42 protein-coding genes, 1 other RNA gene and 2 pseudogenes are annotated in these 44,609 nt (G+C 38.8%); 22 read left to right on the plus strand and 23 right to left on the minus strand.

Annotated elements, in window-relative coordinates; translation table 11 throughout:
* The 4 genes and pseudogenes from CDG56_RS12270 to CDG56_RS12285 form a co-directional block, all read left to right on the plus strand.
* Positions 1 to 140, plus strand: a pseudogene (locus CDG56_RS12270) (IS4 family transposase); the annotation flags it as partial.
* A gap of 114 nt (positions 141 to 254) precedes the next feature.
* Positions 255 to 614, plus strand: a transfer-messenger RNA (tmRNA) gene (gene ssrA / locus CDG56_RS12275).
* A gap of 608 nt (positions 615 to 1,222) precedes the next feature.
* The gene (locus tag CDG56_RS12280) at positions 1,223 to 1,783 is read left to right on the plus strand and encodes a DUF6387 family protein (protein WP_143225716.1); all 561 of its coding nucleotides are present in this window, start codon (positions 1,223 to 1,225) and stop codon (positions 1,781 to 1,783) included.
* A gap of 90 nt (positions 1,784 to 1,873) precedes the next feature.
* Positions 1,874 to 2,140, plus strand: coding sequence for a hypothetical protein (locus CDG56_RS12285; RefSeq protein ID WP_227519064.1), 267 nt, complete (start codon positions 1,874 to 1,876; stop codon positions 2,138 to 2,140).
* Between the two features lie 80 nt (positions 2,141 to 2,220).
* Here CDG56_RS12285 and CDG56_RS12290 read toward each other — a convergent pair whose 3' ends face one another.
* The 3 genes from CDG56_RS12290 to CDG56_RS12300 all read right to left on the minus strand — a co-directional run bounded on the left by CDG56_RS12290 (position 2,221) and on the right by CDG56_RS12300 (position 5,666).
* Entirely contained in the window at positions 2,221 to 3,747 is a 1,527-nt protein-coding gene (locus tag CDG56_RS12290) for a DHA2 family efflux MFS transporter permease subunit (protein ID WP_087537180.1), read from the minus strand.
* A 6-nt stretch (positions 3,748 to 3,753) separates the two neighbouring features.
* Entirely contained in the window at positions 3,754 to 4,902 is a 1,149-nt protein-coding gene (locus CDG56_RS12295; protein ID WP_087537179.1) for an HlyD family efflux transporter periplasmic adaptor subunit, read from the minus strand.
* A gap of 266 nt (positions 4,903 to 5,168) precedes the next feature.
* Positions 5,169 to 5,666, minus strand: coding sequence for a thioesterase family protein (locus CDG56_RS12300; protein ID WP_087548030.1), 498 nt, complete (start codon positions 5,664 to 5,666; stop codon positions 5,169 to 5,171).
* A 171-nt stretch (positions 5,667 to 5,837) separates the two neighbouring features.
* Between CDG56_RS12300 and hemB the strand changes: the two genes are divergently transcribed.
* Both hemB and thiO read left to right on the plus strand, forming a co-directional pair.
* A complete protein-coding gene (gene hemB / locus CDG56_RS12305) occupies positions 5,838 to 6,851 on the plus strand; it encodes a porphobilinogen synthase (protein ID WP_087548031.1) in 1,014 nt (337 codons plus the stop codon).
* A gap of 79 nt (positions 6,852 to 6,930) precedes the next feature.
* Positions 6,931 to 8,052, plus strand: a complete 1,122-nt coding sequence (thiO, locus tag CDG56_RS12310; RefSeq protein ID WP_087548032.1) for a glycine oxidase ThiO — start codon at positions 6,931 to 6,933, stop codon at positions 8,050 to 8,052.
* On the opposite strand, the gene CDG56_RS12315 is transcribed toward thiO, so the two are convergent.
* Together CDG56_RS12315 and CDG56_RS12320 are read right to left on the minus strand one after the other, a co-directional pair.
* The gene (locus tag CDG56_RS12315) at positions 8,038 to 8,943 is read right to left on the minus strand and encodes a TIGR01777 family oxidoreductase (protein ID WP_087548033.1); all 906 of its coding nucleotides are present in this window, start codon (positions 8,941 to 8,943) and stop codon (positions 8,038 to 8,040) included. The genes thiO and CDG56_RS12315 overlap by 15 nt on opposite strands.
* A gap of 76 nt (positions 8,944 to 9,019) precedes the next feature.
* Positions 9,020 to 9,466 (minus strand): ABZJ_00895 family protein, encoded by a 447-nt coding sequence (locus CDG56_RS12320; protein WP_087544939.1) that lies wholly within the window; start codon positions 9,464 to 9,466, stop codon positions 9,020 to 9,022.
* Positions 9,467 to 10,079: 613 nt separating this feature from the next.
* On the opposite strand from CDG56_RS12320, the gene CDG56_RS12330 reads away from it, so the two are divergent.
* Both CDG56_RS12330 and CDG56_RS12335 read left to right on the plus strand, forming a co-directional pair.
* Entirely contained in the window at positions 10,080 to 10,733 is a 654-nt protein-coding gene (locus CDG56_RS12330; RefSeq protein WP_087548034.1) for a hypothetical protein, read from the plus strand.
* Between the two features lie 6 nt (positions 10,734 to 10,739).
* Positions 10,740 to 11,126, plus strand: a complete 387-nt coding sequence (locus CDG56_RS12335; RefSeq protein WP_087548035.1) for an SMI1/KNR4 family protein — start codon at positions 10,740 to 10,742, stop codon at positions 11,124 to 11,126.
* A 53-nt stretch (positions 11,127 to 11,179) separates the two neighbouring features.
* Here CDG56_RS12335 and CDG56_RS12340 read toward each other — a convergent pair whose 3' ends face one another.
* Positions 11,180 to 11,962, minus strand: a complete 783-nt coding sequence (locus CDG56_RS12340; RefSeq protein ID WP_087548036.1) for a crotonase/enoyl-CoA hydratase family protein — start codon at positions 11,960 to 11,962, stop codon at positions 11,180 to 11,182.
* A gap of 164 nt (positions 11,963 to 12,126) precedes the next feature.
* Between CDG56_RS12340 and CDG56_RS12345 the strand changes: the two genes are divergently transcribed.
* Complete coding sequence (locus CDG56_RS12345) at positions 12,127 to 13,377, plus strand: exonuclease SbcCD subunit D (RefSeq protein WP_087548037.1); 1,251 nt, start codon at positions 12,127 to 12,129, stop codon at positions 13,375 to 13,377.
* Positions 13,378 to 13,386: 9 nt separating this feature from the next.
* The gene (locus CDG56_RS12350) at positions 13,387 to 16,983 is read left to right on the plus strand and encodes an AAA family ATPase (RefSeq protein WP_087548038.1); all 3,597 of its coding nucleotides are present in this window, start codon (positions 13,387 to 13,389) and stop codon (positions 16,981 to 16,983) included.
* A gap of 112 nt (positions 16,984 to 17,095) precedes the next feature.
* On the opposite strand, the gene CDG56_RS12355 is transcribed toward CDG56_RS12350, so the two are convergent.
* A complete protein-coding gene (locus CDG56_RS12355) occupies positions 17,096 to 17,773 on the minus strand; it encodes a YggS family pyridoxal phosphate-dependent enzyme (protein WP_087548039.1) in 678 nt (225 codons plus the stop codon).
* Between the two features lie 123 nt (positions 17,774 to 17,896).
* On the opposite strand from CDG56_RS12355, the gene CDG56_RS12360 reads away from it, so the two are divergent.
* Together CDG56_RS12360 and CDG56_RS12365 are read left to right on the plus strand one after the other, a co-directional pair.
* Positions 17,897 to 18,934, plus strand: coding sequence for a type IV pilus twitching motility protein PilT (locus CDG56_RS12360; protein WP_087544931.1), 1,038 nt, complete (start codon positions 17,897 to 17,899; stop codon positions 18,932 to 18,934).
* Between the two features lie 24 nt (positions 18,935 to 18,958).
* Positions 18,959 to 20,077, plus strand: coding sequence for a PilT/PilU family type 4a pilus ATPase (locus CDG56_RS12365; RefSeq protein WP_087544929.1), 1,119 nt, complete (start codon positions 18,959 to 18,961; stop codon positions 20,075 to 20,077).
* A gap of 95 nt (positions 20,078 to 20,172) precedes the next feature.
* Here the strand turns inward: CDG56_RS12365 and fur are convergent, their stop codons facing one another.
* Positions 20,173 to 20,610: a ferric iron uptake transcriptional regulator gene (gene fur, locus CDG56_RS12370; protein WP_004663428.1), complete on the minus strand. Its 438-nt coding sequence runs from the start codon at positions 20,608 to 20,610 to the stop codon at positions 20,173 to 20,175.
* Between the two features lie 111 nt (positions 20,611 to 20,721).
* On the opposite strand from fur, the gene CDG56_RS12375 reads away from it, so the two are divergent.
* Positions 20,722 to 21,120, plus strand: coding sequence for an outer membrane protein assembly factor BamE (locus CDG56_RS12375; RefSeq protein ID WP_004663429.1), 399 nt, complete (start codon positions 20,722 to 20,724; stop codon positions 21,118 to 21,120).
* A 53-nt stretch (positions 21,121 to 21,173) separates the two neighbouring features.
* On the opposite strand, the gene CDG56_RS12380 is transcribed toward CDG56_RS12375, so the two are convergent.
* The 10 genes from CDG56_RS12380 to CDG56_RS12425 all read right to left on the minus strand — a co-directional run bounded on the left by CDG56_RS12380 (position 21,174) and on the right by CDG56_RS12425 (position 31,290).
* Entirely contained in the window at positions 21,174 to 21,494 is a 321-nt protein-coding gene (locus tag CDG56_RS12380) for an RnfH family protein (protein WP_087548040.1), read from the minus strand.
* Complete coding sequence (locus CDG56_RS12385) at positions 21,494 to 22,576, minus strand: hypothetical protein (RefSeq protein ID WP_087548041.1); 1,083 nt, start codon at positions 22,574 to 22,576, stop codon at positions 21,494 to 21,496. Before CDG56_RS12385 ends, CDG56_RS12380 begins: the two co-directional genes overlap by 1 nt.
* 248 nt (positions 22,577 to 22,824) lie before the next feature.
* Entirely contained in the window at positions 22,825 to 23,280 is a 456-nt protein-coding gene (locus CDG56_RS12390) for a bacteriohemerythrin (protein ID WP_004663432.1), read from the minus strand.
* Between the two features lie 277 nt (positions 23,281 to 23,557).
* Complete coding sequence (locus tag CDG56_RS12395) at positions 23,558 to 24,406, minus strand: class II glutamine amidotransferase (RefSeq protein WP_087548042.1); 849 nt, start codon at positions 24,404 to 24,406, stop codon at positions 23,558 to 23,560.
* Between the two features lie 97 nt (positions 24,407 to 24,503).
* Positions 24,504 to 25,280: a GNAT family N-acetyltransferase gene (locus tag CDG56_RS12400; protein ID WP_087548043.1), complete on the minus strand. Its 777-nt coding sequence runs from the start codon at positions 25,278 to 25,280 to the stop codon at positions 24,504 to 24,506.
* Positions 25,281 to 25,395: 115 nt separating this feature from the next.
* Positions 25,396 to 26,295: an acetylglutamate kinase gene (gene argB, locus CDG56_RS12405; RefSeq protein WP_004663435.1), complete on the minus strand. Its 900-nt coding sequence runs from the start codon at positions 26,293 to 26,295 to the stop codon at positions 25,396 to 25,398.
* Between the two features lie 13 nt (positions 26,296 to 26,308).
* Complete coding sequence (locus CDG56_RS12410) at positions 26,309 to 27,730, minus strand: phosphomannomutase/phosphoglucomutase (RefSeq protein WP_087548044.1); 1,422 nt, start codon at positions 27,728 to 27,730, stop codon at positions 26,309 to 26,311.
* A gap of 193 nt (positions 27,731 to 27,923) precedes the next feature.
* Positions 27,924 to 28,376, minus strand: a complete 453-nt coding sequence (gene dut, locus CDG56_RS12415; protein WP_087537162.1) for a dUTP diphosphatase — start codon at positions 28,374 to 28,376, stop codon at positions 27,924 to 27,926.
* Positions 28,377 to 28,399: 23 nt separating this feature from the next.
* Positions 28,400 to 30,439: a DNA helicase Rep gene (gene rep / locus CDG56_RS12420; RefSeq protein WP_087548045.1), complete on the minus strand. Its 2,040-nt coding sequence runs from the start codon at positions 30,437 to 30,439 to the stop codon at positions 28,400 to 28,402.
* A 185-nt stretch (positions 30,440 to 30,624) separates the two neighbouring features.
* On the minus strand, positions 30,625 to 31,290 hold the full coding sequence (locus CDG56_RS12425; RefSeq protein WP_042891288.1) for an OmpA family protein: 666 nt from the start codon (positions 31,288 to 31,290) through the stop codon (positions 30,625 to 30,627).
* A gap of 389 nt (positions 31,291 to 31,679) precedes the next feature.
* On the opposite strand from CDG56_RS12425, the gene CDG56_RS12430 reads away from it, so the two are divergent.
* From CDG56_RS12430 to CDG56_RS12455, 6 genes are all read left to right on the plus strand, one after another.
* Complete coding sequence (locus tag CDG56_RS12430; protein WP_087544917.1) at positions 31,680 to 32,597, plus strand: acyltransferase; 918 nt, start codon at positions 31,680 to 31,682, stop codon at positions 32,595 to 32,597.
* 24 nt (positions 32,598 to 32,621) lie between these two features.
* A complete protein-coding gene (locus CDG56_RS12435) occupies positions 32,622 to 33,680 on the plus strand; it encodes a hypothetical protein (protein ID WP_087548046.1) in 1,059 nt (352 codons plus the stop codon).
* Between the two features lie 118 nt (positions 33,681 to 33,798).
* Complete coding sequence (minC, locus tag CDG56_RS12440) at positions 33,799 to 34,518, plus strand: septum site-determining protein MinC (protein WP_087544913.1); 720 nt, start codon at positions 33,799 to 33,801, stop codon at positions 34,516 to 34,518.
* Between the two features lie 65 nt (positions 34,519 to 34,583).
* Positions 34,584 to 35,396 carry a septum site-determining protein MinD gene (gene minD / locus CDG56_RS12445; RefSeq protein WP_087548047.1) on the plus strand — a complete coding sequence of 271 codons (813 nt, stop codon included), beginning with the start codon at positions 34,584 to 34,586 and terminating at the stop codon, positions 35,394 to 35,396.
* Positions 35,397 to 35,398: 2 nt separating this feature from the next.
* A complete protein-coding gene (gene minE, locus CDG56_RS12450) occupies positions 35,399 to 35,671 on the plus strand; it encodes a cell division topological specificity factor MinE (RefSeq protein ID WP_004663449.1) in 273 nt (90 codons plus the stop codon).
* A gap of 125 nt (positions 35,672 to 35,796) precedes the next feature.
* Positions 35,797 to 36,084, plus strand: a complete 288-nt coding sequence (locus tag CDG56_RS12455; protein WP_005158274.1) for a PA4642 family protein — start codon at positions 35,797 to 35,799, stop codon at positions 36,082 to 36,084.
* Positions 36,085 to 36,127: 43 nt separating this feature from the next.
* On the opposite strand, the gene rhtC is transcribed toward CDG56_RS12455, so the two are convergent.
* Positions 36,128 to 36,745, minus strand: a complete 618-nt coding sequence (rhtC, locus tag CDG56_RS12460; protein ID WP_004663452.1) for a threonine export protein RhtC — start codon at positions 36,743 to 36,745, stop codon at positions 36,128 to 36,130.
* Positions 36,746 to 36,873: 128 nt separating this feature from the next.
* A complete protein-coding gene (locus CDG56_RS12465) occupies positions 36,874 to 39,975 on the minus strand; it encodes a DNA translocase FtsK (RefSeq protein WP_087548048.1) in 3,102 nt (1,033 codons plus the stop codon).
* Positions 39,976 to 40,256: 281 nt separating this feature from the next.
* Between CDG56_RS12465 and trxB the strand changes: the two genes are divergently transcribed.
* The 3 genes from trxB (at position 40,257) to CDG56_RS12480 (ending at position 42,874) form a co-directional block, all read left to right on the plus strand.
* Positions 40,257 to 41,207, plus strand: coding sequence for a thioredoxin-disulfide reductase (gene trxB, locus CDG56_RS12470; protein WP_004663455.1), 951 nt, complete (start codon positions 40,257 to 40,259; stop codon positions 41,205 to 41,207).
* A gap of 93 nt (positions 41,208 to 41,300) precedes the next feature.
* On the plus strand, positions 41,301 to 42,032 hold the full coding sequence (gene aat / locus CDG56_RS12475; RefSeq protein WP_087548049.1) for a leucyl/phenylalanyl-tRNA--protein transferase: 732 nt from the start codon (positions 41,301 to 41,303) through the stop codon (positions 42,030 to 42,032).
* Positions 42,033 to 42,058: 26 nt separating this feature from the next.
* Complete coding sequence (locus CDG56_RS12480) at positions 42,059 to 42,874, plus strand: arginyltransferase (protein WP_005158286.1); 816 nt, start codon at positions 42,059 to 42,061, stop codon at positions 42,872 to 42,874.
* Here the strand turns inward: CDG56_RS12480 and rimI are convergent.
* The 3 genes and pseudogenes from rimI to CDG56_RS12495 form a co-directional block, all read right to left on the minus strand.
* Complete coding sequence (rimI, locus tag CDG56_RS12485; protein WP_171295161.1) at positions 42,860 to 43,321, minus strand: ribosomal protein S18-alanine N-acetyltransferase; 462 nt, start codon at positions 43,319 to 43,321, stop codon at positions 42,860 to 42,862. The genes CDG56_RS12480 and rimI overlap by 15 nt on opposite strands.
* A gap of 93 nt (positions 43,322 to 43,414) precedes the next feature.
* A complete protein-coding gene (locus CDG56_RS12490; RefSeq protein ID WP_087537151.1) occupies positions 43,415 to 44,299 on the minus strand; it encodes a metal-dependent hydrolase in 885 nt (294 codons plus the stop codon).
* Between the two features lie 202 nt (positions 44,300 to 44,501).
* A pseudogene (locus tag CDG56_RS12495) lies at positions 44,502 to 44,609 on the minus strand (elongation factor Tu); the annotation flags it as partial.

The raw sequence follows: 44,609 nt of genomic DNA on the forward strand, positions 1-44,609 counted from the left end.
CAGTAAGTTTATTTCGCTACGGTTTGGACTATGTTCAAATGGCTATTCTACGTTTGATTGGTTTTGGAAAAAAAGAAGAATTTAAGAAAGTGCTCGCAATTTTAAGGAAGAAAAAGCCTGATAGGACAAGGGCCCTATGAAATTTGTCGTGTACAAAGTAATTTCAATTAGATCGGTTTTTAATCACAAACCTCAAAGCCTGTAAATTTAGATTTAAATTTTCAATATTTATGCTATGATGCTCTTTCATATATGGGGATGTTATTGGCTTCGACGCTGGTGATGAAGCTCATAGATGCATGCCGAGAGCGCATTTTCTCTCGTAAATAAAATTTGCATTTTAATAGTCGCAAACGACGAAACTTACGCTCTAGCTGCCTAAGGGCAGCTTGTCCGCTTCACTGAATACTTGTGGTCAGTGAACCCGACCGAAGCGCACGCACACAAGTCCGTATAAAGTCAAGCCTCGGGGCTTTATACCAAACTTAGAGGATCGCACCTTGTACCCTGTTCGTCGGGTCGCTTGATGTTAAAACAATAGACGATATCTAAGCATGTAGTATTCTCGAGTGTAGTGCTGGCGGACGCGGGTTCAACTCCCGCCATCTCCACCAAATATCTAAATTTGTATGCTGTCACATGATGATATACAAAATTAAAAAGGCTTAAAACTGTAATGGTTTAAGCCTTTTTTATTGCAAACGAATAAGCATTTACTGCTTTTGAATTAAGTTCTGTGAATAGCTCATTAGATTAACTAGTTACTACGACAAAAGATGACGTATATTTAAAATTCATATTCTGATGTATAACTCAGTATAATTTATAATCATTTTGTTAAGTTTAGATTAGCTCCCGAAAGTCGGACACCCAATCGGATTGGCTTAACTACTTTATTGGGATGTGCGGGAGGCATGAATTGAAGCGTATTAGCGATAAGGGGAAAATACCTGAGTTTTTCAATAATAAAAGATATGACGAATATTATAAAAATTGTGGTGTGGTGAAATTAGCTCACGAAATCCAAGAATGACAAAATATCTCATTTCAAATCAACCAGATATTTGAGGATGATTACATTACTCCTATTACAGACGATGACCTTAAAGATGAGAAATTTATAACAATAAAACGCTTTAAAATTATTGATGGCAAACGCATTGAATATACCCCACCCCCAAGGACTATTGAGCAAATAATTGAAGATGACAAAAAGTTTTATTTGAGATTGATTGAGGGCTTTGCAGAGCAGACTTATGTTGAGTATCCAAAACTAGGGAAAATACCCAACAGCAAAAAACCTATGGAGATATTTCCGCGATTTTTATTTGATTGTAGACCATATATACAGCCACTAAAGGAAGCCACAGACGATATAGAAATTCGTGCTAAATATGCATTAAGGGAGAATGTGGATGATTATGATGAATACCCAGCTATTAGTATTAATTTAGATTTTTCCGATGATGCAATTATAGCGGACGTAAAAAAGCATTTAATACAATTGAGAAAGCAGCTAAAGCACAAGCCAAAACTTCTACCGCCTAAAGAGTTTATAAGAAAGTTTAAAAATTTTAGAACACTACAGGTCATTGACGTCCTTTTATGGCAGAAGCTAACAGAACAACATATTGAGTACGATACACTGGCAGAGTTTTTATTTCCTCAAGGACAATTTACTGGAAAGCAACTAAGAGAAACTATTATTCCATTTACAAAAAAACTTTTAGATTCAAAAAGTAATGAATCTGCATACATGTTTTATCTAGCAGATAAAAAGTAGTGAAAAGTAATCTAAATTCGTTTTCACAACTCTAATAATTATTAAAAAACATACTGCACCTACACAATATTTTGTCATGTAGGTGCATAAATGACTATCAAACCAATCCATATTCAATTTAAAACAGCTTGTGAACTACTGGACATAAAACAAGAAGCGTATGAAGAATTGAATCTATTCTACTTACAAGCAAAAATTCAGAAAGAAATTGGATCATTTCATGGTAAAGGCTTAAATAAGCATAAATATATAATGAAATATTTAAATCAAAAAATATCAAGATATGAAGAAGATCTACAACTAAAACTTTGGGAACATATCAATGAGCTAGATAGTAAAAACCCAAAGACGAAATAAACATTCATATCAGATTGAAATAAAAAAACTCGGATGAATAAGTCCGAGTTTTCTAAAGAAAATTTAATGATCTATCAAAATTAATGTGGCGCAGGTCCACCCGTAATTGCTTTAGGTTTTGGACTCATCCAAATCAAGGCACTGGCAAAGATAAATACAATAGCCAAAATCATAAACACATGATTAGCCGAAATCGTAATCGCTTCTTTATCAACTAAATTTGCAATCGTTGCGAGTGTTGCATCAGGTGAAAAACCATTTTGCAATAAGGTATTTTGGACTTCTTGTGGGTGCAAATTATTCACCATTTCACTACGAGCTACCTTCGTGTGATCATCCCAAATTGTCACTGCAATTGAAGCACCAATCGCCCCTGCCATTGTTCTCAAGAAATTCATTAAACCTGCGGCAGAAGCCATTTCTTGAGGTAAAACAGAGCCCATTGCAATATTCGACAGCGGAATAAAGAAAAACGGCACTGCAAAACCTTGCAAGATTTGTGGCCATGCTAATGACATAAAGTCTGCATCTGTAACCCAAAAAGCTCGCATGACCGTAACCACACCCAACAATGCTAGTCCAAAACTAGCCAATGCCCGTGGATCATATTTAGTTGATAACTTGGCAACAATTGGCGACATCGTCAAACTACCAAAACCCATAGTTGCAGTCAGATACCCTGCCCACGTGGCGGTATAACCCAAGTTAATTTGTAGCCATTGAGGAATAAGGACAATACTGCCAAAGAACGAACCAAAACCAAAAGCGAGTGCAAGCACAGAAACTGCAAAACCACGGTGTCGGAACACATACAGGTTAACCACAGGATGCTTTTCTGTGAGTTCCCAAATCATGAAAACAATAAAACCTACAACTGCTGTCAATGCCAAAATAATAATACTGGTACTATTAAACCAATCTCGCTCATGCCCAAGGTCTAGCATCAATTGTAAAGCACCAATCCACAGCACTAACAAACCTAAACCAACTGCATCAATTCGTAATTTCTCAGTTTTAGTTTCTGCTACAGACAGCAAGCGGATGGCTGCCAATACACAGAAAATACCAACAGGGATATTAATAAAGAAAATCCAATGCCAAGACAGATTATCACTAATCAGTCCGCCCAAAATCGGCCCCAGAATTGGTCCAACCACGGTGGTCATGGCCCACATTCCCATGGCTTGTGAGTGTTTTTCAGGTGGGAAAATTCGCATCAACAAGGTTTGGCTCAGTGGCATTAACGGACCACCACAAAGCCCTTGTCCAATACGGAAAAATACCAACATTTCTAGTGAGGTCGCCAAACCACATAGGAATGAAAAGATGGTGAAACCAATTAACCCAAACACAAAAACTCTGACTGTGCCAAAACGTCCAGCTAACCAACCTGTAAGTGGAACACAGATGGCTTCAGCAACGGCGTAAGAGGTAATCACCCACGTCCCTTGTGAACTAGAAACAGCTAAGTTCCCTGTAATATGGGGGACTGAAACGTTGGCAATGGTGGTATCAAGCACCACCATAAAGTTGGAAAGCGCAATAACAAATGCGGCGAGCATTAACCGCCCACCGCTAAGTTCTGCAAAAGGATTCTGCGTTTTCATGGCTGATTACTTCGATGCGAGATCAATGTCCGCTTGCATCGACAACCCTACACGCAATGGATGTTCTGCTAGTTCTTTGGGATCAAGCGTAATACGTACAGGTAAACGCTGTACTACTTTAATCCAGTTTCCTGTCGCATTCTGTGCTGGAATCAAGGCAAATGCGGCACCTGTCCCACCAGAGAAGCCCTGAACTGTCCCGTGATAAACCACATCATCACCATATAGGTCTGAACGAAGCGTTACTTTCTGCCCTGCTTTCACTTTAGCAAGCTGACTTTCTTTATAGTTTGCATCGACATAGAGCGCAGATACAGGCACCACTGACATCATCACAGTACCTGGTGCAACACGTTGCCCAATTTGAATATTCTTGCGTGTCACCACACCATCAACAGGCGCACGAATAACGGTACGCTCTAAATCAAGCTGTGCCTGCTCCACATGCGCTTTCGCAACCAATACATCAGGCGTGGATGCCTCGTTGAAGCCTTGAATCAATGCTTCATTTGCAGCAAGTGTACTTTCTGCGGCTTTACGGCTTGAGGTTGCTTGGGCTAAACCCGCTTGAGCTAAATCTAAGCTTGCTTGTGCCGTCGATACTGCACTTTGCGCTTTGCTCAATTCCTCTTTAGAAATCGCTCCTGAAGCGGCAAGTTCATTACGACGCTTTAATTCTAAGTTCGCCTTATCAAAATCTGCTTGTGCTTTACTTACTTGTGCTTGTGCACTATTAATTTCATCATTGCGAACCACAACTTGAGAATTCAATGAGCTACTATTCGCTTGGCTTTGCTTGTATTGACGTTGCGCTTTTGCCAACTCAGCTTGTGCTTGTGCCAACTGGATTTTGGCATCACGCTCATCTACACGAACGAGAACATCACCCTTTTTAACTTGTTGGGTATCTTTCACCAAAACTTCAGCGACTTGTCCACTCACCATTGAGGTGATTTGTGCCGTTTCCGCACCAACATAAGCATTATCGGTACTGACAGCATGATTAAAGAACAACGCCCAAATAGCATACAAAATTGCTGCAAGGATAAGAATAAGTGCGAAAAATCCTAAAAACTTTTTACGTTTTGCTTTCATTGCATCATCTGATGCCGAATCAGCAGCAATATCTTGTTGATTAGCTTGGGCGTCAGTCATATGTTATTCCTGAAAATTAAAGGGATTTTTAACTTTTGGTTTAATCAGCAGATCAGTTTAGTTTTTTTAACTTAACCAATTGTTAAAAGCTAAGATCAAAATACAAACAAAAATTTAAATCGCATTTTAACGATAAAAAATCATATGACGAGAATAAAAAAAATAACTGATGCGTTCAATTCTTATATTTTGATAATTATTTTTACTTCACTTTCATTTAAACAATAAAAAAGCGTCAGAAGACGCTTTCATATCGAACACTGTACCTAAAAGGCGTAATAAGCGATTGCAGTTGCAATTGGCTTAGCTTCATCATTGAGCATGGTCATACGCATGGTACAGCCTTTGCGTCCTAAGCGTAATGTTTCCGCACGCGCAGTAAAAAACTGACCACGACCCGGAGCAAGATAATCAACACGCATATCTACAGTTGCTAAACGCGATACTTTCTTAATCGTGTCAGGTAAATCTTCAGGGGTTGCACGGCGATAAAGTTGTTCCATTGCAACCACGCCACCAATACTATCTAGTAATGTCGCAGCAACACCACCATGCAAAATTTGGAAGGCTACATTACCGACCAAGTCAGGCTGCATCTCGATATAACCTTCAATTTGATCATCAACAACGCGCATGCTCATGCCACAATGCTTAAAAAATGGTGAAGAATTAAATGCTTTACAAAGCTGCTTTAATACCACGTCATGATCGGCTTTAGCACCTAACTGAATATTGCCTGTCCAGTTTTTCTTTACATCATTCATACGCTGTCTAAATCCAAAGGAACGATAAACATCCCATTATTTTGTACAAATCTAAAATTATGGGGCTACAATAGCGAGGATATTTAATTGAACTTAGCCGCTAAGCTCTCCCTAGCATGACTTAAATATTTCAATTATTCCTATAGTGTAATACTGAACATCGAGATTGTTATGACTTATACGTTCAATCGTCCCGCTTTTCCTGCGACTCGCATGCGCCGTATCCGTAAAAATGACCAACTTCGTGCCATGGTCAGTGAAACACAACTCACAGCTAATCACTTGATTTATCCAGTATTTGTATTACCGGGACAACAACAAACTCAAGATATTCCAAGCATGCCAAATGTGCAGCGTCTATCTGCTGATTTATTACTCAAAAAAGCAGAAACTTTGCTCGAGCTCGGTGTTTCAAAGCTTGCTTTATTTCCAGTAACCCCACAAGAAGACAAAAGTTTAACGGCGGAAGCTGCATGGCATGAAGAGGGTTTGGTTCAAACCACTTGCCGCTTACTGAAAAAAGAATTACCAGAAATGGTATTGATTACCGATGGCGCACTTGATCCTTATACCACTCATGGTCAAGACGGTATTATTGATGAAACTGGCTATGTTTTAAATGATGAAACCGTTGAATGCCTAGTCAAACAAGCCCTCAGCCATGCACAAGCGGGTGCTGATGTCGTTGCACCAAGTGACATGATGGATGGACGTATTGGTGCGATTCGTCAAGCACTTGAACAAAATGGTTTTATCTATACCAATATCATGGCGTATTCAGCAAAATATGCCTCCAGCTTCTATGGCCCTTTCCGTGATGCAGTGGGTTCAGCAAGTAATTTAAAAGGTGCAAATAAATATAATTATCAAATGGATGTCGGCAATCGTGCCGAGGCATTGCATGAAATTGCACTTGATATTCAGGAAGGTGCAGATATGGTGATTGTAAAACCGGGTATGCCTTATCTGGATGTCGTTCGTGAAGTGAAAGATACATTTGGTGTACCTACTTTTGTTTACCAAGTTAGTGGTGAATACGCCATGCTTGCAGGTGCGATTCAAAATGGCTGGTTATCTGAAAGCGTCATTTTAGAGTCATTGATGTGCTGTCGTCGTGCGGGTGCAGATGGTATTTGGACCTATTTTGCCGAAGATGCTGCACGTAAACTCAAAGAGATGAGATAGCAATCTCCCTTGCTGAGCTAAAACACTCCTCACCTCTTTAATATCAAAGAGGTGAATTTTGAAATTGGTTTAATTTTTTATGCATATTGCCATTATTGGTGCGGGTATTAGCGGCTTGATGTCAGCGTTAGAACTTGCTGAACAAGGTTGCTCTGTTGATATTTTTGATCAACAACAAGCAGGTCAGGCTGCCTCATGGGCAGGCGGTGGAATTCTTTCCCCGATGTACCCGTGGCGTTATGCACCAGAAGTTAATCATCTTGCTCAATACGGTAAATCGCTGTATCAAATGTGGAATGAAAAACTGCTGCCTATCACGGAGATTGATTTTCAAATCCACAATACAGGCATGCTGATTTTCGATCAGGAAGACTTTGATGTAGGACTGAATTATGCCAGTCAATATCAAGAACCCATGCAACAGTGCAATTTGTTAGAACGCAAACAACTTGAACAAATTAATCCACATATTTCAGAAAAATTTCAACAAGCCATCCATTTTCCGCAACTGTCGAATGTACGTAATCCTCGTTTATTACAATCGCTGATTAGCTATCTTAAACAGCATCCTTTCGTTCGTTTTTTTGAGCACTGCTCAATTGATCAACTGATTGTTAAAAATAAAACGGTACACGGAATACAAACTTCAAATGGTCAAGTTTTTCATGCTGATCATGTTGTTCTGACCTCAGGCGCATGGAGTCAATATTGGGAAGAATACATACATCGACAAATTCCTGTACAGCCCATACAGGGGCAAATGCTGCTGTTCAAAACACCTGAAAACTGGTTACCTACCATGTGTATGAATCGGGTGATGTACCTGATTCCACGTCAGGATGGTCATATCGTCTGTGGTTCCAGCATGGCAGATTGTGGCTTTAGCACCGCAGTGGATGAGCAAACACAGCAGGATATTTTAACGGCGTGTCTGGAAATGGTGCCTGAGCTGGAACAGTTCCCGATTGTGCAACGCTGGGCTGGGTTACGTCCAAGTTCGCCACACGGTATTCCTTATATCGGTGAAATACCTGATATAGCCAACTTATGGGCCAATTTTGGGCATTTCCGTAATGGGCTGTGTATGGGTGCGGGATCGGCGCAATTGTTACGCCAACTCATTTTAAAACAAGCGCCTATTGTTGACCCAAGTGCCTATTCACCAAGTCGTTTGAAGAAAAAAAATTTAGTGATCCAATAAAATTTCGGTTAAGGCTTGCTCTAAATTGGGGTACTGAAATTTAAAACCATGCTTGAATAATGCCTGAGGCGTTACATATTGACCATTTAGAATCAACTGGGATTGTTCCCCCAAAGCCAGTTCAAAGACACATTTCGGCATTGGAATAAAAGGCTTACGTTTCAAAACTCGTGCAGCAACATCAACAAAACCTTGTTGATTGATTTGTTCTGGAGCAACTAAATTGTAAACTTTTTGATCAGCCTGTAATTGAAGTAAAAAAATAATTGCTCTTAAGACATCCTGAATATGAATCCAGACAATTGGCTGCCGTCCTGAACCGATCTTTCCTACCGCATTTAAGCGAATGGGGAACAGCATTTGCGGCAAGATTCCGCCATCACCAAACACCACCCCTAAGCGAATAATTTTAGTATTTTGTTGAGTAAATTTAAGTGCTGTTTGTTCCCAAGCCTGACAAAGCTCTGACATAAAGATTAATTGTGGTGGTGTATTTTCGTCACAGATCGCCGTCCACATTTCTTGAGGATCAATCCCGTAATAGCCAATAGCTGAGCCAGAAATAATACATTGGGGGAAGATGCTTTTTTGCTGTAACCACTGATAAAGTTTCTCCGTCATGGCCACTCGGCTTTGTATCAGTTGTTTTTTTCTTTGATCAGTCCAGCGTTTTTGACCAATATTTTCACCAGCCAAATTGATGACATAGTCAATTTCAATGACTTTAATTTCATCTAAATCATTTACCCATGTTAAATCTGAATCATATGAAGCTTTATTTTTTTGTCGTGTCAGTGCAATCACTTGAAAATTATTTTTCAATAGAAAAGGTAAAAGATGAGAACCAATAAACCCACTTGCACCTGTCACCAATACCGTCATTTTTTTCATGGACTGATCTATCAAAAATGAATCGTATTAAAACTTTTAGCAGAATACAGGTGAATTACAAGTGAACTTTTTTATCCTAGTTAAACATCTTGTTTGCCATTCGTTGTGCTTGTGCGCCATAAAACCAATACGTAATTAAAAATAACGGTGCTGCGATCATCAACCAAATTGCAACAACAGTAATTAAAAACATAGGTTGCTTAAAATATAAAATAAAATTTTGCCAAATTTCTGGATCTTTACGTGCAAAAATAAACAATCCTAAGAGTAAACCACATGCATTGTAACCCCAAAAAATGAGGCTAAATCCAAGGCTTAATCGTTTCTTTTCCGAGAGGGTTGGTGCACGATGTTGTTTTTTTAGAAATTTGAATAAAACAAAAATCATTGCAATTAGATAAGGAATGGCTGTAAGCACTCCTCCAATACTATTAGGTAAAATTGCAGCGATGACTCCAGCGATTAGGCTAGAAATCAAGCACACAATAAAAAACCAAAGGTAGTACAAACGCAATGAAATCATGTAAATAAACCAAATCTAATCTACTTCAAAAATAATTATAAATTTTTTTCACTTTTTTTTCATTTTTATGTCAACCAATCCACACCTAGCAGCGTTATATAGGGTACAAGGTCGCAGCAACCGAATGTTCATTGCACGGCATCCGCAATATTTTTCGGTGACCTTTCATTATGACTCTCCATCTTTGACAATGGCTTTGTTAGTAGCCAAAGCCGTTGAAAAAGATTTTGACCGACGATTTATCATCACTCGAATCGTCGGTTTTTATTTTTTATAATGCTCAAAAATAAAAAATCAGAATATAAACCATGTCATATCTATTGAAATTCAATTTTCAAGTTCACAATGCGATGTACATCTGTGTTCAGTTAAGACGATTAGCAAAATAGAAAATCTTTCTATTGAATATTATCCTATTAAAACAAAAGTGTTCACGACAGCATATTGCAATGCCCGATGCCATACCATCCATTGGGTGCTGTAACTGTTATTGGCAAAGCTATTTCCTGAATTTAGATCATCACGTCTTTGTTCGATATGAAATTGATGAGAATGCAAAATGACAATGCTATACTAAAATTTCATAAAATTAAGCAATTTAAGCACTATAAAAATGAAATGTCCAAACTGTCAGATTGACGTTGTAAATGAAAATATCAATATCCAAACGGATATGGGGAAATGCCAAGTTTGCAATCATATTTTTCGTATTTCTGAAAATTTTGATACGCCATCATATGCATTTGATATCAATCAACCCCCAAGCGGTACTTGGTATAAAAATAATATGCAAGAAATTAAACTAGGCGCAACGCTGAGAAGCCCGATTGCTTTCTTTCTAGTGCCTTTTATGTTGATTTGGTCTGGTGGTTCACTAGGTGGAATCTATGGAACTCAAATCGCAAAACAGCAATTTAGCCTCTTACAAAGTCTATTTGGTATCCCATTTCTGATTGGAACCATTATTTTTGGTTCGCTTACACTGATGATGCTATTTGGTAAAATTGAGCTCACCATTAATCAACAAGGTGGACGTGTATTTACGGGAATTGGCAGAATAGGAAAATCAAAATATTTTAATTGGAATGAGGTTAGTCGAATTAGAGAAAACCGTTCAACTAACTCATCCGATAAACAACAAGCCCAAATTGTCATTGAGGCAAATCAGCCTATCACATTTGGTCTTGGACTCGCTCCAGAAAGACATCACTACCTATTTCATGCATTGAAAAAAATACAATCACAATATAAACCTGAACGAAGATAAATCATTATGCCATCCCCAATAGACCAACAGTATATAACTGCGGCTGAACAAGTATTGAATCTTACTTTTCCTACATCGTTTAAAAATAAAATGATGATTGAAAATGGTGGTGAATTATTCCTTGCAGAAGATGATTGGCAACTTTTTCCATTCTTTGATGAGTCTGATCAAAAAAGAAAAATGCGTACATGCAACCATATTGTCCATGAAACCAAACTTGCAAGAACATGGCATGGCTTCCCTGAGCATGCAGTTGCTTTCGCTCACAATGGCTGCGGTGATTATTTGATTTTTCTTCCAGAAGCTTTCAATCAAAATGTATTGGCAGAATCCATTTTCATTTGGTTTCACGAAACAAATGAAGTGGAACCGATCACGACTTCTTTCTTCTGATTTTTAGAAATATTTACCGACAATTCACAATGGGATGAATTGTCGGTTTATTTTTATTGACCTTTAAATTGAGGAAGACGTCTCTCAAGCATCGCACGTACACCTTCTTGAGCATCTTGCGATGCAAACAATCGCTTGAGATAACTGTCCATATTCTGAAATGCGAAAACCTCTCCCTGAGTAACCGCATCAGTTGCTGAAGCCAACAATGCTTGTAATGCAAGTGGTGCAGCAATACAGATTTCTTGGGCAATCTCGATAGCCCGATGAAGCTGTGTGCCCTTAACAACAATCTCAGAAAGCAAATTTAGTTCATTGGCTTTTTGGGCATCAAAAGTTTTCCCTGTCAATAAATACGGCATGGCTTTTTGCCAACCTGCGGCCTGCACGAAACGCACTGTTGCTCCACCAAAAGGCATTATTCCACGTAATACTTCAAGCTGACCAAAAATCGTGTCTTCGCTCGCGACGACAACATCTGCATTCAACATCAACTCTACCCCAGCGGTGTAACAAATCCCTTGTACAGCTACAACAACAGGCTTGGTTCGATGCCGCCCTCCAACACCCCAAGGGTTAATTTGCCCTTCTTCAAAACTAAAAATCCCTTGAGGAATTTTGGGCTGTAATTCCACCAAGTCCAGACCTGCCGTGAAATGGTCGCCATGTGCAAAAATCACGGCACAACGTAGTTTAGGATTATTTTCATATTCGGTTAAAGCCAGAGATAAATCCTCAATCATATGGCTATCAAAGGCATTTCGTTTTGCCACTCGGTCTAAGCCAATCAACATAATATGGTCCATGATTTCACGGCTTACTTTTCCTAAACTCATTCTTTTAATTCCTGTTTTTTAGTAATAATGTTGGTAACAAACTAGTTGATCATTTCCGAATGATCAAGACATATCTTGTCTATGTTATTCAACGCTACAAGGCTCTACTTTTTGGCTGAATCCGTGCTACCTTATTCAGGTTCATTTTATTTTTAGATTCATTTATGACCGTGCGTTTTTTTCATACGTCTGACTGGCATTTGGGGCAGTTTTTTTATAATCATTCCCGCCACTATGAACATGAACAATTTCTGGCATGGTTACTTGAGCAGATCAAAGCCAAACAGCCGCATGCATTACTCATTGCGGGTGATATTTTTGATGTGATTAATCCCAGCTCACAGGCACAAAAACAACTCTATCAATTCCTTGCCGATGCACACGAGCTTGCCCCACAGATGCAAACTTTGATGATTGCAGGCAATCACGACTCAGGTTATCGCATTGAACAAGTCGAGCCTTTATTGGCAAAATACAATGCCAAAACTGTGGGTGTGATTCGTTGGAATCAAGATAAAACATTAGATTTAGAACGCCTCATTTTGCCAATTTATGATGAACAAAAGCATATTGTGGCGTGGTGTATTGCCCTGCCATTTCTACGCCCTGCCGAAATTACGGGTTTTAATGAACACACCACCAACAGCCAAAATGCGATTGCTTATTTACATCAACAGTTAATCGAAGAAGCCAAACGTCGTAAAACCGATGATCAGGCCCTGATTCTGATGTCACATGCGCATATGCAAGGTGGAGAAACTTCGGATTCAGAACGACCGATTATTATTGGTAATGAAGAAGCACTATCTACAGCCCTGTTCGACGATAGCATTGATTATGTAGCACTAGGGCATTTGCATAAACCGCAAAAAGTGCAGCATCCACATATTCGTTATAGCGGCTCACCGATTCCTTTGTCATTCAGTGAAATCAACTATAAGCACCAAGTGGTTGAAGTCAGCATTGATCCTACAAAAAGTGAAGATTCGTTTAACTTTGAAGCTTTGCCGATCCCCAGAAGTATTCAACTGCATAAAATTAAAGATGAACTCAGTGTGGTCATGCAACATCTGCGCAATCTACCAAATGAACCGATCGAAAATCTCGAGCATCGTGAATATGTCGATATCGAATATCATACCTCGACACCACCACAGCCGAATCTACGACAACAATTTGAAGATGCCTTGCCCAAAGATCGTTATCGACTGGTGCGGATTTCCAGACAATATCTCTCCAATCAAAGCAATACAGAGAGCAAGCAGAACATTAGCTTAGAACCACCGACACCCGAAAAACTATTTCAGCAAATTTGGGAGAAAAAGGGCTATCACGCCGATGACGAAGTTGCCAAAGACTTTATGAGTTTGGTCGCAGAAGCGCAAAAGCAACTTGAAGATGATCAGACTGTTTAAGGACCTGCCATGAAAATTTTATCAATACGACTAAAAAATTTGGCATCTCTGGCAGATGAGCACTTTATTGATTTTGAAACTGAGCCTTTGGCCAGTGCGGGACTGATCGCCATTGTTGGAAAAACAGGTGCAGGTAAATCTACGATTTTAGATGCCATGTGTCTGGCGTTATTTAATAAAATTCCCCGCCTTAAAGAAAGTGACGGCAAACTATTAGATGTCGATGGTTCTGAACTACTGACCAACTCCCCTTTAACGGTTCTACGTCGCGGTACAGGACATGGCTTTGCTGAACTGTGTTTTGTGGCACAAGACCAAAAACATTACCTCGCACGTTGGGAAATTAAGCGTGCCCGTGAAAATGCCAGTGGCAAACTACAAAGCGTGCAACGCTCACTGAAATGCCTGACCGATTGTGTGGTGATTGCAGATAAAACCAAAGCGGTTGAAGCACATATTCAACAGATTACCCAACTCAGTTTTGAACAATTCACCCGTGCAGTATTGCTCGCACAGTCCGAAGTCACGGCATTTTTAAAGGCGCGCGATAATGAACGTGGTGAATTATTAGAATATCTGACCAACTCCAGTATTTTTGCCAAAATTGGACAACTGGCGTTTGAAAAGACCCGTGAAATCAGTAACCAACGCAAGCAATTGGAAAATGTGCTCGGTCATATTGAAATCCGTTCAGATGAAGAAGTTGCTGAATTACAGACCCAATTCCAGCAGATACAACAACAGGTTCAACATTTGGAAGCCGACAAAGTTCAGCTTAATCAACAGCAACAATGGTTTGAACAGCGACAGAAACTCGAAACTGAAATCACACTAAAACAACAACAGCATGAGATTCAAATTCAAGCACATGAGGCTTTAGCAGCAGATCGCAATCGACTCAACCAACTTGAAACCTTTTCAGGCATTCGTCCGATTGTATTCCAACAGCAACAACTGGAAAAAGCACTGCAACAGCTTGAACCGCAGATTCAACACAAGCAACAGCAATTTACCGCTGTAAGCAGCCAATTTGAGCAAGAAAAAACGGCTTATATGCGGGCTGAAACAGCCTTACAGCAATTTCAGAGTTTTGAACAAAACCATCAGCATGAACTCACTCAAGTGCGTAAATATGTACAGGAACGTGAATACATTGCCGATGAATATAAGAAATCCAAACTCGGCTTAAACCAAAACGAAGCGCAACAAAAACCATTACTTGAGCAGCAACAGCAGTTTGAACAAAGTCACCATAGCTTATCGATACAACAACAAAGCTGCTCTGATCAACTGCAACAGAGCGCACAATTCTCCACTTTAGATAAGGGCTTGAATGCACATCTTCAGCAGCTGCAGCAATTTATTCTGCAATACCAAAAAGTCGAACAAAATTTAGGTTCGATTCAACAGGCACAATCCAAACTTGAACAAGATCAGATCGTATTGAATGAGCTCATTCAAAAATTTGGCACACCACAACAGATTGAAAGCCAGCTTGAACAGAAACAAAAACTCAGAGAACAGCAACAAGCCCAACTGAATCAACTGGATCTAATTCAGCAAAAGTTACAGCATTATTTTGAACTTAACAAAGACCGTGATGAACTAAGCCATAAGCTCAGTAGCACACAGCAACAACATCAGCAACTTGACCAACAACTGCAAACTAGCCAAGGCGCATTCCAATCTGCCAAAAATGAACGGGAAAAATTGCAGCAGATATTGCAACAACAACGTTTATTACATGCTGAAAATATTGAACATCTCCGTGCAGAACTCAAACACGGAGAAGCCTGTCTGGTCTGTGGTAGCACCGAACATCCCTATCGTGATGATGCAAGTCAGCTCTCCAAAGCCTTGTATGAGCTGCAACAACAGCAAGAACAACAGGCCATTCAGCAAGAGCAACAATGCTTTCAACTTTGGCAAAACACACAGCAGCAATTTACCCAGATTCATACCGAACTGACTCAATTGCAATCCGCAGTGCAACAAGCAGATGACAAATTCAAACTGCAACATCAGGAGTTAGTCAAACATACCGTACAGTTCGACATTCAGTTAGATTTAACCCAACCACATGCTGAAATCACGGTCGCTCAACAACAATGGACGAGTGAAGCAACTCAACTCAAACAGCAGATTGAAATTGAGTTACAGCAACTGCATCAGGCCAATAAAGACCACTATCACCTGACTCAAACGATTCAAAATATCCGCTATCAACTCGAAAGCGTACAGCAGTTACAGCAACAGATTCAGCATGTTGTAGATTGCCTGACTAGCGATGAACAAAACTTATGGCAACAGCAAACGCTAAGCTCTGCTCAACAGCTAGCACAACGTTTACAGCAACGTGTTCAACAGATTGAACAAGCTGAAACACTCAGCAAGCAACAGCAACAGCTTGAACAGCAACTGAATCTATTAAAGACCAATTTAACAAGCTTGAACACTCAACATGCGGAGTTTAGCCAGCAACTCAAAGATGTCGAGCTTAAAGGCAAACAAAATACAGAGTCAGCGCATCAACTAATTGTAGTGATGACAGGTTTAACCGAACTGAAAGCCAATGAATGGTTAAACCAACACGATCAACAACGTCAGCAACTCCAAAATCAATATCAGCAGATCAAGCAGCGTTTTGAACAGACTCGTGAAATCTATGAACAGCAGAAAAATGAACTGGAACAGCTCAAGGCTCAACAACAACACCAACAATCTATTCTTACTCAATCTAAAACTGAAATTCGAGCATGGTTAAGCCAGCATCCTGAGTTTGAAGAGCATCAATTAGCTGACTTACTTGCTATTCGTGCTGAGCAAGAACAGCACATTCGAACATCGCTACAACATGCAGAACGCTTACTCAATGAGGCCGCCTCTGCATTGAAAACGCTGCAACAGCAATTACAGATACATCAGCAACAACAGCCACCCATCGAACACACCCAGTTGATTGAGTACATCCATCTCAATCATCAGAAGCTACAACAGCAAGCCGAACAACGTGATCAGTTCAAACTGAAATTAGAAGTACATCAACAAAACCTTGCCAAGCAAAAACAATTTGCAGATCAAATCCAGCAGATTCAGCAGCAGGAACACCGTTGGAATAAGATTTCTAGTTTAATTGGCGATTCCAAAGGTAAAGATTTCCGTGACTTAGCTCAGCAATATAATCTGGATATTTTGCTGGAATATGCCAATCAACAATTAGCAATGCTATCGCAGCGTTATACCTTAAAACGTTTGGATAACTCCCTCAGCCTAGCCATCATTGACCATGATATGGATGGAGAAACCCGTTCAGTGGCTTCACTGTCTGGTGGTGAGTCTTTCCTGACTGCACTTGCGATTTCCTTGGCAATTGCCAATATGGCTTCAGGTTCCATGAAAATCGAATCGCTATTTATTGATGAAGGTTTTGGTACTTTGGATGCATCTTCGTTGCATATGGTGATGAATGCGCTAGATCAACTGCAAAGCCAAGGCCGTAAAGTGATTTTAATTTCACATATTCAGGAAATGCATGAACGGATTCCTGTACAGATTCAGGTACAGCCAATAGGTTCGGGTTCAAGTCGGATTGAGCTGGTGGGGTGATACAGGGCTTAACCAGTTACCCGAAACATAGTTTCTCGTCTCGCGCTTCGGGCAAATGAGAAACATAGCTTCGCAAGACATCGTGAAACGAGGTAGCTTTGCTTTTCCTCGCTCATCCTCTTGCACCAAACAATGCCGTTCCTACTCTGACCATAGTTGAACCTGCTGCAATCGCAGCTTCGAGATCGGCAGACATGCCCATACTTAATGTATCCCAATCTTGCGGCTGTGCATGCTGAGACTTCACTTCATCAAATAAGGCCTTGGCATCGATAAACGCAGCATAATTTTCAGGTGCTGGAATCACCATCAATCCACGCAAACGTATGTGTGGAAGCTGACTGATTTGATGAACCAATTCTAAAACCTCATTTGGTTGGCAACCATCTTTAGAATTTTGCCCATCAATATTTACCTGAATACAGATATTTAACGGTTCTTGATTTTCTAAACGTTGCTTGGATAAACGTTCTGCAATAATGAAGCGATCGACTCCATGCACCCAATCAAATGTTTCTGCTAAATGCTTGGTTTTATTGCGTTGTACATGACCAATAAAATGCCATTCAATATCTAAATCTTGTAATTCATCAATTTTAGTCAAGGCTTCTTGCAAATAATTTTCACCAAAACAACGCTGACCAACAGTATACATTTCTCGTAAGGTTTGGCTCGGATGAGTCTTTGAAACAGCCAACAATTGTACAGTCGAAGGATCACGTTTCACCTGCTGGCAAGCTTGCTCTATTTGATTTAAAACAGATTGACGGAATTGCTCAGATTTATTCATTGACACAGTTCTCACTTACAAAATCTTTTTTCTCTCACATTCTATAATATGTTGGTAACACAGAGTGAAAGCCGTATATTATTCTATAAAAGAGTGAGGCATTTTGATTGTTTCGGGGAAATCATGGATATTACAGAATTACTAGCATTTGCAGTTAAAAACGGTGCTTCAGACTTACATCTTTCATCAGGTATGCCACCAATGATTCGTGTAGATGGTGAAGTCCGTCGTATTAATTTACCAGCACTAGAACATAAAGATGTACACCGCTTAGTGTATGACATCATGAATGATAAACAACGTCGTGATTATGAAGAAGATCTAGAAACTGACTTTTCATTTGAAGTGCCTAATATTGCACGTTTCCGTGTGAACGCATTTAACCAAAACCGTGGCGCTGGCGCGGTATTCCGTACCATTCCATCTAAAGTTTTAACCATGGAAGACCTTGGTTTAGGTTCAATTTTTAAAGAAATTTGTGATTATCCACGGGGTATCGTTTTGGTCACAGGACCTACGGGTTCTGGTAAATCAACCACACTTGCCGCGATGATTGATTATATTAATGAAAACCGTTATGACCATATTTTAACAGTTGAAGACCCGATTGAATTTGTACACCAATCTAAAAAATGTTTGATTAACCAACGTGAAGTGCACCGTGATACACATGGCTTCAATGAAGCACTTCGTTCTGCACTTCGTGAAGACCCTGACATTATTCTTGTCGGTGAGATGCGTGACTTAGAAACCATCCGACTTGCGTTAACTGCGGCTGAAACAGGTCACTTGGTTTTTGGTACACTGCATACGACCTCTGCAGCGAAAACAATTGACCGTGTCATCGACGTATTCCCTGCCGAAGAAAAAGATATGGTTCGTGCCATGCTTTCTGAATCACTACAAGCCGTTATTTCACAAACATTATTGAAGAAAAATGGCGGTGGTCGTGTTGCAGCACATGAAATCATGATTGGAATTCCAGCAATTCGTAACCTTGTACGTGAAAATAAAGTAGCGCAGATGTATTCTGCCATCCAAACGGGTGCAAACTACGGTATGACTACACTTGACCAAAGTCTTAAGACTTTGGTTTCAAAAGGCGTTATTAGTCCTCAAGTTGCCCGTACCGTAGCAAAACAACCTGAGTCATTCCTATAATAATAAACGGATTAGAGAAATATCATGGACTTTAATGATTTACTCAATTTAATGATTCAACAAAGTGCATCTGATTTATTTGTCACTGCAGATGTTGAACCATCAATGAAGATCAACGGTCAAATTGTGCCTGTTTCAAAATCTAAACTTTCAGGTGAAGTCGTTGGTCAGTTACTTCATTCAATTATGTCAGATAAGCAGCGTAAAGAATTCGCTGAAACAAGAGAGTGTAATTTTGCGATCGTCAATCGTGAGAAAACAGCCCGTTTCCGTGTAAGTGCCTTTCAACAACGTGATATGCCTGGAATGGTTTTACGTCGTATTGAAACTGTCATTCCAACCATGGATGAACTCAAGCTCCCTAGCGTGCTGAAAGAACTCGCCATGACCAAACGCGGTATCATTATCTTTGTAGGCGCAACAGGTACAGGTAAATCAACCTCATTAGCTTCGATGATTGGTTACCGTAACCAAAATTCAAAGGGTCATATTATTACCATTGAAGACCCAATTGAATTCGTACATCAACATGCGGGTTGTATTGTCACTCAACGTGAAGTCGGGATTGATACAGATTCATTTGAAGTCGCATTAAAAAATACGCTTCGCCAAGCACCTGATGTGATCTTGATTGGTGAGATTCGTTCTCGAGAAACCATGGACTATGCGATTGCTTTTGCGGAAACAGGTCACTTAGTACTTGCAACACTACACGCAAATAATGCGAACCAAGCACTAGATCGCATTGTCCACTTCTTTGAAGCAGATCGTCATCCTCAATTGCATATGGATTTATCACTTAATCTCAAGGCGATGGTTGCTCAACAGTTGATTCCAACGCCAGATGGTAATTCACGTCGTGCAGCAATTGAGATTCTGATTAATACACCACTTTTGGCAGATTACATACGCAAAGGTGAAGTCCACGAAATCAAAGATCTCATGAAGCGCTCTCGTGAGTTGGGGATGCAGACTTTTGACCAAGCATTATTTGATTTATATAAAGCAGGTGAAATTACGTATAAAGATGCACTGAAGCATGCTGACTCGCCAAATGACTTACGTCTCACAATTAAACTTTCAGAAGAAGGTACAAATCAGTTATTGAGTGCGAGCCGAAATATTACCTTTGATGGTCAATAATTCAAATTAAGACATTAAAAAAAGGAAGGTTTTAAAAAACCTTCCTTTTTATTTGTTTAATTTTAGTAAACTACTAAGCTTTAACTAAATCAAACTCATTTTTTACGATAAGCATCTTGGCATTCAGAATCACTACAATAACCGTATAAGTTTAATGAATGGCCAGTTAAGGCAAAATTATGCTGATCTGCAACAGCATGTTGCTCTTTCTCAATAATATCATTCGTAAATTCAACAACTTTGTTGCAATTTAAGCAAACAAGGTGATCATGATGATCTTCTTGCATGATTTCAAAAACTGAATGATTATTTTCAAAATGATGACGTTGGATAATACCAGCCGCTTCAAATTGTGTTAACACTCGGTAAACAGTTGCTAAACCAACATCTTCACCTTGTTCAAGCAAAGTTTTATAAATATCTTCAGCACTTAAATGATGTTGTTTTGAATTTTCTAACAATTCCAAAATCTTAATACGAGGAAGGGTGACTTTAAGTCCAGCTTTGCGTAAGTCTTGATTGGAAATAGGCATTTAAAAAGGTCTCTCAACAAATCTTAAGTTGGAATAGGCAATAGAGTTTAGATGCAGTATGATCTATCCTTGAACCAAATGCATCATCATTTATCAGGATAGTGTAGCAAAATGCAAAAAATCATGCTGGCGTTATTCGTCACTTCAGTACTTAGCGGTTGTTCAGTCTTTGGTGTTTATAAAGTCGATATTCCACAGGGAACACCATTAACTAAAGCACAAGCATCACAAGTACAAGTCGGCATGAGCTTTCAGCAAGTCCGTTTCTTACTGGGTAGTCCAACTGTTACAGATCCATTAAATCCATTACGTTGGGACTATATCTACAACTACACACCAGGTACTTATGCTAAAAAAGCAAAAATACCCGCAGTGCGTGGTCAACACTTAAAAGTTTATTTCGATGCGAATGGCAATGTAGAACGTCTAGAAGGTTTAGATACGATTCCCGAATCACAACCTGGTTTACCAGCATCAAAAGAAGCGATTCTGACTGCGCCACCACTATAAATAGTTTCCAAAAAAAAGAAACCCCTCACCGAATCATTCGTGAGGGGTTTTATTTATGAACTTGATGGTCTGAAACGATTACCCTTAATAAAACGTCCAACGGGGTTCTTTGCGGCACGCTTGCGTCTAATATCTTTAGGATTAATCGTCAATGGACGATAAATCTCTACTCGATCACCCACTTGTAAAACAGTATCTACCTCAATCTTGCTACCAAATACCCCAAGATTTAAAAGCTCTGGAAGTTTTACCTGTTCTGCTAAACCACTTGCATCAATCGCTTGTTGTGCAGTCATTCCTTCATTGAATGGAACGGCAATCATAAATTGCTGTTCAGGTGTCACAAATGCAACCCAAACTTGTTTCTGTTCCATTATAAAACTTGTCCAATAACTGCGACAATCGCAATCAAAATTGAAAGCGGTAAAACTAAACGTACCGCAATACGCCATACGTTATAAAATAATTCGTTACTAAAGCCCATGGCCTTACGAAGATGGCTAATCTTCATAACCCAGCCTGCAAAAACGGCATAAATTAAACAAATCACTAATCCCCAAATCATCAATAGAGTATTAAAAATTTGGTCAACTTGTGGCACAGCCCAAACTGCAATTGCCGCGAGAATAATGCCCCATTGAATAATGATTGCAAGTTGGCGTTGTGCTAACTGCTCTTTAGCACATTGGATCAATAATGCAGCAGACATTATCGCAGCAAAAACCCACGCTAATGCTGGAAGTTGCGCTTGGGTAGAGAAGAAACCAAATGCAATGACAGCAATAAGCTGCGCGACCCAGATCGGAAAGACTGAACTTGTGACCGCTTGTTGTTTTTTCACTGTCGCTAAGCTACTTTGCCAATACAATCCTAGACCTAGACCACTTGCGACTAAAGCGAGCACTGTAGCATTGCCCCACTCTTTAAACTCAATACCTGTCCAGTGCCAAGTCGTTAACTGAGTGCCCATCACATTTGCACCAATGAAAGCAGCAATGACTCCAATTGTTGTAAGTCCAATTAAAAATTGGCGCGGTATAAACGATAAACCAAGCACTATAACGGCAAAAACAGCGAAAAGGATTTGAACAGGAAGATTTAATCCAAGCTGCTCAGTCACAATATGAGCAGAGGTAGTTATCATACTGCCTGCAAAGAAAGGAACAAAAACAACAGCGAACCAACCTACTAAACGCCATTTCGGGGAAGCATCAGCATCACGCGTTAAAGTAGAAAGTGCTTGTAACGCGGTCATCTGTGAACGTTTCGCTAAGGCAATTTCAAGAAAACCAATCGGTAGTGCTAATAAAAGCATGGTTCCTAGCCACAATAACCAAAAATCAAATTGACGATCAATTTGAATACCCACTGTTGGTGCTAATGTGCTAATCATGACAAAAGATAAGCAAAACGCCATCACTGGTGTAAGCCAGCGTGACAGAGTTGTGTCCTGCATACTGCATTCCTTAAAAAGCTTAGAACTCATTGTGCTTCTTTATGGAGCTTACAATGAAATATTCAATCTATTTTGCCTTTGTCACGTCTGAAAATCAAAACAAAAGATGCCCAAAGAAAAAGGCAAATCACCATAAAGATGACTTGCCGCGCCTAGTTATTATTATGTAAATCTGACCTCTTATTTTTTACTCATCTTCACCTTATTATTTTTCTACCATAAGAGGTCTTATTGTTATTATTTTATTGTTAAGCAAAGAACCGTGAAAACCAATTCTTGCCTTTTTTCTTTTCATTTTCTTTAATAATGCCAATCATATTTTCTCTTACTGCACCAACATAATCTGCATCATCATGGCGAATGTGATTAATTAACCATTTAGAGAGAGCTTCATGCAATTCTTTATCAATTTCATGACCCAGTTCAAAGCGCTCACGATAAGCCTCTATTTTTTTAATAAATAAGTCATGCACACGCTTGTGAGGTACACGATACTTATAGTTTGCTTCTTCTTGTAAACTTTCTTCAAAGGTAAAATGTGATTGTGTATAGTCAATAATATTATCTAATACACTTTTCATTTTTACACGATCATGGGAATATTTTAAATCAGCGATTTCATTAATATAATCTAGAATACGTCGATGCTGATCATCGATTACCTCTATTCCTGTATTATATTCGGTAGACCATTTCATGCCCATATCGATTCCTAAAACCAATGTGATTTATTGAATAAGGACATAATATCGACTAAGTAATTAAATAAAAACACAGCATTTTTGTCAGATTTTAAATATTTTCAATAAAATAAATTAACCTATTGTTTTATATTTATTTAAATATTTTATCCAATCAAAACACTCAAGTATTTTTTAACCAATTTTAAAACCAAGTTCATCATGGAGTTTAAATATAAAAGTTAAGGAATTCATATTATAAAAAAGGTATATATCATGTATTAATTTTGATTATACCTAATTAATATTGATCTGCTTTGGTAATTCGTTTTAACAGCGGATTGTCTGCTTCTCGAATTAAACGTTCAACACGTGTTAGTGTATATTTTATGGGTTTCCCGTGCTGAAATAAAATCATTTCGCCTGGCTGATATGCAGTCCATGATTCATTATGTGTGAGCGGTTCCGTCGTGATAACAGCAACACGATCTTCAGGTGTCGTTACCTCGCTAAAATCCACTTTGACGTCTAAATCAATTAAATGCGCAGGTTGAAATGGATATTCTCTTACTAACCAATGCAGTTTAGTTGTCGCATAACTAAATAATGCTTGCCCATTGGATAGGCAAAAATTAAACGTGCCATGTTCAGCAATTTCAGGTGAAATCCGTTCTAACAGAGAAAAAACTTTCTCTATACACGGTTCTGTATATCCAAACGCTTCAACCATTTGATCTAATAAATAACAAAAAGCACGTTCGCTGTCTGTATTACCGACAGGTTCAAAGCGACCACTAAGCTGAGGATTAAAATCGTGTAGATCACCGTTATGTGCAAAAATCCAATGTCGCCCCCATAACTCACGTAGAAATGGATGTGAATTTTCTAGCGTAATTTTGCCTTGTGTTGCTTTTCGGATATGTGCAATCACATTACGAGATTTAATAGGATAATTACGAACTAAATCTGCAATTGGTGATTCAACTGCAGATTGATTATCAACAAATAACCGACATGCTTTGTCTTCAAAAAATGCGATACCAAAGCCATCACAATGATCAGACGTAACGCCAGCTCGTTGAGAAAATCCACGAAAGGAAAAAGTAATATCTGTTGGTGTAGCGCAATTCATTCCTAATAGCTGGCACATATCTTCTAACTATCTAACATCTAAGCCTATTGTGCATGAAGTTTAGATATCTTGTAAATCTCAATATGTGCTCAGTATTAGACTAACAATGATATAACTATCGCTGCACCATTTTATTCATGACAAAAGAAGTGGCAATTTTGTTAATTTCTAAGAAAACAAAATAATCTAAACATTTGAAATCTTCATCATAAAATGCTTGTTTAGAGAGCTTAGATTGCATACCTAGATATGTATCAAATAATTTTGGCATCCGTTCATCTTGTGGGAAGCTATATTCTGGTCTCTCAGGTTCGAATGCATGTTTTGAACGAATATCAATAATTTGGTGATCACCCAATTGCTGAATCTGACGATGAGTGTAATAGGCACGCGCTAAATTATCTTCAAGATGAATACTGACACATCCCATAAGATACTTAGCACGCATTGACCACAACACCTTTGGCACCAAATTTAACCAGAGCATTGATAAGGCTTTTCCAGAACGGAATTGTGGATGTACGCAGGTACGACCTATTTCTAGAATACTTGGCAAATGCGAAAGGTTAGGAACAACATCAAACTCTTTAGCGCTATAGCTTTGCCCAATCTCATGCCCCTGAAATAATTTAAGGCGTGTATAGGCAACAATTTCACCAGTCCATTTCTCACGTAATACAGCATGCTCACAACCAAAGTCATAGAGATCTTGATCGAGACCATCTTCAAAAGAGATACCAAATTGATGAGAGAATTGATTTGCTCTAAAACGTTGTACTTCTTGTAATTCTTTTAGATTGTCCACCCACCCAAACCGAAATTGATTTTGTGATGGTTTTTGGCGTAAAGGTGAAGTTAATGTCTGACGATAATGATTTAATTTTTCTAGCATAATGAAAGCTCCTTATGTCTAGAGTTACCTTAAATTGATTAAATGACATTGAAATGACTATAACATGAACAGATCATGACGAAAAAAAAGACCTTCATGAGGTCTTTTTTAATCTTTAGTGCTTCGCACGATTGGTAATCAGCGTTCCAACCCCGTGGTCAGTAAAAATCTCTAATAATGTTGCATGGGGTACTCGACCATCTACAATATGTGCACTCACGACCCCACCTTTGACCGCGTCTAATGCACAACCGACTTTAGGAATCATGCCACCGTAGATAACGCCTGTTTCAATTAAACGATCTACTTCTTGCGTACTTAATCCAGTTAATAAGTTTTTATTTTCATCTAATACGCCTGTGATATTGGTCAATAGAATCAGTTTTTCAGCACCCAATGCTTCTGCAACTTTTCCAGCGACAAGATCAGCATTGATATTATAAGTATTCCCTTCTTCATCCACACCTAATGGTGCGATCACAGGAATAAAATCACCTTGGGTAAACATTTCCAACACATCGGTTTTAACGCCTGTCACTTCACCGACCATACCCAAATCAATTTGAGAAATTGAGCCATCAGCTTCTTGCTTTTCCATAAGCAATTTACGGGCACGAAGTAAATTACCATCTTTACCTGTTAAACCAATTGCACGACCACCATGTTGGTTAATCAGATTGACGATCGATTTATTGACACTACCACCCAACACCATTTCTACCACTTCCATCGTGGCTTGATCAGTAACGCGCATCCCATCAATACGATCAGACTCTTGTCCTAAACGTTTCAATAAAGAATCAACTTGTGGACCACCACCATGTACAACAATTGGATTCAAGCCCACTGTTTTTAATAGCACAATGTCACGCGCAAAAGAGCTTTCAAGCTCTGGATCAGTCATTGCATTGCCACCATATTTTACAACCAACGTTTTACCTGCAAAACGTTGAATATACGGCAAAGCTTCAATCAAAATTTTTGCTTTATCAATGCCGATATGCTCATGTGGCATGCGTGTCTCCTTATTAAGCTTGTGCGAGTTCTTGTGCAATTTGCGGATATTGCTCTTGCATCATAGAAACAAATTCTTGGCGGATTTCACTTAATCTGCTTGGATTATCTGCATCAAAACGAACTGTGAAATACTCACCCGTATTAGATGCTCGAATAATGCCAAAACCATCATCAAAATCAAGTCTTACACCATCTATTTTACTTAAACGAGCACCTAAACGATGACTTTGAATTTCAATATCATTTAAAACTTGTTTAGGGTTTATATCATGGGTACTGATATAGGTATCTTCAGTACAATAACGTTCAGGGTAAATTTCTAATAATGCAGAAAGGTTTGCTTCGTCTGATTGAGTCAGGTATTCCATGACTCTTAACGCCGCATATAGACCATCGTCATAACCAAAACCACGACCATCATTAAATACATAATGACCCGCATACTCTCCCCCAAATACGGCATTGCCTTTTGATTGAGATAAATATGCGCGCAAGAAACTACTTCCTGTACGAATCATTTTGGCTTGGCCATGAAGTTTTTGTACCGTCTCAGCCACCATTTGTGAACATTTCACATCAAATACGATTTCTTTTTGAGGATGCTGTTTTAAACAAATTTGTGCGAATAAAGACAATAAGCGGTCTGGACTAATAATATGGGCAAGCTCATCCAAAATAACGACCCGATCACCATCACCATCCAAGGCAATACCAATATCTGCTTTTTCCAAAAGGATAGCCGCTTGCAACTGTTTTAAATGTTCCGCATGTGAGGGATCTGGGGCATGATCAGGAAAATTCCCATTGGCTTCACAACGTAAAGCGATAACCTGACAACCTAACTTCTCTAAGACGAGTTTTGCACAACGACCTGCTGCACCATGTAAACCATCTAATGCAACTTTTAAAGGGCGTTTTAGCTGAATATCACTTAATAATGATTGTTGATATTTTAAACAAAATTCAGGAATAATATGATGCGATAATTCTTGTAGATCACTATTCTTTTCAATTGTTTTTAACGCAAATTGAGCTGCTAAACCGACCTGTTGAATAATCTCAGGGCTAGGTGGTTCTCCTTGTAAAATCCATTTAATCCCATTATCAGATTTAGGATTATGGCTTGCGGTTACCATAATTCCATTCCCACCAAAATCACGCGCGATATAGTACATCATGGGCGATGAGCAACATCCAATGTTGGTGACTGTTAAACCCTGTGTTTGAAAAATCTGTTGAATAATATTGGCATAAGTCGGACTCGTTAGACGTGCGTCATACCCAATAACGACTTGATATTGTCCTGCATTTTTATATTGTTGTGCTAAAGCATAGCCAATTGAATGAATTACATGAGGTGTTAAATGATTTAATTTTCCGCGAATATCATAAGCACGAAAAATACTCAGAGGAAATGTATATTTTGTATTCACAGTGAACCCCTATTTTTATAATCATTAGCTGATTCAAAAAAAACAGAACTATTCAGAAATTAGTTAACCCTTGTTCAGAAAAATTAAAATAATTTGTCAGCTGCTTTTTAATACAAATCCAAAGAACAATCAATATCAAAAATGCAATGCTTTTAAGCAAAGCATTGCATTTAAATTGATAATGAAAGCAGTATTAGTGTTGACCTGTATGTCCAAAACCACCTGTACCACGTTCAGTCGCAACAAATTCTTGCACTTGTTCAAATTCAGCTTGTACCACAGGAACTAAAACGTATTGAGCCAAACGTTCACCTGGTTCTAATCGGAATGTACTTTGCCCACGATTCCAAACAGAAATCATCAATTCACCTTGATAATCGGAATCAATCAAACCGACCAAGTTCCCTAATACAATACCATGTTTATGACCAAGACCTGAACGTGGTAAAATTAAACCTGCAAAGTTTGGATCTTCGATATAAATTGCTAGGCCTGTTTTGACTAAGACCGTTTCACCAGCCGCAATATCAATTGCAGTATCTAAACAGGCACGTAAATCTAAACCTGCTGAACCCGTTGTGGCATAAGAAGGCAACGCCCATTCTTGACCTAAACGAGCATCTAATACTTTAACTTGAACTTTCATTACAACTTCCTACTTACTATTTCTTAACGTTTCAATAATGCTTTTAAATTCGCGAGATATTGCTGAGCTTGCTCTTTCGGATCAACATTCGGTGCGAGTTTCTTTTTACGACCGTGCCACTCTAGATCATCTTGTGGCAATTCGTCTAAGAAACGGCTTGGGGTCATTTGACGCATTTGACCACCGTTTTTACGCTGCTCAGCAAGTGTCAAGGTAAGCCCTTGTCGAGCACGGGTAATGCCCACATACATTAAACGGCGTTCTTCTTCGATGGTTTCTGAAGCAATCGAGTTTTTATGTGGTAATAGCTCTTCTTCCAAGCCAATCATGTACACATAAGGAAATTCCAATCCTTTTGCAGCATGTAGCGTCAATAAGTTCACTTTATCCGTGTCCTCTTCTTCTTGCTGCTGCTCTAACATATCGAGCAATACCAGTTTACGAATCACACTTTCAATATTCTTTTCATCGACATCATCAGTACGATTAATCAGATTTTGGATACTGGTATAGAGGCTCTCAATATTATCGATTTTGGTTTTTTCTTGAGCAGGTGTTGCTGCTTGCTCACGTACATAATCGATGTAACCCGCTTCGTTGATCATTTGACGAACTTTAGGTACAGGCTCATCATCGTCTAACAATTCACGGGTAAATGTTGCGATAAAATCAGCAAACTCATGTAATTGAGTCGCAGCTTTCTTAGGCAATACCATCGACAATCGTTGATCTGAAGAAGCTGTTAATAACGATAAGGTATTTTCTTGTGCAAATAGTCCTAGTTTCTCTAAGGTGACAGGCCCAATTGCACGCTTCGGTGTATTAATAATTCGTAAGAAAGCACTATCATCTTCAGGATTAATAATGAGACGTAAATAGCTCATCACATCTTTAATCTCAGCACGAGCAAAGAATGATTGCCCACCTGATAATTTATAAGGGATTTGCATTTGGCGAAGTTGTGTTTCTAAAACACGTGCTTGGAAGTTACCACGATATAAAATCGCATAATCTTTCCAATTTTTCCCATTCATCAATTTATGCGTGATGAGATCTTTAACAACACGCTCTGCCTCATCATCATCATTTAAACAAGTAATAATCCGAATGGTCTCGCCATGCCCTTTATCACTCCACAGCTTCTTATCAAAAATATGTGGATTATTTTCAATAACAGCATTGGCTGCTTTTAAGATTCGGCTGGTTGAACGATAGTTTTGTTCAAGCTTAATCACTTTTAAGTTATGGAAATCATCTTTCAACAACGCCATATTTTCAGGTTTTGCACCACGCCACGCATAAATGGATTGGTCATCATCACCAACGGCAGTAAACTGTCCCATCACACCAACCAACAGCTTCACTAAGGTATATTGTGCCGTATTGGTATCTTGATATTCATCGACCAATAAATAACGCACACGATTCTGCCATTTATCGCGCACCTCAGCATTTTCTTGGAGTAAACGTGTTGGCATCACAATCAGATCATCAAAGTCTACGGCATTATATGCACGTAAGTTGCGCTCGTAGAGTTGGTACAAATGAGCAAGTTGTACATCTTCAACAGTTTCACAAGTTGAGTGTGCCTGTTCCGGCACAACCAAGTCATTTTTCCAATCAGAAATTTTCTTCATTGCTTTGGCGATGAGTTCTTTACTTTCTGCGCCCGACATATTATCGCGCTGCATTAAGTCCATCAGAATTCGTTTGCAGTCGTCTGCATCTAAAATCGAAAAATTGGCTTTAAGAGGTAAGTTTTTTAATTCTAAACGCAATAAATTTAAGCCAAAAGTATGGAAAGTCGAAACTGAGAGTCCTTTTGCTTCTTCACGTGACAATAACTTAGCGACACGCTCCTTCATTTCACGTGCGGCTTTATTGGTAAAGGTCATGGCAGTAATACGATGTGCTGGAATACCACATTGCTGTACCAAAAAAGCAACTTTTCGTGTAATCACTGAGGTTTTACCTGAACCCGCACCTGCGAGCACCAACAATGGCCCTTGAACATATTTCATCGCTTCAAGTTGCTTGTCATTGAGTTGACTGGCAGATGACATCTCGTAATACCTCTCACGTTTTCGAGCATGATTATAGACATCTCTGTTTTAGAATCCCAATAGTAAATCTTGGGATCTGTATAAATTATGATGCCTTATACAAATGACACGCCACAGCTTGTCGCAAGCTGTTCGACACAATAAAAAAAAACCACCCGAAGGTGGTTTTTCTAAATCAGTAATAATTACTGTTTTGCATAAATACTAATTTCTACACGGCGGTTTTGTTCTTTACCAGCAGCAGTTGCGTTTGAAGCGATAGGATTAGAAGAACCTAAACCTTGCGCATCAATACGGCTGCTTGAAACACCTTGGCTTGCTAAATAGTTTTTAACTGATTGAGCACGTGCTTGAGACAATGGGATATTGATTGAATCATTACCAGTATTGTCTGTGTAGCCAGTAACTAAGATTGCGCTCTTGTTATCTTCAGCTAAAGTTTGCGCCACTTTGTTTAAAGTACCGTAGAAGTTTGGTTTGATGTTTGATTTATTGGTATCAAAGGTGATGCTACCCGGCATGATCAATTGAACAGAACCATCTGGATTACGACTTACATCAACACCTGTACCTGCCATTTGCTCACGTAATTTTTTCTCTTTGTTATCGAGATATAAACCACTTGCGCCACCAAGAATCGCACCGATTGCAATTGCACGGTTGTTTTGGCTGCTGCTACCGTTGTTAATACCTTTAGAAACACCGTAACCAGCCGCCGCACCAATTAATGTACCTAAAGCAGCTTTGTCGTATGAAACACCGCCGATATCATTACCTTGTCCGCTCATTGTTTGGCAACCAGAAAGTACCAATCCAGCCCCTACCAATGTTGAAATTACTAATGCACGCATTGCGTAGCTCCTGTCTATGTATTTTGTTGTCTGAACAAATAATGAATGAGAAAATCAAGCCAGACCATTGATATTTTGTTAATAACAAACAGTTTATTTATATTTTTGTAATATTTTGATGCACTTTTCTTGATCTTATACTCACATTCTCTCCACTGTTTATCATTTTGCATAACAATACACTTATGGTAAATAAGTCACATTATTAAAAATTAAGTAATCATCTAAGTCTTCTATGGTAAAAATTTTAATTTCCCAGATTTTGTATCTATAAGTACTGGAATATATGAAAATTGTGAACATTTAAAAATATACAGTTGTATTTAAACATCTGTTGTTTATAGTTAAAAGGATTGTTTTATCGAAAATTAGCACCCAAGGTTTGATTTATGTCTACCACAAATAAAAAAGTATCGTTATTAGAAAGGGTAACTAAAGGACTTACTGTTGGTTCCGTAATCACAGGAAGTACTTTTTTACATGGTCCTCCTGTTCTTGCTCTTGGTTTTACAAAATTATTTAAAAAATCAAAAAAGGTAGATGAAACCAATATTCAGTTGGCGAATAGTTGGATTGGGGTAAATAATCAACTGATTGAAAAAGTCTTACCAAATCTTAAATGGGAAATTAGTATTGATGAAAAGCTCGATCTGAATTTACAAGGTCGTTATATGATGATTTGTAATCATCAAAGTTGGGTTGACACCACAGTAAATCAATATTTTGGTCTCACACGTATGCCACTTACCCGCTTCTTTACCAAATGGGAACTCATCTTTATTCCTTTTGTTGGGCAAGCCTTTAAGATTTTGGGTTTCCCAATGATGAAACGTCACTCAAAGGAACAAGTGGCTAAAAACCCAGAACTGAAACATCGCGATATGTTAGAAGCACGTAAAGCCTGTGAACAGCTCTTAAGTCAGCCTTTTACACTACTCAATTATCTTGAAGGCACTCGCTTTACCGCAGAAAAACAAGCAAAACAGCAATCACCCTACCAAAACTTACTTAAGCCAAAAGCAGGTGGCTTGGCATTGGCTTTAAACATCTTAGGCGATAAGATTGATGCTTTGGTTGATATGACCATTGTCTATCCTGATGGTGCACCAGATTATGGTGATTTCTGGCTAGGCAATGTTTCACGTATTGCTGTGGATTTACGTAAAATAGAAATTCCAGATTGGGTACTGGGTGGAAATTATGAAGATGATCCAATCTACCGCGAACGCTTCCAGCAATGGGTCGACCAAATTTGGACAGAGAAAGACCAACTGATTTCACAAATGAAATCTAAATATTATCAATAGTCTGATTAGGAATTGACTCACCACATGACTCAGCAGGACTCAAAACAAAACTCTAAATATAACCTTGTAAATCCAAACAGTAAGTTTTTTAAACTGTTTCTGGTTTATGACATTTTCATGGTGTTTATTATTGTTTTTAATTTGTTCTGCTTAGGCATGAACTTTTTTTTAATGAGTAATATTGGCGAATGGTTTTTTAATACGATCCATTTAGCTGGTGTACTTGAATTCTATCGTAGCTATCTGCACCCTTGGGTGATTATCACCGAAGCATGGTTTATTATTTTTTTAATCACTGAACTTGCCGTGCGATGGGCAATTGCGATTGTGAATAAACACCATGCTCGTTGGTGGTTTTTTCCATTTATTCATTGGTATGAAATCTTAGCGATTATTCCCCATTTACGTTTTCTACGTTTATTCCGCGCAGGTATCATTGCCTATCGTTTACATGAACTAGGTTATAAAGTCGTTCCAGATAATATTCGAATTAAGGCACTTTTTTATTACAGTGTCGTTATGGAAGAATTGTCAGATCGTGTGGTGATTACAGTTGTAGATGGCGTCCGACAGGAGCTAGAAACCAGTTCAAGTCATAAAGATATTATTCATGAGTTAGTGGATCATCATCGTCAATTATTTACCGTTGCCCTTTCTTCTATATTGCAAGAATCTTTAGCAAAAACGTTACAAGCACAACAACCGATCATTACGCAAAAAGTAGGGATTATTGTTAATCAAGCCATTGAAGATACGCCTGAGCTAACTCAATTATTACGTCTAATCCCAATCGTAGGTGGGCGAATTGAACAGCAAATTCAAAGTATAGGACAGCGTTTGGGTGAAAATATCAGTGCAGGTTTAATTGAACCGTTTACTAACGGATCTGTAAATCAACCCAATGAGAATTATGTATTTATTGCAGAAAAAGTCAGTGAATTGAATATTGATAATAAATACTTAGAAGAATTGGTCGAATCAGTGGTATTTGAAAGTCTTGCAGCCATACGAAAACAAGTCAAAGTCAAACAATGGCAGCAAACTTTACGTGAATATGATCAATTGGATAAAAAAGCAGAATGATTACAAGAAAATTTACCAATCTAGCTAGAGAATTCCTGTAATTTGTTCTAGCATTTGCTTTTATTTACAACATGCTTTAACACAATAGAGTGCTTAAAAAAGCCCTTAAGGATAAATTATGGCTGATATACGGATTACGGGCAGAATGGTGAATTTTAGTCGATTAACATTCGACACAAATGACCATAATGCGATCCGCCAGCAACTTACAAGCACCCTCAATGAAGGTTCTTATCTTGGAACATTAGTCATTATTGACAGTACCGTTGAACAAGAACTGATTGCCTTAATTCAATTGCTGATTGATCTTGGGTTACAGCCAATGGCGGTAATTGATGGAATTTTAGGTGATGAAGCTCGGGCGATTCAATTTCCTGTACTGCCTGCTGATCAACCTTTACAGCGTATCAAAGCATCAAAAGAGCAAGTCGTTGCTCAAGCACCTGAAAAAAATACTGAAACTCAAGAAATACAAACACCACAAAAACAAACACCGACTACGCATATCACCTCGTATCATGATGAGATTTTGCGTACTGGACAATGTTTGGTACAGGAGCAAGGTGATATTATCTTGAATGCGGGTATGAATAGTGGCTCTGAAGTCATTGCGTCTGGAAATATTCACATTTATGGCAATGCTCGTGGTAGAGTCATTGCAGGCGCAGGTGGGCACACATCAGCTCGAATTTTTTGTCATTCACTAGAAGCAGAGTTAATCTCGATCGCAGGGACATATTGTGTCGCAGATGATATTCCTAAAGATATGATCAAAAAACCCGTACATATTTATTTAAATAACAAGCAAGAGCTTGAATTTGAAGCCTTACAGTTTTAATTTAACTTGTTAAACACCCAAAAAGCCCTTTTAGGGCCGTATGACCATAAATAGGAGTGGATTCGGTGGCCAAAATTGTTGTCGTAACGTCAGGCAAAGGTGGTGTAGGTAAAACTACAACAAGCGCATCTTTTGCAACAGGTTTAGCCCTACGTGGTCATAAAACTGTTGTGATTGATTTCGATGTAGGTTTACGTAATCTCGATTTGATCATGGGCTGTGAACGCCGTGTCGTTTATGACTTTGTCAATGTCATCAATAATGAAGCTCGCTTACAACAAGCCCTGATTCGTGATAAAGAAATCGAAAACCTATACATTCTTCCAGCATCTCAAACACGTGATAAAGACGCTTTGAGCGATGAAGGTGTTGCACGTGTCATTGATGAACTATCTCAAGAGTTTGATTACATCATTTGTGACTCACCTGCGGGTATTGAGCGTGGCGCGGTCTTGGCAATGTATCATGCTGATGAAGCAATCATTGTGACAAACCCAGAAATTTCATCAGTACGTGACTCTGATCGTATTATTGGTATGCTTGATAGTAAAACTAAAAAAGTTGAACACAACGAAGGCCGTATCCGTAAACATCTCTGTATCACACGTTTCAACCCTGAACGTGCTGACAAACAAGAAATGTTAACGATTGATGATATTTCAAAAGATATTTTACGTGTTCCGACTTTGGGTGTTATTCCTGAGTGTCCAAGCGTACTTCAAGCATCGAACGAAGGTAAGCCCGTAATTCTTTATGATGGAACTAAAGCTGGGCAAGCCTATGATGATTTAGTCGCTCGTTTCCTAGGCGAAGATCGTCCTTATCGACATATTGCAGTACAGCCAAAAGGTTGGTTAGCTAGACTATTTGGAGCGTAATTATGGCAGGATTTTGGAGTAAACTTTTTAGCAGTGATGAAAAACCATCAAGTGCACAAACTGCCAAAGATCGCTTAAAAGTTATTGTTGCATCTGAACAAGGTTTAGGTCGTCGCTTAAGCCAAGACAAAATTGACCAAATGAAAAAAGAAATCATGCAAGTGGTCAGTCGTTACGTTCGTGGTGTAGATGAACAGCACATTCAAATGCAAGTTCGTTCAGAAGCAAATATCGAAATGTTAGAAATGAATATCAATTTACCTGAAGATCGATAGAAGTTTTTTCATTAGCGATTTTTCACAAATAAAGGCAAAATACATTGCGACTGAACAAAGCCATGCTTTGTTAATTATTCAGTCCCGTATTTTGCCTTTATTATTTTAAGACTGAGGAGATTGTCATGGCATTATCACAGCCAGCAACTTTCAATGAAGAATGGTCAGATGAGCGTGTTTTTGCCTACCTCAACCAACTTCCACCAGCAGATGTCAATGCTGACTTCCATGTGCTCTATCATGCTTTCAAACATATGCGTCCCTTCGACTATGAGCGCTTGATCACCAAATTTTTAGCTGATGGTCGTGATTTAAATGCGACTAATCCTGAAGGACAGCGTATTCATGACGTGATCGCTCAATTTCCACGTCAAAAAGACGGCTTCTTAGAAGTATTAGCAAAATTTGCTTAAGATAAAAAAGCCTGCTTAAAGCAGGCTTTTTTATCTCTTTATTTTATCGACTACCAATCAAATAAACGCCCAGTAAGGTAAAAATCCCACCAGAAATACCATCAATCCATTTTGCAAAATTTTGATATGCTGTTCTGAATGTAGGCAATGAGAATACAAACGCTACCACCAAGAACCACAGCAAGGTCTCTATCGCAATAATAATAAAAAGCAAAGAGTGATGCTGATCAAATAAAGGATTGGCTAAGAATAATGAAAATACACTGCCAAAATAAATCACTGCTTTAGGATTCGATAAGTTAGTGAGTAAACCTTTCATAAAAAACAAATAAGGCGACTGAGGTAATACTATCTGTTTGATACTTTGCTCACCTTTTGAAAAAGCTGAACGAAGCATTTGGTATCCCAACCAACATAAATATAAACCACCAGCGACTAAAAGGCCTTGTTTTAGCCAAGCCATCTTTTCAAATATAATATTCAGTCCCATCAATGCTAAAAGTGACCAAACCATTGCCCCCAAGCAAATACCAAATGCAACCAATACTGCATCCTTACGAGAACGGCTGACAGCAGTTTGAGAGACTAAGAAGAAATCAGGCCCTGGAGTGATAAGCGCACAAAAATGAATAAAAATGAGTGTACATAATGCAACAAACATGGCTCACCCTTTAGCTTGTATTTTTAAACAATAAGCTTAAATAAAAAACGTGATTATTACTATATAAAATTGATAAACCTATAACAATAAAGCCCCTAAAGAGGGGCTTTATTAGTGTAATATTCTTATTAAACGAGAATATCACGTTTGCCGTTAGCTCCCATTGAACTTACGATCCCGTTCTCTTCCATTTGATCAATAATTCGTGCAGCTCGGTTATACCCCAAACTAAATTTACGTTGTAACGATGATGTTGAAGCCTTGCGCGTTTCAAGTACAAAAGAAACACACTGATCATAAAGTGCATCACGATTAGGATCACCATCACCATCTTCAAAACCACGTGAGGTTGGTTCTTCATCAAATGGGGTTAAGATTTCATCAACATAATCAGGCTCACCACGTTCACGCCAAGCGTCACAGATGCGGTTCACCTCATCATCACTAATAAACGCACCATGCACACGCTCAGGTTCGATTTTACCTGGTCCTAAGAATAGCATGTCACCGTGCCCTAATAGATCTTCTGCCCCACCTGCATCAAGGATTGTTCGAGAGTCAATTTTACTATTTACACGTAATGCAACACGTGTTGGGATATTCGCCTTAATCAAACCTGTAATCACGTCTACAGATGGTCGCTGTGTCGCAAGTAATAAATGAATACCTGCCGCACGGGATTTCTGTGCCAGACGGGTAATCATCTCCTCAGCTTTTTTACCAACCTGCATAATCATGTCAGCGAATTCATCTGCAACAATCACAATCGATGGTAAAGGAGCTAATCGTGGTGCACGCTCCCCTACAACTGAATCACTAGCTTTCCAAGTCGGATCAATCAAATCGTCACCATTGGCAATCGCTTCTTCAACTTTGCGGTTATAGTCAGCCAATTTACGAATTTTTAGAAAAGACATTAGCTTATAACGACGTTCCATTTCATTTACACACCAATTCAATGCGCTTACAGCATCTTTCATATCAGTAACAACAGGTGTTAATAAATGTGGAATATCATTGTAGTTAGCTAATTCAAGCTGTTTTGGGTCGATTAGAATTAAACGCAATTGATCAGGCGTGTATTTTAACAACATCGATAAAATCATTGAGTTAACAGCTACTGACTTACCAGAACCAGTTGTTCCCGCAACTAACATATGTGGTGCTTTACCCAAATCAGTAATCACAGGATTACCTGAAATGTCTTTACCCATCGCCATCGAAAGTAAACCCGCTGGGTCTTCAAATGCAGGTGTCTTTAACAACTCAATCAGTCGAACCATTTCACGGCTGCTATTTGGGACTTCAATGCCGATATAAGGTTTTCCAGCAATCACCTCAACCACACGAACAGATGCCATTGACATTGAACGTGCTAAGTCACGCGAAATATTGGTCACTTTAGATGCTTTTACACCCGGTGCAAGATCTAGTTCAAAACGTGTCACGACAGGCCCAGGTTGAGCCTCCACTACTTGAGCTTTGACATTAAACTCTTGTAATTTAATTTCTAGAAGTTCAGACAAACGAGCTAATTGTTCAGCTGTAAAGTTCACCTTTTTATTCGGGTCTACCTCGTCCAATAATTCTAAACCTGGCAAAGTTGGTAAATCACGACGTTTTTGAGCCACTTGCATCGCACGAGACATCGGCCGACCAAAAGAATCTGTTAACGGCGCATCTAAATCAAAATCATCTTCGATATCAAAATTTTCTTCAACTTTACCCGCAGTTTCTTGCCATGCTTCAATAAATGCTTCTTTTGATAAACTTTCTTTAGGTGTTTCAATCTCAATAGGTGCTTTTACAAAAGCCGAAGACTGCGCGTAGCTCGAGCTCGGAGTTTGCAATACAGATTGCTGTTGTTTGTCTTCAATTAACAAATCATCAAATTCATCAAATTCATCAAAACTTTCATCCAAAATACTTTGCTTATCATCAGAGATCATATTTTTGATCATATGATGCGACTGAACTGCCGTTGCTTGCGGTACAGATTGAACTTCTGTTGAATCTAACTCAATATCAAAGTCAATTTCATCACTTTCAATTTTTGCCGTTGATCGCGTTTCTTGAATAAATGGCTTATGTACATCCGTAGCCGTTTTACTATTAGGAACAGCAGCCAATAATTCATCAAATATTTGGTCATCATTCCAATCGACTGGACTCTGATGAGGACGTTGCGCTGCCGCAGAAGAAACTTCCGTTGCTGCGTGTACATATTGAGATGAAGGATTTATAGCATCATCTGCCGCTCGCAAAAGTGCATCAATTTCTTGTTTATGGCTCGCATCATCATGTTGTAATGCACGCCATACTTCACCTGTTTGAATTAAACGCTGACTATCGGCTGCAAGTTGATGTGCTTGTTTTAAAGTCTGCTCAAAGTCTTCTGTTGATAATACTTCTTGTGATTGAACACTTTGCTGCTCTTTGGCAACAACATCAGCAAATAGTTTTTCGGCTAATAATTGATGATGTGCATTGTCTGTCGATGCTGTTTTAGCTGCAATGCTGTGCTGTGTACTTTGGGCTGTATCATTCGCCTCTACAATATTTGAATCCGCCGCTTGGAGTGGAGCTTTTTGCTTTATAGTTGGTGTTTCTGTTGAGGCTAATTGTTCAGTCAAATCATAAGCAGATTCGTGTTGAGGTATATTTTTATAGAACAAATCTTGTAAATATGCTGGCGTATTTTTTAATGTTGCCCAAGTTTTATTCCATTGAATACCAAAAGCTAAAGTGAATAATAAAATACTGAAAGCAAATAAAAAAAATGTTGCACCATAAATGGTTAAAAGCTGAGAAAGGCTCTGACCCAACTCATAACCAATAATACCACCTGCTGCATTTTCTAAAGTATCTGCTGGAACATTCCAATGTAGATACAACAAACTAGAAATGGACAGAATCAAGAAGAACTGTGCTGCATAACGGAATGGGCGATTTAAAAAACTTCTAGGCCACCATACTTGAATTGCTTCGATAAATAGAAATAAAGGAATGAACAAACTTGCCCATCCTAAAAAACCGAATAACAAGTCTGCAATCCAAGCACCTGCAACACCACTTGCATTTGAGACCTGTTGCGTATCACTGGAAATATGCATCCAACCTGGATCAAAAGGTGTGTAGGTTACTGTGGCAAGAAATAGATAAATGCCAAAAGAAATCAAAAATAATGTCATTAAAAAGCGTTGTGCATAAACACTTGACACCGCAGCCATATACAGTCCTGTAACCCAATTTGTTATTTGTAGGTATCGATTAAGGTCTAACTGACCTTGATCAATAAGTTTTATATTATGCACTCGTTCTTACAAAAAAGATGCACGATTGTTTACTGTTGTTGTTAACATCCATTGTTGTTGCAAACATTGATGAAATATCAGTAAATGCTCTCCATGATATAGCTCAATTCGATTAAGTATATCAATATTATCCAACCCACTCCCCTGTGGATTCACGTATAATTTTAAAAGTTTCAATATAAAAAGGATGTTCTTTAATGAGCGCTCGTCACTCACGGTTAATTATTTTGGGTTCTGGTCCTGCAGGTTATAGCGCGGCAGTTTATGCAGCGCGTGCCAACCTTAAACCGACACTGATTGCAGGCTTGCAATTAGGTGGTCAATTAACAACGACCACTGAAGTTGATAACTGGCCTGGTGACCCTGAAGGATTAACTGGTCCTGTGTTAATGGAGCGTATGCAAGCTCATGCAGAACGTTTCGGTACAGAAATTGTCTATGATCACATCAACGAAGTAGACCTTAAAACGCGTCCATTTGTGTTAAAAGGTGATATGGAAGAGTATACTTGCGATGCGCTTATTATTGCTACAGGCGCAACAGCACAATATTTAGGTCTTGAATCTGAAGCTGCATTTATGGGTCAAGGTGTAAGTGCTTGTGCGACTTGTGATGGTTTCTTCTATAAAAACCAAAATGTGATGGTTGTAGGCGGTGGTAATACGGCTGTTGAGGAAGCGCTTTATTTATCGAATATCGCTGCTCACGTTACTTTGGTTCATCGCCGCGATAGCTTGCGTTCTGAAAAGATCTTACAAGATCATCTCTTTGCAAAAGAGAAAGAAGGTAAGATCAGTATTATTTGGAATCATCAAGTAGATGAAGTTCTAGGTGATAAAACAGGTGTAACTTCTGTTCGCATTAAATCTACACAAGATGAAACAACACAAGATATTCAAGTACAAGGTCTCTTTGTTGCAATTGGACATAAACCGAATACAGGAATGTTTGATGGTCAATTAAACCTACGTGATGGTTATATTCAGGTGCACAGTGGAACTGCTGGTAATGCTACAGCCGCTTCTATTGAAGGCGTATTTGCCGCAGGTGATGTAGCAGATAGTATCTACCGCCAAGCAATCACTTCAGCAGGTTCAGGCTGTATGGCTGCTTTGGATGCTGAAAAATATCTCGACAATTTGAAGTAATCTCTATATTCCCTTGCGTTGACAATTTAGAATAGATTGTCAACGCGCTCTAGTTGCGTTAATTTAGAATCATTCTTATTCACTTTAGCAACTATGCAAGCGCTGCCTTTATCAAAATATATTTTCCCAGATCCTATTGAAGCCGATCCAGAAGGACATGGCTTTATTTGTATTGGCGCAGACTTATCAACTGCTACATTATTTGAGGCCTATACACATGGTCTCTTCCCTTGGTTTAACGAAGATGAACCAATTTGTTGGTGGAGTCCTGAACCACGCTGCATTATTCAGCCACATGCATATAAACCCAGTAAATCATTAATTCGAAATATGAAAAAACATGATTATCGAATTACAGTGAATCATGCTTTTGAAGATGTAATACGCTCATGTTCACTCCCCCGTAGCTATGCTGATGAAACCTGGATAAATGAAGATATAATCGAAGGCTATTGTTCTCTATTTAAGGCGGGTTATGCCTACAGCATTGAGGTCTGGCAACAAGAAAAATTAGTTGGTGGACTATATGGCGTAACGATAGGTAAAGGCTGTTTTGGTGAGTCCATGTTTAGCACCGAAACTGATGTTTCCAAGATGGCTTTCTACACCCTGATGCTGATTGGACAGGAAAATCAGTTGCCGTGGATCGACTGCCAACTGGTTAACGATCATCTCCTGAGTCTGGGAGCCAGTACAATTTCTCGCCAGACATATCTAAAATCGTTACAAGATGTAATTATTGCCCCCTCTATCAATTGGAAAAGTTATCAAGAACGTGTATTTTCAAGTAAAACAATAGCAGTTTTTGCAAAATTAGACGGTTAATGGATTAACACCTTGGAGGGAGATTAATGAAATCATACCAACCCAAGTCCCTTTTAAATGACTTACAGTACTACATAACACCGCCACACGACTGCAGTTATCTCGATAACAAATCAGCTCGAATGGTATTTTTAGATCCAATTCACCGCATTGATGTGGTGACATTGTCTGAACTTTCGCGTGTCGGTTTTAGACGTAGTGGCGATTTTGTCTATCGTCCCGAATGCCATTTATGTCGCCAATGTTTGTCTTGTCGCGTTCCAATTCAAGAATTTAAAATGAATAGTAGCCAGAAGAAGGCATGGAAACGTAATCAAGATTTAAAAATGAGTATTTTGCCAACTTCACAAGCCACTCAACAGCATTATGATTTGTATGAGCGTTATATTAACGAGCGTCATGCAGATGGCGATATGTATCCAGCAACATTAGATCAGTTTGAAAAATTCCTCGTTCACAGTTGTACAGAAAGTTTTTTCATTGAACTTTGGGATGATCAGAAACTTATTGCCGTTTCTACTTGTGACTTACTGGATGATGGTCTCTCTGCTGTATATACTTTTTTTGATCCTCAAGAACAACGTCGTTCACTTGGTGTTTTTGCGATTCTTAAACAAATTGAATATGTCAGCACTTTAAATTTAGATTATCTATATTTAGGTTATTGGGTGCCTCACTCAGCTAAAATGAACTACAAATCACAATATACGCCACTGGAATTATTATTAGATGGACAATGGCGTCGTCTTAACCGCCCACTCTCAGAAAAAGAGATTCATCAACTTGGAAATTCATTAATGACAACACTACCATCGGAATGGGATAACTTAATTATTAAATAAAGCAGCAAAATCATCAGTGCATGTTTTGACCATAATCACAGCATGCTCTTTTGTACCATCTAAATTTGGATAATAATTTTTGCGTAAGTCTATTTGATGAAAATCCGTTTTTTCATACAGACGAATTGCAGCAAGATTGCTTTCACGTACTTCTAAAAAAATTTGAATCGGATCATTTTTTAAAAGTTGAATTGAATAATCTAACAACTCGTATCCAAGACCTTTACCCTGTTGGCTTGGATGAATCGCCATCAGTAATAAATTGGCCTCATCTAGAACAGGCTGTAAAATACAGAACCCAACAACCTGATTCGACTGCTCATAGACCGTGCACTGATAGGAAGCTAAAGACTCTTGAAATTGTTGCTTCGACCAAGGATGTGTTTGTACTAAGCGCTCAATTGCAACAACACTGTCTAAATCGCTCTCTTGCATCAATCGGATCACAGACTTTTACCCTATAAAATACTGATGCAGATTATCAGCAATTTAATACAAAATTTGAATAAGAAAATGGGCAATTTTAATTGCCCATTTTAGTTAACTCATATTAAAGCCTAATTCAGCACGCCATTTATTCAATAATGCTGTTGTATCATCATCATTCGGATGAAATTTTGGTCTTAAAAATGCCAGTAACTTTGGAATTTGACGTGTCATAAAACCTTTATAGCCATACATGAACTTGAGCATATATTTGGTATCTCGCCATGTAAGTCTGCCATCAGTTTTTAAAAGAGTCGCAGTGAAATATGACTGGGTAATAAAAATTAAACCCATTGCAATCACTAAAGCTAATGAACGCATAAAATACGCTTTAAATCCCTGCCCATACATCGCTTCATAAACGTCAAATGCCACCGCTTTATGCTCATTTTCTTCAACTGCATGCCACATCCATAAATGGTACATGGTCTCATCCATAAACATGGATTGAATATCTGGGTTAGACAATAGTTCTTCAGCAATCGTTGATGTAAAATGCTCCAAGGCACAAGTACCCGTTAAACCAATCATCTCTTTTGTAAAACCAAATGGTTTTAATAATTTAGTACTTATAGCAACGCCATACTGAATCACTTTACCTGTTTGTGCCTCCAATTTGCGCACATCATAACCATAAGCTTGCGCAGCTGCATTAAAGGCCAAGTGTTCCTTTGAATGCATTGCCTCTTGTCCAATAAAAGCACTAATTTCTTTTTGTAATCGAGGATCAGCAACTTTTGGATCATTTCTAACTGCACGGGTACTATTCACAAAAAATTGTTCACCCTCTGGAAACAGTGCTGAAAGTGCAGTCATAAAATGAGTTAAAGCAGCATCTCCATTTGCCCAATACCGTGGAACTTCGCCAAACTCAAAATCCATTCGGCGTACAGGAAAACTAGCGCCAGCGCGGTTTGAAATATTGACCTTAGCATTCATGCTGTTGACTCCTTTTAAATGGAAAATTTCCATTTAGTACTTTTGTTCATTTTCTTGTGTTTTATATTACGGTTTTATTGCGATGAATTAAGTGCAGTTTAGGACAGCAAGGTATCAGTTTAGGACACAATTAAGGATAGATTGTCGAACAATAGACATAAAAAAACACCCCAAAGGGGTGTTTTTTTATCACTCTAAGCGATTATGCAGTTACTTTCGCAACAACACCAGCGCCTACAGTACGACCACCTTCACGGATCGCAAAACGTAGACCTGGGTCCATTGCGATCGGGTGGATTAACTCTACTGA

Origin of the sequence: Acinetobacter sp. WCHA39 (assembly GCF_002165385.1) — a bacterium.
Taxonomy (GTDB): domain Bacteria; phylum Pseudomonadota; class Gammaproteobacteria; order Pseudomonadales; family Moraxellaceae; genus Acinetobacter.

Coding starts and splice junctions, on each gene's coding strand:
- CDG56_RS12285 (WP_227519064.1), top strand. CDS start 1,874: ATGACTATCAAACCAATCCATATTCAATTTAAAACAGCTTGTGAACTA.
- CDG56_RS12290 (WP_087537180.1), bottom strand. CDS start 3,747: ATGAAAACGCAGAATCCTTTTGCAGAACTTAGCGGTGGGCGGTTAATG.
- CDG56_RS12295 (WP_087537179.1), bottom strand. CDS start 4,902: ATGACTGACGCCCAAGCTAATCAACAAGATATTGCTGCTGATTCGGCA.
- CDG56_RS12300 (WP_087548030.1), bottom strand. CDS start 5,666: ATGAATGATGTAAAGAAAAACTGGACAGGCAATATTCAGTTAGGTGCT.
- hemB (WP_087548031.1), top strand. CDS start 5,838: ATGACTTATACGTTCAATCGTCCCGCTTTTCCTGCGACTCGCATGCGC.
- thiO (WP_087548032.1), top strand. CDS start 6,931: ATGCATATTGCCATTATTGGTGCGGGTATTAGCGGCTTGATGTCAGCG.
- CDG56_RS12315 (WP_087548033.1), bottom strand. CDS start 8,943: ATGAAAAAAATGACGGTATTGGTGACAGGTGCAAGTGGGTTTATTGGT.
- CDG56_RS12320 (WP_087544939.1), bottom strand. CDS start 9,466: ATGATTTCATTGCGTTTGTACTACCTTTGGTTTTTTATTGTGTGCTTG.
- CDG56_RS12330 (WP_087548034.1), top strand. CDS start 10,080: ATGAAATGTCCAAACTGTCAGATTGACGTTGTAAATGAAAATATCAAT.
- CDG56_RS12335 (WP_087548035.1), top strand. CDS start 10,740: ATGCCATCCCCAATAGACCAACAGTATATAACTGCGGCTGAACAAGTA.
- CDG56_RS12340 (WP_087548036.1), bottom strand. CDS start 11,962: ATGAGTTTAGGAAAAGTAAGCCGTGAAATCATGGACCATATTATGTTG.
- CDG56_RS12345 (WP_087548037.1), top strand. CDS start 12,127: ATGACCGTGCGTTTTTTTCATACGTCTGACTGGCATTTGGGGCAGTTT.
- CDG56_RS12350 (WP_087548038.1), top strand. CDS start 13,387: ATGAAAATTTTATCAATACGACTAAAAAATTTGGCATCTCTGGCAGAT.
- CDG56_RS12355 (WP_087548039.1), bottom strand. CDS start 17,773: ATGAATAAATCTGAGCAATTCCGTCAATCTGTTTTAAATCAAATAGAG.
- CDG56_RS12360 (WP_087544931.1), top strand. CDS start 17,897: ATGGATATTACAGAATTACTAGCATTTGCAGTTAAAAACGGTGCTTCA.
- CDG56_RS12365 (WP_087544929.1), top strand. CDS start 18,959: ATGGACTTTAATGATTTACTCAATTTAATGATTCAACAAAGTGCATCT.
- fur (WP_004663428.1), bottom strand. CDS start 20,610: ATGCCTATTTCCAATCAAGACTTACGCAAAGCTGGACTTAAAGTCACC.
- CDG56_RS12375 (WP_004663429.1), top strand. CDS start 20,722: ATGCAAAAAATCATGCTGGCGTTATTCGTCACTTCAGTACTTAGCGGT.
- CDG56_RS12380 (WP_087548040.1), bottom strand. CDS start 21,494: ATGGAACAGAAACAAGTTTGGGTTGCATTTGTGACACCTGAACAGCAA.
- CDG56_RS12385 (WP_087548041.1), bottom strand. CDS start 22,576: ATGCAGGACACAACTCTGTCACGCTGGCTTACACCAGTGATGGCGTTT.
- CDG56_RS12390 (WP_004663432.1), bottom strand. CDS start 23,280: ATGGGCATGAAATGGTCTACCGAATATAATACAGGAATAGAGGTAATC.
- CDG56_RS12395 (WP_087548042.1), bottom strand. CDS start 24,406: ATGTGCCAGCTATTAGGAATGAATTGCGCTACACCAACAGATATTACT.
- CDG56_RS12400 (WP_087548043.1), bottom strand. CDS start 25,280: ATGCTAGAAAAATTAAATCATTATCGTCAGACATTAACTTCACCTTTA.
- argB (WP_004663435.1), bottom strand. CDS start 26,295: ATGCCACATGAGCATATCGGCATTGATAAAGCAAAAATTTTGATTGAA.
- dut (WP_087537162.1), bottom strand. CDS start 28,376: ATGAAAGTTCAAGTTAAAGTATTAGATGCTCGTTTAGGTCAAGAATGG.
- rep (WP_087548045.1), bottom strand. CDS start 30,439: ATGTCATCTGCCAGTCAACTCAATGACAAGCAACTTGAAGCGATGAAA.
- CDG56_RS12425 (WP_042891288.1), bottom strand. CDS start 31,290: ATGCGTGCATTAGTAATTTCAACATTGGTAGGGGCTGGATTGGTACTT.
- CDG56_RS12430 (WP_087544917.1), top strand. CDS start 31,680: ATGTCTACCACAAATAAAAAAGTATCGTTATTAGAAAGGGTAACTAAA.
- CDG56_RS12435 (WP_087548046.1), top strand. CDS start 32,622: ATGACTCAGCAGGACTCAAAACAAAACTCTAAATATAACCTTGTAAAT.
- minC (WP_087544913.1), top strand. CDS start 33,799: ATGGCTGATATACGGATTACGGGCAGAATGGTGAATTTTAGTCGATTA.
- minE (WP_004663449.1), top strand. CDS start 35,399: ATGGCAGGATTTTGGAGTAAACTTTTTAGCAGTGATGAAAAACCATCA.
- CDG56_RS12455 (WP_005158274.1), top strand. CDS start 35,797: ATGGCATTATCACAGCCAGCAACTTTCAATGAAGAATGGTCAGATGAG.
- rhtC (WP_004663452.1), bottom strand. CDS start 36,745: ATGTTTGTTGCATTATGTACACTCATTTTTATTCATTTTTGTGCGCTT.
- CDG56_RS12465 (WP_087548048.1), bottom strand. CDS start 39,975: ATGGCTGCGGTGTCAAGTGTTTATGCACAACGCTTTTTAATGACATTA.
- trxB (WP_004663455.1), top strand. CDS start 40,257: ATGAGCGCTCGTCACTCACGGTTAATTATTTTGGGTTCTGGTCCTGCA.
- aat (WP_087548049.1), top strand. CDS start 41,301: ATGCAAGCGCTGCCTTTATCAAAATATATTTTCCCAGATCCTATTGAA.
- CDG56_RS12480 (WP_005158286.1), top strand. CDS start 42,059: ATGAAATCATACCAACCCAAGTCCCTTTTAAATGACTTACAGTACTAC.
- CDG56_RS12490 (WP_087537151.1), bottom strand. CDS start 44,299: ATGAATGCTAAGGTCAATATTTCAAACCGCGCTGGCGCTAGTTTTCCT.